Origin of the sequence: Stenotrophomonas sp. CC22-02, from assembly GCF_004365115.1 — a bacterium.
Classification (GTDB): Bacteria; Pseudomonadota; Gammaproteobacteria; order Xanthomonadales; family Xanthomonadaceae; genus Stenotrophomonas; species Stenotrophomonas forensis.
In genome coordinates this window covers 906,399-963,896 of record NZ_SOCO01000001.1, presented here as the reverse complement: position 1 = coordinate 963,896, position 57,498 = coordinate 906,399, and the positions used below count along the sequence as shown (strand labels likewise).

Sequence of the window (57,498 nt, the reverse complement as noted above, 5' to 3'; positions counted from 1 at the left end):
CGGTCGCCGCTTCGCGCGGCGGCCGCCGGGTTGGGCCTGCGCCGGGCGCTGCTGCGGGATCTGCGTGATGCACCGGCCGGCGACTTCGATTTCCTCGAATGCGCACCGGAGAACTGGATCCATGTCGGTGGGCCCGCCGGCGACGCGCTGGCCGAACTGGCGCAGCGCCACCCGCTGAGCTGCCACGGCCTGTCGTTGTCGCTGGGTGGCAGTGCGCCACTGGATACCCAGCTGCTGGAACAGGTCGGCCAGTTCCTTGAGACCCATCGCGTGCCGCTGTACAGCGAGCACCTGAGCTACTGCAGCGACGACGGCCACCTGTACGACCTGCTGCCGATCCCCTTCACCGATGAAGCCGTGCGCCATACCGCCGCCCGCATCCGCCAGGTGCAGGACCTGCTGGGCCGACGCATCGCGGTGGAGAACGTGTCCTACTACCTGGCACCGGAGCCGGCGATGGACGAACTGGCCTTCACCAACGCCGTGCTTGCCGAGGCCGACTGCGACCTGCTGCTGGACGTCAACAATGTCTACGTCAACGCCTGCAACCACGGCTACGATGCCGACGCCTTCATTGCTGGCCTGCCCGCCGATCGCATCGTCTGCCTGCACGTGGCCGGGCACCTGGATGAAGCACCCGACCTGAAGATCGATACCCACGGCAGTGCGGTGATCGATCCGGTCTGGGAGCTGCTGGCGCGTACCTATGCGCGTATCGGCGCGCGCCCGACCCTGCTCGAACGCGACTTCAATTTCCCGCCCTATGCCGAACTGCAGGGCGAGCTGCAGACCATCCGTCGCCTGCAGGCCACGCACGCCGGTGGCGGTCATGGCTGAGGCTCCCGATTCCCTGCGTGCGCAGCAGCATGCGTTCACCGCGCATCTGCGCGATCCGCAGGCGGTGGCCGTACCGGCAGGCCTGGAACCGCGTCGCGTGGCGGTCTACCAGCGGCTGCTGTTCAACAATCTGCTCGGCCTGTTGAGCAACGGTTTCCCGGTCTGCGTGCGCCTGCTCGGCGAACCGGCCTGGAGCGCGCTGGTGCGCCAGTACTTCGCCACGCACCGCTGCCAGACGCCGTTGTTCACCGAGCTGGCCGCCGAGTTCGTGCAATGGCTGCAGGCGCAGCCGCAGCTGCCGCATCCGGCACTGGCCGAACTGGCCCACTACGAGTGGGTGGAAACCGCGCTGTACCAGCTGGCCGCCGAGCCCCTGCCGCCCGCGGGCGACATCGATCCGCTGCAGGTGCCGCTGCAGCGCTCGCCGCTGGCCTGGCCGCTGCTGTACCAGTGGCCGGTGCATCGGCTCGGTGCCGAAGACGCGCCGACGCAGCCACCGGTCGAACCGACCGGCCTGCTGGTGCGCCGCGAAGCCGATGGCGAGGTGCGGTTCGCTGCGCTCAGCCCGCTGGCGGTGTACCTGCTGTCCAGTATCGGTGAACAACCCGGGCTCGACGGCCACACCTACCTGCAGCACCTGGCTGGCGCCCATGGCCTGGCCGAAGACGCACTGGCCGGACCCGGTGCCGCGTTGCTGCAGCAGTTCCTGCAGGCTGGCGTGATCGGCCCGCTCCCAGCCCCTCCCTGACCCCCTTCCGCGGAGATCCCCTGATGAACCTTCCGACCCTGGCCGACGCACGCGGCCAGCTGGACCGTCTCGCCCCCTGGTTGGCCCCGCTCGGCCTGCGCCTGCTGCTGGCCTGGGAATTCTTCGAATCCGGCCGCGAGAAACTGCAGGGCCAGAACTGGTTCGCCGATCTGCAGGACGCCTTCCCGTTCCCGTTCGACCAGTTGCCGCCCGCCCTGAACTGGCAGCTGGCGACCTGGTTCGAGCTGCTCGGCGCGGCCTGCCTGTTGTTGGGGTTCGGCACCCGTTTCGCCGCCGCCAGCCTGCTGGTGCTGACGGTGGTGGCAACCTATGCCGTGCACTGGCCGATGGAATGGCACTCGCTGGGCGACCTTGCGATGGGCTATGCGATCAGCGACCAGGGCTTCGGCAACTTCAAGCTGCCGGTGCTGTTCATGGCGATGCTGCTGCCGTTGATCTTCACCGGTGCCGGCAAGCTGAGCGTGGATGCGTGGTTGGCGCGGTGGCTTCCATCGGGCATGACGGTCCGGCCCGCAGCCCGGTAGGCTGGCGCGCTCTGTGCCAACCAAGGTTGGCACCTACCGGGTTCCAGAGGTTGGCACCTACCGGGTTCCAGGGGTTGGCACCTACCGGGCTTCTGGTGGTGTAGTGCTCCGGTGGGTGTCGACCTTGGTCGACACGCTCCTGCGCAGGGAGCCCGTGCGCCACAGGCCAACCGGGCGCTCGGGGGCGCTCTGCTAGAATTCACGCATGACTGACCCCACTCCCGCACCTGCCGCCGCTCCCGATTCCGCAGTTCCCCAGGCGCAGCGCGCGATGTCACAACGCTTCCGCGGCTTCCTGCCGGTGGTGGTCGATGTGGAAACCGGCGGTTTCGACAGCCAGCGCAATGCCCTGCTGGAAATCGCCGCCGTGCCGATCGAGATGGACGAGAACGGCCTGCTTTACCCCGGGCAGACCGCCAGCGCGCACGTAGTGCCGGCCGAGGGCCTGGAGATCGATCCGAAGTCGCTGGAAGTGACCGGCATCATCCTCGACCATCCGTTCCGGCTGGCCAAGGAAGAGAAGGCGGCACTGGACCATATCTTCGTCCCGGTGCGTGCCGCGATGAAGAAGTACGGCTGCCAGCGCGCGATCCTGGTCGGCCACAACGCCCATTTCGACCTCGGTTTCGTCAATGCGGCCGTGGCGCGCACCGGCCACAAGCGCAATCCGTTCCATCCGTTCAGCGTGTTCGACACGGTCACCCTGGCCGGCATCGCCTACGGGCAGACCGTGCTGGCGCGTGCGGCCACGGCCGCCGGACTGGGCTGGGACGCGAATGAAGCGCACAGCGCGGTGTACGACACCGAGCAGACAGCGCGCTTGTTCTGCACGATTGCCAACGCCTGGCCGCGGTAGATCCACGCCATGCATGGATGAATGCATCGGCCGTGCGGACCAACGGTCCGCACCCACCGTCCAACCTGCCTGGTAGATCCACGCCATGCGTGGATGCGATCAACCAATACTCGTACGATCGCGGCCGTCGCTCTTGGCGCGGTACAGCGCGCGGTCGGCGCGCTGGTACAACAGAGCCGGGGTGCGGTCGTCGGCGTCCAGCTCCACCAGGCCGGCGCTGAAAGTCACGCGCAGGCCATCCACGCCGGCCCAGTCCGGATGGTCGTGGAACAGCCCGCGCAAGCGCGCGCACAGCTGTGCAGCTTCTTCCAGGCGCGTGTCGTTGAGCAGCAGCGCGAACTCTTCGCCACCGGTACGTGCGGGCAGGTCCGAATCGCGGCTGGCCGCGGCGATCAGTCGCGCCACCTCCACCAGCACGGCATCGCCGATGCTGTGGCTGTGGCGGTCGTTGACGTCCTTGAAGTGATCGATGTCCAGCACCACCAGGCACAGCGGATGACCGCTGCGCTGCGAGCGCGCGAAGTCGCGGGCCAGGGTTTCATCGAAGCCACGGCGATTGGCCAGCCCGGTCAGGGCATCTTCGCGGGCCTGCCGCTCGAACGCCTCGGCCTGCCGTGCCAAGCGCTCGGCCAGCTCGGTCTTTTCCTGGTTCAGTGCCTGCAGGTGCACAGTCTTGGCCTGCAGGTCGAAGGTCGCCTCGTCCACGCGCCGGGCCAGGCGCAGGTTGCTCGCCTTCAGCTGCTGCAGCAGCAGGCGGTACAACGCCACCAGGCCGGCCAGCAGCAACAGCCCGCCCAGCGCCTGCACGCTGCGGCGCTGCCACCAGAACGGCTCCACGGTGAAGCTCCACACCGCTTCCTGCTGGCCCCAGGCCCCCGCCGGGTGCGCAGCGGCCACGTGCAGGGTGTAATCCCCCGGCGGCAGACCGACGAACTCGACGCTGCGCTGCGGGCCGCGTTCGACCCAGCCGGCATCCAGGCCCTCCAGCCGCGTGCGGTAGCGGATCCGGTCGGACATCAGGTAGCTCAGGCCCACGTAGCTCACCGCCAGGCGACGGCCGCCGGGAATGTAGTTGCGGTCCGGGCCTTCCCAATGCACCGGCGCACCATCCACCTGCACGCTCTCGATCGCCGCCGGCGGTGACGGGCGTTCGCGGAAGCGCTGCAGGCGCTGCGGATCGACCGTGCTCAGCCCGCCCGCGGTGACCACCCAGAACGTGCCGTCCTGGCGCAGGATCGCCGACGGGCCCGAACTGCCGTTGGCCTGCGCGTTGGCCATGCCGTCGATCTCGTTGTAGCGCTCCACCACCACCCGCGGCGCGCGGCCGTCGGCCACCGCATTGAGCGTGGCCATGTCGGTGCGCAGCACGCCCCGATTGCTGCTGACCCACACGTTGCCAAGGCGGTCGGGCACCAGCTGGAACACCGCATCCACCGGCATGCCCTGCTCCAGCCCCACCCGCGCCAGCCGGCCGTTCTGCCAGCGGTACAGGCCGCGGTCACTGCTGACCCACATCGCATCGCCCAGCTGATGGAAGCCGAACACGCTGCGGCCGCCGCCCATCGGGGCCAGGTCGATCGACTGCACGTGGTTGCCGCGCAGCACGCGGATGCCTTCGATGGTGCCGATCCACAGGTTGCCCTGGTGGTCATGCTCGAGCGCGGTGATCAGGCCACCGGGCATGCCCGGCACGCTCGATACCTGCACGCGGTCGCCGTCGATGCGGACCACGCCCTTCTGCGTGCCGGCCCAGACCACGCCCTGCGCATCCACGCTGATCGCGCGGATGTTGCCGCCGGGCATGCCATCGGCGGCCGCATAGTTGTGCCGCAGGCTGCCGTCCGGGCCGAGGCGGTAGACGCCGTCACCGAAGGTGCCGACCCACAGATCCCCCTCCGGGCCCTGCGCCAGGCTGAGGACCGACGGCGCCTTGCCGCCCCGGTTGTGCAACGGCACCGCACGGAAGCGGCCATCCGGCGTCTGCAGGTCCAGGCCGCTGGCGCTGCCGACCCACAACTGGCGGTCACGGTCCTCGAACACGGTGCGCACATAGTCGCCACTGAGGCCATCGCGCTCGGTGTAGCTGCTGAACAGTGTCTCGCGCAGGCGGTACAGGCCGCCGTTGGCACCCACCCAGATGCTGCCCTCCGCATCCTCGCGCAGGCTGACAACGCGCCCGCCAGGCAGGTTCAAGCCCGCCGGCAGCCGCTCCAGCCCATGCGTGGAGATCCGCAGCAGGCCCTGGTTCTCGGTACCCAGCCACAGGTCGCCATGGCGGTCCTGCAGCATCGCGGTCATGTGCAGCTGGCCCGGCAGGCGGTGCACCAGCACCAGCTGATCGTCCTCCACCCGGTACAGGCGCTCGCCGGCGACGATCCACAGGGCGCCATCCGGAGCGCGGTACGGCCACGACAGCCCGGTACCCGCGCCCAGGCCCCACGCGGCGGGTGCGCGCTTGAGCACACCGTCGTTGTCACGCAGCACCAGCCCGTCGAGCGTGCCGACCCAGACCCGGTCCTGCGCGTCGACCACCAGTTTGGTGAAGCTCATCGCCATCGGCAGATCAGCCGCCGGCGCCTGGTAGACGATGCCCTTGTCCGGCACCAGGTAGCCGAGCCCCTTGCCTTCGTACAGCAGCCACAGGCGCCCCTGGCTGTCCATCTGCATGGACTGGATCAGCACCTGCGGGGTATCGCCCTGATGCTCCCAGACCCGCCACTGGCCGTCGTTGCCGCGATGGCTGACATTGCCGCGCGAATCGCTGATCCACAGCCCGCCCTGGCGATCGACGTAGAGCGCGCCGATGCCGTTGTCGCGCAGGCCCGGGCGGGTACTGCGGTCGAACACGGTGAAGTCCAGGCCGTTGTAGCGCACCAGGCCTTCCCAGGTGGCGAACCAGAGATGCCCCTCCGGGGTCTGCGCGATGTCACGCAGCGAGTTGTGCGGCAGGCCGTTGCGCGAGGTCCAGACGTCGATCGCGTAGTCCCGCAGCGGCGGCGCGCCTTCCTGTGCCGCCAGTGGCACGGCCACGGCCAGCAGCAGCCACAGCAGCCCCTGCCGCAATGCCCGCCTGAATGATGATCCGCGGCGCTCCGCCCAGCGCCTCGTGTCCCCCTGTCCGCCCATCAGCGCAGTGGCGGTGGCCAGCGGTGGCTGCGGGGTCTGGCAGCGTGCGGAAACGCGCGGGCAACGCGGAGCGGCGTGCCGGCAGGAACGGGCTGGCTCATCGGGGGGAGGCTGGGGAGATGCGCAGATGATAGGCCAAACGCGGTCCCCGGCGTCACCGTTGACGGCCGGGGTCGACTCAGCCGGCGCGGCCCGGCGGCACCACCTGCGCACTGGCCGGCCACTGCACCACGGCTTCCAGCCCGCCTTCGGCGCGATTGCGCAGCCACAGGCGCGCACCATCCTTCTCGGCCAGCGCGCGGGCAATGGTCAGCCCCAGCCCGGCACCACCGGTTTCACGCGAGCGCGAGGTTTCCACCCGCACGAACGGGTCGAACACCGCTTCCAGCTGGTCCTCGGCCAGCCCGGGGCCATCATCGGCCACCATCACGGTGATCGCGCCGCCACTGCGCTCCACCCGTACCCGCACGCGCTGGGCGTACATCACCGCGTTGTCCACCAGGTTGGAGAACAGGCGGTGCATGGCCAGCGGACGCAGCATCAGCACCGCACCGGTCCCCCCTTCGAAGACGACATCGGCGCCGCCTTCGGCGGCATCTTCAACGATGCTCTCCAGCAGTGAATCCAGGTCCAGCGCCGCACGCTGCTCGGCACTTTCGGCGCTGCGTGCCAGCTCCAGGCCTTCGCGCACCAGTGCCTGCATCGCCGCCAGATCGCCGATCAGGCGCTCGCGCAATACTTCGTCGGTGACATTTTCCAGGCGCAGGCGCAGGCGGGTCAGTGGGGTCTGCAGGTCGTGGGTGATCGCCGCCAGCATCTGCGTACGCTCGGCCAGATGCCGCTGCAGGCGGTGCTGCATCGCGTTGAAGGCTTCCGCCGCACGCTGCACTTCGCGCGGTCCGCGCAGGGGCAGCGGATCCCGCTGCAGGTCATCGCCCAGGTCTTCGGCGGCGGCCGCCAGCTCCTGCAGCGGCGCGCTGGCCATGCGCGCGACGATGTACGCCAGCACCGCGATCGCCAGTACCAGCAGGGTCAGGAACCACGGGTCGACGGCGAGGATGCCGTTGTGGGCCACCGCTGGCGAGTCCAGCGCCAGCTTCAGCAGCGTACCGTCGTTGAGGGTCACGTCGACCGCGCGGCACTTGGGCGGAATGAACGCCGGATCGCGCTCGCGCGGATGCTTGCGATGCCCGGGCGGCGGCGGCGGCAGCAGATCCTGCAGCTTCGGAATGCAGGAGCGGAACGAGGTGAAGTGCACATGCGCGCGCGACACCGGGCCGGGCCGGTCGTCAAGCACTTCCATCAAGGCCGTATCGGCCCGGCCCAGGCGCGCGCCCGGCAGCAGCGCACGCACGCTGGGGCCACCGACTTCCAGCAGCCGTTCGCGCAGTTCGGGGTTGCCGTCCAGCAGGTTGACATAGCCCTGCAGGCGGTCGGCGATGCGATTCAGGTTCTGCCGCTCGAACTCCTGCTGGCGCTTGGAGGTGGCCAGCATGGTCGCGCCGATCGCGGCCACGCTCATGCCCAGCAGCAGGATCACGAACAGCCGCCCGACCATCGAGGACAGGAAATGGCGCAGGCGTTTCATCGCGACCTATTCCAGGTTGACCGACGAGGCCAGCACGTAGCCTTCGTTGCGCACCGTCTTGATCAGGCCGTCCGGCCCGCCATCGTCGCCCAGCTTGTTGCGCAGCCGGCTGACCTGCAGGTCGATCGCGCGGTCCTGTGCCTCGTAGTTGCGGCCGCTGCTGAGCGCCACCAGCTGCTCGCGCGACAGCACCTTGTTGGCATGCGCGATGAACACCCGCAGCAGCCGGAACTCGGCACCGGACAGCACCACCACGCGATCGTCCGGGTCCACCAGGTGGCGGTGCTCCAGGTCGAATATCCAGCGCGAGAAGCGCGCGCGGCGTACCGCCAACGGCTCCAGGTTGGCCGGCAGCGCTTCGGTGCGGCGCAGCACGTTGCGGATGCGCGCCAGCAGCTCGCGCGGCTCGAACGGCTTGGCCAGGTAATCATCGGCGCCCATTTCCAGGCCCAGCACGCGGTCGATCGGCTCGGCACGCGCGGTGAGCATGATCACCGGGGTGTTCGAGCGCGCGCGCAGGTCGCGGCACAGGGTCAGGCCATCTTCGCGCGGCAGGTTGAGGTCGAGCACGATCAGGTCCACGTGCTCGCGGTCCAGCAGCTGGCGCATGGCGGTGCCATCGGCGGCCGTGCTCACCTGGTAACCGGCGCGGCCGAGCTGTTCGGCAAGCAGGGTCCGGATGTCGTTGTCGTCGTCGACGATCAGCAATCGATGCATCGTGTTTTCAGTCTCCATGTCGCGATCATCCCGTGTCGGCAGCTGAACCGCATCCGGGGCAATGCGTACCAGTGTATCCAGCCAAGGCCGCGATACCTGTGGTTACGCGTATTCACCGACAGTGTTACATAGAGACATACCCCGAGGATTGGCCCCCTGCCGGTCGATCTTCACAATGCCCACCAACGCCGCTGCCGCGGCCCCGAGAGTGAAGCCACGACGTGAGTTTCCGCCTGCTGCCCGCGACCCGCCGGGGTCGACTGATATTGATCGCCCTGCTCGCCCTTGCCGTTGCCGTCGCTGCCTGGTGGCTGCTGCGCAAGCCTGCCGCCCCGGCGGTGGCGACCACCCCGGTCAGCCGCGGCGACATCGAGCAGACCGTGGAGGCCACCGGCGTGATCGATGCCTACAAGCTGGTCAGCGTCGGTGCGCAGGCCTCGGGCCAGATCAAGTCGCTGAGGGTGCAGCTGGGCGACACGGTGAAGGAAGGTGACCTGATCGCCGAGATCGACGCCACCACCCAGCAGAACCAGGTGCTCAACGCGCAGGCCTCGCTGGACCAGGTCACCGCCCAGCGCGCGGTGCAGCAGGCCACCCTGCGCCAGGCCGAACTGGAGTTCGCGCGCCAGCAGCAGATGCTGGCCGCCGAGGCCACCTCGCGTCAGGAATACGATGCCGCCGAGGCGCAGCTGAAGACCGCCCGTGCCCAGCTGCAGTCCTACGAGGCGCAGATCAAGGGCCGCGAAACCGAGCTGGGCACCGCCCGCGCCAACCTGGCCTATACCCGCATCACCGCGCCGATGGACGGCACCGTGGTCGCGGTGGTGGCCGAGGAAGGCCGCACCGTCAACGCCAACCAGACCGCACCGACCATCGTCATGCTGGCGCGGCTGGACGTGGTCACCGTCAATGCCGAGATCTCCGAGGCCGACGTGGTCAAGATCAAGGCCGGCATGCCGGTGTACTTCACCACGCTGGGCGACCCGGACCGCAAGTACCACGCCAAGCTCCGCCAGATCAATCCGGCGCCGGCCTCGATCGCCAACGAGAGCTCGTCCAGTTCCAGCAGCTCGTCCAGCTCCAGCTCCAGCAGCGCGGTCTACTACAACGCGCTGTTCGACGTGGAGAACCCGGACGGCACGCTGCGCATCGACATGACCGCGCAGGTCTCGGTGCTGCTGAAGCAGGCCAAGGGCGTGCTGATGGTGCCGTCGGTGGCACTGGGGCCCAAGCGCCGCGGCGATGAGCGCACGGTGCGGGTGCTGGACGACAAGGGCCAGCCGCAGCCGCGCAAGGTCACGGTGGGCATCAACAATGGCGCGTCTGCCGAAATCCTGTCCGGGCTGAAGGAAGGCGAGCGCGTGGTGGTCGGCGAAGCCAGCGCGGCCGGCGCCGCCGGCGGCGGCAACCGAGGCGGCATGCAGATGCGGGTCGGTGGCCCGGGCATGGGGCGCCGATGAGCATGACGGCGCCGCTGCTGCGCCTGCGCGACCTGCGACGCGAATTCCCGGCCGGCGAGGATGTCATCGCCGTGCTGCGCGACGTGAATCTGGATATCCATGCCGGCGAGATGGTGGCCATCGTCGGCCAGTCCGGTTCGGGCAAGTCGACGCTGATGAACATCCTCGGCTGCCTCGACCGCCCGACCCGCGGCAGTTACCAGGTGGCCGGCCGCGAAACCGGAAAGATGGAGCCGGACGAGCTGGCCGAGCTGCGCCGCGAGCATTTCGGTTTCATCTTCCAGCGCTACCACCTGCTGGGCGATCTGGATGCGCGCGGCAATGTGGAAGTGCCAGCGGTGTACGCCGGCAGTCCCGGCCCGGTGCGCAACGCGCGTGCCGAGCAGCTGCTGCAGCGGCTGGGCCTGGGCGACCGCATGCACCACAAGCCGGGCCAGCTGTCCGGCGGCCAGCAGCAGCGCGTATCGATCGCGCGCGCGCTGATGAACGGTGGCGAGGTGATCCTGGCCGATGAACCGACCGGCGCACTCGACACGAAATCCGGCGAGGAAGTGATGGCGATCCTCGGTGAGCTGCATGCCGAAGGCCACACCATCATCATCGTCACCCACGACATGAGCGTGGCCCAGCACGCACAGCGCATCATCGAGATCCGCGACGGCGAGATCATCGCCGACCGCGCCAATCCGGATGCGCCGAGCTACCGCGCTCAGCGCGAAGCCAGCACCGGCGTTTCCCACGGCAACAGCTGGCGGGCCGCCCGCGACCGCTTCACCGAAGCGTTCCGCATGGCCCTGCTGGCGATGAACGCGCATCGGCTGCGCACCTTCCTGACCATGCTCGGCATCATCATCGGCATTGCCTCGGTGGTCTCGGTGGTTGCGCTGGGCAACGGCTCACAGCAGCAGATCCTGCAGAACATCAGCGCGCTGGGCACCAATACCATCGACGTCTACCCCGGCCGCGGCTTCGGCGACATGCGCTCGGCGCGCGTGCAGACGCTCAAGGCCAGCGATGCCGACGCCCTGGCGAAACAGAGCTACGTGGACAGCGCCACCCCCAGCGTGTCGACCTCGGTCACCGCGCGCTACCGCAACCAGTCCTCCACCGCCCAGGTCAGTGGCGTTGGCGAGCAGTTCTTCCGGGTCAAGGGCGTGACCCTGCTCAGCGGCAGCTTCTTCGATGCCGACGCGGTGAAGGGCCTGGGCCAGGTGGCGGTGATCGACGAGAACACCCAGACCCAGTTCTTCCCCGATGTCGACCCGGTCGGCCAGGTGATCCTGCTCGGCAACGTGCCGGCACGCGTGGTGGGCGTGGCCAAGCGCCAGAGCTTCGGTTTCGGTGGCAGCACCAGCCTGAGCGTGTGGGTGCCGTACACCACGGTGATGTCGCGCATGCTGGGTCAGAGCCACGTATCCAGCATCACCGTGCGTGTGGATGACAGCACACCGATGGATGCCGCGCAGGAAGCGATCACCCGCCTGCTGACGATGCGCCACGGCACCGAGGATTTCTTCCTCAGCAACAGCGCCGAGATCCGCGACACCATCGAGCAGACCACGCGCACGATGACCCTGCTGATCGGCGCGATCGCCGCCATCGCACTGCTGGTCGGCGGCATCGGCGTGATGAACATCATGCTGGTCTCGGTGACCGAGCGTACCCGCGAGATCGGTGTGCGCATGGCCGTCGGCGCCCGCCAGAGTGATATCCGCCAGCAGTTCCTGATCGAAGCGGTACTGGTGTGCCTGCTCGGCGGCGTGCTCGGCATCGGCCTGGCCCTGCTGCTGGGCTCGATGATCGGCCGCTTCGCCAGCGACTTCCAGGTGCTGTTCTCCACGGCCTCGATCATCGCTGCGTTCGCCTGCTCGACCCTGATCGGCGTGGCGTTCGGATTCCTGCCGGCACGCAACGCGGCGCAGCTCGACCCGGTGGAGGCCCTGGCCCGCGAATGAAGATGATGACCCGACTGCCCTTCCCTGCTCCCTCGCGCCTGCTGCTGGCTGGCGCCGTGCTGCTCGCCCTGTCGGCCTGTGCGTCGGTCGGCCGCTATCCGATAAAGGAACCGGACGTGGCGGCCCGCTACGGCCGGGGCGATGCCACCCTCAACGCACCGGCCGACGACCCGCGCAGCAGCCTGGACACACCAGGCCGCGACATCCGCCAGGACACCTGGTGGACCGGCTTCGGCGATGAACGCCTCGACCGCCTGGTGGCGCAGGCACTGGCCGCCAACAGCGACCTGGCCGCCGCCGGCCTGGCGGTGCAGCGCTCGCGCCTGCAGGCCGGTCTGGCCAGCAACGCATTGTGGCCGCAGCCGTCGTCGTCCGGCGTCAGCGGCAATGCCAGCCGCGCCACCGACCAGGCTGACGACTGGCGTCGCAGCTACTCCACCGGCGTCTCACTGGGCTGGGAAGTGGACCTGTGGGGCCGCCTGCGCACCCAGCGGGACATCGCCCACTGGGAAGCGCAGGCCAGCGAGGAAGACCGCCAGAACACCGCACTGCTGGTGATCGGCGACACGATCAACCAGTACTGGAACCTGGCCTATCTCAACCAGTCGATCGCTACCGGCCAGGCCAACCTGGAGCGCCTGGAACGCACCCGCGAACTGGTGCAGGCCCGCTTCGACGCCGGTGCGGTATCGCGCCTGGAAGTGCGCCAGGCACTGCAGAACCTGCAGTCGCAGCGCGCTTCGCAGAGCGCGCTGGAGCAGCAGCGGGTGGAGGCGCGCAATGCACTGACCGTGCTGCTGGACGGCACGCCATGGCCGCAGCAGGACGAACCGCAGGACCTGCTGGGTGCACGCAGTCCCGCCATCGCCGAGGGCCTGCCGACCGACCTGCTCGGCCGCCGTCCCGACCTGCGCGCGGCCGAACTGCGCCTGCGCAACAGCCTGAAGACCATCAAGGTGACCGCCACCCAGTACTACCCGGCGCTGAGCCTGACCGGCAGCCTCGGTTCCAGCGCGAACTCGCTGGGCGATGTGCTGCGCAACCCGGTGGCCACGCTGGGCGCCGGTCTGTCGTTGCCGTTCCTCAACCTGCAGCGCGCGCAGCTGGATACCGACATCGCGGGCACCGCCTACCAGATCGCCGCCACCAACTTCCGCAAGACGCTGTACACCGCGCTCTCGGAAGTGGACAACGCGCTGTCGGCACGTGAGCAGCTGGCGCGCCAGGTCGCGGCCTCGCAGGCCTCGTACGACGAAGCGGTGGAAGTGGAGCGCGCGCAGGAAGTGCGCTACCGCGTGGGTGCCACCGACCTGCGCACCTGGCTGGAGGCACAGCAGACCCGGCGCGATGCCGAGCTGTCGCTGGCGCGCGTGCGCCAGGGCCAGCTGAACAACGACGTGACCCTGTTCAAGGCGCTGGGCGGCAGCGCCGGGTGAGGCACTGGGTGCGCCAACCAAGGTTGGCGACTACCCGGTAGGTGTCGACCCTGGTCGACACGACCTCTGCTGCCGATCAACCGCGCTGGCGCACGGCCTCGAACAGGCTGACGCCGGCGGCGACGGAGACGTTCAGGCTCTCGATCTCGCCCGGCATCGGAATCTTGACCAGGCCATCGCAGTTCTCGCGGGTCAGGCGGCGCAGGCCATCGGCTTCGCCGCCCAGCACCAGCGCGATGTTGCCCTTCAGGTCCAGCTGGTACAGCGAGGCGGTCGCTTCACCGGCCAGGCCGTAGATCCACACGCCCTGCTTCTGCAGGTCCTTCAGGCAGCGCGACAGGTTGGTCACCGCCACCACCGGAATGCGGTCGGCGGCACCGGCCGAGGTCTTGCGCACGGTGGCGTTGACCGTGGCCGACTTGTCCTTGGGAATGATCACCGCAGTGGCACCGGCAGCGGCCGCCGAGCGCAGGCAGGCGCCGAGGTTGTGCGGGTCCTGCACCTCGTCCAGCACCAGCAGCAGGGCCTTGCCCTCGGCCGCGGTGACCAGGCCTTCCAACTCGTTCTCGCTGTAGGTACGGGCCGCGGCATAACGCGCGGCCACACCCTGGTGGCGCACCGAACCGCCCACGCCATCCAGTGCCTGGGCGTTCACCTTGCGCACGTCGATGCCCTTGCGGCGGGCATTTTCCTCGATTTCGGTCAGGCGCGGATTCTTCGCACCGGCCTCGACCAGCACTTCGCGGACGTTCTCGGCGTCGTTCTCGATGGAGGAGGCGACGGCGTTGACGCCGACAATCCACTGGCTGTTCTTGCTCATGCGGGCGGGGACCGGAAAGGGGGTGGCTATGGTAGAGCATCGGCGGGCCGGACGCTGCGGCGGCGGCCACCCGCCAGCCGAGCGTGGGCCCGGCTCTACAGGTGGGTCATCGACTGCGCGGCGGCCAGTGCGGGGTGTCGTGGTCGGGGTGCTGGTGGGACACGATCGTGGCCAGGAACGCCAGCGACGCGACGTCGTCCTCGGTGCTCCGCGCCGGCAGGGCGCCCAGCGCGTCGACGAACGGCAGCTTGCGCTCCACCCCGTACTGGATCGTCGGCGGCAGGCGCTCGGGCTGGTCGAAGGCGCCGGCAGCAATTGCCACGCCGTCGGGCGCCTCGTAGGTCAGCGGGGTGCCACAGTCGGCACAGAACCCCCGCCGGACCACGTTGGACGACTGGAAGTAACGCGGCTGGCCGCGGGTCCAGCTGAACTGCATGCCGCGCACCGACACCAGCGGCGCGTAATAGCCACCGAAGGCCTTCTGGCACATCCGGCAGTGGCAGATCGAGCTGTCGGTCAGCGCCCCGCGCGCCTGGAAGCGGATCGCGCCGCACTGGCAGCCGCCGCTGTACTCGGGTTGGCCCTGCATGGTCGGTTCCTCCATCGCGTCGTGCCAACCAACGGTTGGCACCTACCGGGTGAGGGATGTGCCAACCAAGGTTGGCACCCACCAGCCGAGGTGGGTGCCGACCGTTGGTCGGCACGCCTTTCAATACTGCTTCTTGGTGCGTTTGGCCGGCTTGCCACGCTCAGGCAGCGGCGGCAGCCCGTCGCCCTCGTCTTCGCCCTTGTGCTCGACCAGGCGGAAGTCGATCTTGCGTTCTTCCATGCTGGCCTTCAGCACCAGGATGCGCACGCGGTCGCCCAGCCGGTAGCTGCTGCCACGGCGTTCGCCGGTCAGCGTCTTGCGGGTGGCGTCGAACTTGTAATAGTCCTGCGGCAGCTGGGTGACATGCACCAGGCCCTGCACCTTCGACTCGTCCAGTTCCACGAACAGGCCGAAGCTGGTCACGCCGCTGATCACGCCGTCGAACTGCCCGCCGACGTGCTTTTCCATCCACGCCGCGCGGTAACGCTCGTCGACCTCGCGTTCGGCCTCATCGGCGCGACGCTCACGCTCGGAACACTGCAGCGCCAACGCGGCCATTTCGCGCGCGTTGTAGGTGAACTTGTCCAGCGGCTTGCCGGACAGCGCGTGCTTGATCGCGCGATGCACCAGCAGATCGGGGTAGCGGCGGATCGGCGAAGTGAAGTGCGCGTAGGCCTCCAGCGCCAGGCCGAAGTGGCCGTGGTTGTCCGGGCTGTAGATCGCCAGGCTCTGGCTGCGCAGCAGCACCGATTCCAGCAGCGTGGCATCGGGGCGGTCGCGGATCTTCTTCAACAGCTTGGTGTAGTCGCCGGGGCGCACCTTCGACCACGGCGGCAGGCTCAGCTTGAACTCCTTGAGGAATTCCAGCAGGTCGGCGTACTTGGTTTCCGGTGGCTTCTCGTGGATGCGGTACGGCGCCGGCACATGGCGCGACAGCAGGTACTTGGCCGCCTCGACGTTGGCCGCGATCATGCATTCCTCGATCAGCTTGTGCGCGTCGTTGCGCACCAGCATGCCGGCCTGGGTCACTTCGCCGCGGTTGTCCAGCACGAAACGCACTTCGCTGCTTTCGAACTCGATGGCACCGCGCTTGGCGCGCGCCTTCGACAGCACCTTGTACAGCTGGTGCAGGCGCTGCACCTGCGGCAGCAGATCGCCCATCCAGGCCTTGGTATCGGCATCATCCTCGCCGACCGCCTTCCACACCTGGGTGTAGGTCAGGCGCGCATGCGAGTTCATCACCGCTTCGTAGAAGCGCGAATGAGTGACCAGGCCGTCGCGGTCGATCTGCATGTCGCAGACGAAGCACATGCGGTCGACCTTGGGCATCAGCGAGCAGATGCCGTTGGACAGGGTCTCCGGCAGCATCGGCACCACGAAGCCCGGGAAGTACACCGAGGTCGCGCGCTTCTGCGCCTCCTCGTCCAGCGGCGTGCCGGGGCGCACGTAGTTGGAGACATCGGCGATCGCCACCACCAGGCGGAAACCATCGGCATTCGGTTCGCAGTACACCGCGTCGTCGAAGTCCTTGGCATCCTCGCCGTCGATGGTGACCAGCGGCGTACTGCGCAGATCGACGCGGTCGCCGATCATCGACGGCTCGACCACCAGCGGCACCGACGCGGCTTCGTCCAATACTTCCTGCGGGAACTCGAACGGCAGTTCGTGGCCGTGGATGGCGGTCTCCACCACCAGCGAGGCGGTCAGCTTGTCGCCGAGCACGGCGATGATGCGGCCGATCGGCGGGCGGCGGCTGTCCGGTGCCTGGGTCAGTTCGCAGACCACCAGCTGGCCGTCGCGCGCGCCACCGGTCTGGTCCGGCGGCACCTGCACGTTGCGCTGCACGCGCTTGTCGTCGGGCACCACGTAGTTGATGCCCATCTCGACGCTGAAGCGGCCAATCAGGCGGGTCATGCCACGTTCCAGCACGCGGGCGATGCTGCCCTCGCGGCGGCCGCGGTGGTCGATGCCGGTCACGCGCGCCAGCACCTTGTCGCCGTGCATCACCTTGCGCATTTCATACGGCGGCAGGAACAGGTCGTCGCCGCCTTCGACCGGGCGCAGGAAGCCGAACCCTTCCGGGTTGGCGATCACCACGCCGGTGACCAGGTTCAGGGTCTGGATCGGGGCGAATCCACCGCGCCGGTTCTGTACCAGCTGGCCGTCGCGGACCATGGCGCCGAGCCGGCGCGACAGCGCTTCGGCCCGATCCGGTGCGCCCAAGCCCAGGCGTGCGCCCAGTTCTTCGGCGGTCTGCGGCCCTTCGCAACGCTCCAGCAGGGCCAGGATGGCCTCGCGGCTGGCGATGGGCTGTTCGTACTTTTCTGCCTCGCGGGCGGCATAGGGATCGTCGATCACCTTGCCGGTCGGCGGCAACTTGCGGCTCGGGGCCGGCCCCGGTGCATCATCACCGGGGCGCTTGCGGCCACGCGGCGGCGCGCCGCCGTCATTCAATTCGGGGAACCAGCCCGGCAGCGGCTTGCCCGGCTTGGTGGTGCGGGCCGCGCCCGCCTTGGCGCCCTTCTTCGGGGCCTGGCTGCGGGACTTGCTCCCGCCCTTGCTTGGTTTTTTGGTAGTCATCGCCCTACATGGTAGCCGGTGACGGCGTGCAGAACGGGTCAGTGGCCGCCTTGAAGGCACTGCGTGGAAAAATTGCAGGAAGTCGTTGACAGCCTGCGGATTCATCTTCACAATTGCGCCTCTGGAACGCCCAGGTGGCGGAATTGGTAGACGCACTAGTTTCAGGTACTAGCGGGTAAAACCGTGGAGGTTCGAGTCCTCTCCTGGGCACCAACGAAAAAATTCCTCGCTTCGGCGGGGATTTTTTTTGCCTGCTGCATGGCGATGGATCCGGATGCCTGATCCCTGATCGACAGGCGTGGGTGGGAATCCAGAATGGCTTCACCAGAGTGTTGACACCCCCGTAACAACACCCCATAATCTCGCTCCTCGACGCCCAGGTGGCGGAATTGGTAGACGCACTAGTTTCAGGTACTAGCGGGTAAAACCGTGGAGGTTCGAGTCCTCTCCTGGGCACCATGTCGAGAATGAGAAAAACCCGCGAAAGCGGGTTTTTTCATGCCTGCGATTCAGGCCTTTGTAGCGTCGAGCCCTGCTCGACTGCACCGGTCCGTAGAGTCGAGCTTGCTCGACTGCTTTGCGCTTCGTCCTGCATGGCATCAGTCGAGCAAGCTCGACTCTACGGACACGCGCGGCAACGCGCTTCAGAAAAACGGCCGCAGCACCAGCTCCAGCCCGAGCAGCAGCAGGAACCCGAGGAAACAGGCGCGGAACACCCGCGCACTGATCCGCTGCCGGATCAGCTGCCCCAGCCACATGCCCAGCAACGCCGGCACCACTGCCATCGCGCTCAGGCCCAGTTGCTGGATACCGAACGCGCCGTGCAGCACCAGGCCGGTGGTCAGCGAAATCGTCGACACGGTAAACGCCAGCCCCAGCGCCTGCACCAGTTCCTCGCGCTGCAATCCCAGCGACTGCAGGTACGGCACCGCCGGCATCACGAACACACCGGTCGCGCCGGTCACCACGCCCGAAAGCGCCCCCACCAGCGGCCCCAGCCAGCGCTCGCGCCGCTGCGGCACACGGAACACCGGGGCCAGCAACGCATAGGCCGCATAGACCACCAGCGCCACGCCAAGCGCTACGCGCGACCAGGTGCGATCGACCCTCACCAGCAGCGCGGCCGAGCCCAGCGTCACCACCACCACCGCCAGCATCATCGGCCACAGCCGCCGCACGATGTGGCCCAGTGACGGCCCGGACACCAGCTGCCATGCATTGGTGACAAAGGTCGGGATGAACAGCATCGACGCCGCCGCGACGGGAGAGAGCGCGCCCCCCAGCAGGCCCATGGCCACCGTCGGCAGGCCCATCCCGGTCACGCCCTTGACCACGCCGGCCAGCACGAACACCACCACCAGCAGCACGTAGAAGTACATCGATTCATTCATGCCTTCATTGGATCGGGCCACCGCCAGGCGCACAATGCGGTCTTCCCGGCCTCGCCTTCGGCTGATCCGAAGGCTCGGGCGTTGCAATGAGGGCACGACATGCGGATGGACATCGCCGACCTGCGGCTGTTCCTGGCCATTGCCGAGGCGGGCAGCATCACCGCCGGCGCCGCGCAGGCGAACCTGGCGCTCGGTTCGGCCAGTGAACGCCTGCGCACGATCGAAGCCGACGCCGGTACGGCATTGTTGAACCGGCACCCGCGCGGGGTCAGCCTGACCGAGGCCGGCGCTGCCCTCGCCCACCATGCCCGCCTGATCCTGCAGCAGCAGGCGCAGCTGCGCGGCGAGCTGCAGGCGTTCGCGCATGGCGCGCGCGGCACCCTGCACCTGTATGCCAACACTGCAGCGCTGACCAACTACCTGCCCTCGCGTCTCGCCCCCTGGCTGGCCGAGCGCCCGCGCCTGCATGTCGAACTGCTGGAACGGACCAGTCCTGAAGTCGTGCGTGCGATCAGTACCGGCCAGGCCGAGGCCGGCATCATCAGCGACGCCGTCGATGCCGCCGGCCTGCAGCAGCATGTGGTGGCCGAGGATCCGCTGGTGATGCTGCTGCCCGCAGACCACCGCTTCGCATCGCGGCGCAGCGTGGCCTTCGCCGAGGTTGCCGGCGAGACCTTCGTTGCGCTGGCCGATGGCAATGCATTGCAGACCTACATTGAAGACCAGGCGCGCGACATCGGGCGCCGCCTGGACGTGCGCATCCGCATGAAGACCTTCGAAGGCGTGTGCATCATGGTCGGCCACGGCATCGGGGTCGGCATCGTGCCGCGTACCATCGCCCGCCAGCATCGGCGCAGCACGCACACTGTCGCGCTACCGCTTGCCGATGCCTGGGCACAACGTCGCCTGTGCGCCTGTTTTGCCGAGTGGACGCAGCTGTCGCCGGCGATGCGCAGCCTGCTGCATCACCTGGGCGTACCGCCGCAGAAAAAAGCGTGAAATGTTGTTGACACATCTTCTGCCGTTCCCCATAATTCGTCTCCTGAGTCGCCCAGGTGGCGGAATTGGTAGACGCACTAGCTTCAGGTGCTAGCGGGGGCAACTTCGTGGAGGTTCGAGTCCTCTCCTGGGCACCATGACTCAGCAAATGATCAAACCCGCGCAAGCGGGTTTTTTCATGCCCGTCATCCGGGCACATCCGCGCGACGCATGCATGCATCGCGATGAGGCTGCAAACGAAAACCCCGCCTTGCGGCGGGGTTTTGTTTTTCATCAACACTGGTCGGTCAATGCCCGCCACCGGCCGAGGCCGCACCTGCACCGGCGCCGAACGGTGGCTTGGCCAGCCACAGGAACGCGATGATCGCCAGGAAGATCCAGCCCAGCAGGAAGAAGATGTCGTTGAAGCCCATCTGCGATGCCTGGTGGTTGATCATGTTGTTCAGCACCGCCGCGCCATGTTGCAGGTCACCCTGCCCCATTGCCGCCACCTGGTCCTGCATGCCCGGCTGATAGGCCGAGATGTGCTCGGTCAGGTCGGCATGGTGCACCTGTGTGCGCCGCGCCCACAGCCACGTCGTCAGCGATGCCGCGAAGCTGCCACCCAGCGTACGCAGGAACGTCGCCAGACCGGAACCCGCGGCGATCTCGCGACCATCCAGGTCCGACAGCAGGATCTGCAGCACCGGCATGAAGAACAGCGCGACACCAATACCCATGATCAGCTGCACGCCGGCCACGTGCATGTAGTCCACCTGCAGGTTGAAGTTCGAGCGCAGGAAGCTGGTCATCGACAGCACGATGAAGGCCACCGTGGCCAGCATGCGCATGTCGAAGCGCGATGCGTACTTGCCCACGAACGGGGTCATGATCACCGGCAGGATGCCGATCGGCGCGGTCGCCAGGCCCGCCCAGATCGCGGTGTAGCCCATGTCACGCTGCAGCCACTGCGGGATCAGCAACGCCACGCTGAAGAACGCCGCATAGGCCACCACCATCGCCAGCGTACCGGCGCGGAAGTTGCGATGGCGGAACAGCTTCAGGTCGACGATCGGATCCTTGTCGGTCAGTTCCCAGATCAGGAATACCGTCAGCGCCACCACGGCCACACAGGCCAGCACCACGATCTTCATCGACGAGAACCAGTCCTCGTCATTGCCCAGGTCGAGCACCAGCTGTAGCGCACCGACGCCGATCACCAGGGTGATCAGGCCGACGTAGTCCATCTTCGGTTTCTCGATCTGCTCCGGGCGCCCCTTCAGCTGGTTGCCCACCACCAGCGCGGCGAAGATGCCCAACGGCACGTTGATCAGGAAGATCCATTCCCAGCTGTAGTTGTCGGTGATCCAGCCACCGAGGATGGGGCCGCAGATCGGCGCCACCACGGTGATCATGGCCAGCAGGGCCAGCGCCTGCCCGCGTTTTTCGCGGGGATAGATCGAGACCAGCAGCGACTGCGTGATCGGGTACATCGGGCCGGCCACGAAGCCCTGCAGCGCGCGCGATACCACCAGCATGCCCATGCTCTGCGCCAGGCCGCACAGCAGCGAGGTGATGACGAAGGCCAGCGTGGCCCAGACGAACAGCTTGCGTTCGCCGAAGCGGCGGCTGAGCCAGCCGGTCAGCGGCAGCGCGATGGCGGTGCTGACCGCGAACGAGGTGATGACCCAGGTCGCCTGCTGCGAGCTGGCACCGAGATTGCCGGCGATGGTCGGCAGCGAGACGTTGGCGATGGTGGTGTCGAGCACCTGCATGAACGACGCCATTGCCAGGCCCACGGTGCACAGGGCGACGCTGGGCGGCAGGAACCCGGAGGCCGCACCTGGCGCCGCCGGTGCGCCCGGAGCGCCGGGCGCGGCTGGAGCTTGTGCGGACATGGCGACCTCAGCCCGCCTTCGCCTGCTGCTGCGGCAGGTTGCCCTGGATGATCGTGTGGATCACCCCATCGGCATCATGCAGCTGCTTGGCATACACGTCGGTGTCGAACACCGTGCCCTTGGCCGCCGCGCTCGGCAGCACTTCGCCCTTCTGGTCGCGCAGGCTCACTTCGGCCTTCATCGACAGGCCGATGCGCAGCGGGTGCTCGGCCAGCTGCTTGGCATCGATGGCGATGCGCACCGGCACGCGCTGCACGATCTTGATCCAGTTGCCGCTGGCGTTCTGCGCCGGCAGCAGCGAGAACGCCGAACCGGTACCCAGGCCCAGGCTCTGGATGCGGCCCTTGTACTTCACGTCACCGGCGTACAGGTCGGACTTCAGCTCCACTTCCTGGCCCAGGCGCATGTGGCGCAGCTGGGTTTCCTTGAAGTTGGCCTCGACCCACATCTGCTCGGTCGGCACCACGGCCATCAGGGCATTGCCCGGCTGCACGCGCTGGCCGACCTGCACCGAACGACGGGCAACGTAGCCGGTGACCGGCGCGACGATGCCGGCGCGGGCGTTGTTGAGGAAGGCCTGGCGCAGCTGCGCGGCCGCTGCCTGCACGTCCGGCTGGGTGGCGATCACGGTGTCGTCGACCAGCGCGCGGTTGCGCTCGACGGTCTCGCGCGAACCAGCCACGGCCGCTTCGGCGGCCGCCAGCTCATCGCGGGCATGGGCCAGTTCTTCGTTGGAGATGGCACCGGTGGCGGCCAGGTCCTTGCGGCGGGCGAAGTCGTCACGCACGCGCTTCAGGGTCACCTGGCGGGCATTCAAGTCTGCCTGCGCGCCCTCCACGCTGCGGTACAGGCCGCGGGTCTGGCGCACCGTCTTGGCCAGGTTGGCTTCGGCCTGCTGCAGCGCCACCGAGGTGTCGGACGGATCCAGCTGCACCAGCAGCTGGCCGCGCTCGACGCGCATGCCGTCATCGGCGTTGATGGCGACCACGGTACCGGCCACCAGCGGGGTGATCTGCACCTGGTTGCCCTGCACATAGGCATCGTCGGTCTCTTCGAACCAACGGCCGAACATGAAGTACCACAGCGCCAGTGCGGCAAGCAGCAGCACGACGATCACGAACAGGCCGCGCAGCAGGTTGCCACGGCGGTTGGAGGCGGCCGGGGCCGCGGTGTCTTGGGTCTGGCTCATGGCGGAGGTCTTCAGGAATGCGAGGAATCGGAATGGGAGGCAATCGGGGCGCGGTCGGCGTCAGCGGGCTGGAAACCACCGCCCAAGGCCTTGCTCAGGCGTACCGAGGTCTGCACCTGCTGCGACTGCAGGCCGGCCAGCTGCTGCTGCGATTGCAGCAGGGTGGACTGCGCGGTCAGCACGTCCAGGTAGCTGCCGATGCCGGCGCGGTAGCGCTGCTGGGCCAGGTCGAAGGCCGAACGTGCGGTGTCCACGGCCTGCTGCTGCGCATGCGCCTGCTGTGCCAGCGAACGCACCGCATTGACCTGGTCGGCGACGTCGCGCAGTGCATCGAGCACGGCCTGGTTGTAGTTGGCCACCGCCAGGTCGTACTGCGCATCGGTGTTGGCCAGGTTGGCGCGCAGCTTGCCGCCTTCGAAGATCGGCAGGCTCAGCGCCGGGCCGATGTAAGCGAAGGTGGAACTGCTCTTCAGCAGATCACCCACGTTCGGGGCGACCACGCCGGCCAGCGCGGTCAGGTTGAAGCTCGGGTAGAACTTGGTCCTGGCGACCTTGATCTGCTTGTCGGCCGCTTCCACGCGCCAGCGCGCAGCCACGATATCCGGGCGACGGCCAAGCAGTTCGCTCGGCAGCACGCCCGGCAGCTGCAACGCCATCGGGTTCAGCGGCTGCGGGCGCTGGATCGACAGGCCCCGGTCCGGCCCCTTGCCGACCAGCGCGGCCAGCGCGGTGCGGGCAGCGTCGATGCGCTGCTGCGCGGCCAGCACCTGTTGCTGCGCGGCCGGCACGCGGGCCTCGGCCTGGCGCACCTGCAGGTCACTGTCGATGCCGGCGCTGCGGCGCTGGCGGGTCAGCTGCAGTGACTTCTGCGAGCGGGTCAGTTCTTCCTCGGCCACGTCATTGAGCTGCCACGCATAGGCCAGGTCGGCATAGGCCTGGGCGATGCCGGTGGACAGGTTCAGGCGTGCCGCCTGGGCTTCGACCGTGGCGGCATGCGCGCCATCCACGGCCGCTTCCCAGGCGGCGCGCTTGCCGCCCCACAGGTCCACGCCGTAGCTGAAGTCGAAGGCAACCTGGCTGCTGCCGCCGTAGCGGCCACCCATCTCGCTGCCGACCATCGACTCGGGCAGGCGCAGGCCGGTGTAGCCACCGGACACCGACAGGCTGGGCAGCTGATCGGCACGTGCGGTGCCGACCTGGGCCTGGGCCTGGCGCAGGCGTGCATCGGCGGCATCGAGGCTCGGGTGGCCGGCGAGGCCTTCAGCGACCAGCGCGTCCAGCTGCGCGTCGCCCAGTGCCTTCCACCAGTCCTGCGCCGGGAAACCGGTGGCGCTCAGGTCGGTGTCGGCCAGGGTGCGTTCGCTGTGCAGGCTGTCCACCTCAAGCACGTGGCCCTGCGGGGTGAGGCCGCGGCTGCTGGCGCAGGCGGCCAGGGCCAGGGCCAGCGCTGACACCAGCAGCGCGCGCCCGGACCGGCGGAGAGTGGGATGCGGGATCGGGTTCATGGGGTCGTCAGTGAATCGCGGATTCGGGTAAGGAGGGACAGCAGCAGCGTGCGCTCATCGGCGGAAAGATCGCGCAGGGCGTAATCCATCACCGCATCGCCGCGCAGCTTCAGCCGCGCCCACAATGCGCGGCCTTCGTCGGTCAGCACGATCTGCAGTGCACGCCGGTCCTGCGCATGCGGCTCGCGGCGGACACAGCCCAAGGCCTCGAGCTTGTCCAGCAGGCGGGTCACCGCGCTGGGCACCTGATCGATGGCCTGGGCCAGTTCGTTGGCGGTACAGGGGGCCATGTGCGAAAGCACCTTCAGCCCGATGTAGTGGGTGAAGCCGATGCCCAGATCTTCTTCAGCCATGGACGCGTCGAGTTGGCGGACCAGGCCGTCGCGCACCTGGCGCAGCAGCAGGCCGAAGCTGGGGGGAGTGGTTGCAGGACAGATCATGGGGGAGCATTCTCTTCCAAAAAAAATATTTCTCAATGGAAATATTCGATCTGGCATCGAATGCTGTGTTGCAGCAGCGGGCTCGATCAGTGAAGGCGCCTACCTTAATGATCTGGTCAGGTGGCCCGGTAGTACAATCCAGCCAATGGATGACACATTTCAGCCAGCGGATATGATGAACAAGGCAGAAATCCCCCCTCCCAAGCGCCTGCTGCGTGACGACGCGCTGGACTGGTTCGAGCGCAACGATGGCCCACCGGTCGTCGCCTTCCGCTTCGACAGCCCGCAGGGCCTGGTCCGCGAAGTTGACTGGCACCACCACCAGCGCGCGCAGCTGATCTGTGTCGAGCGCGGCCTGCTGACCACCCGTACTTCGCACGGCACCTGGTCACTGGCCCCGGGTTCGGCCGGCTGGATGCCGCCGCTGGAGCCACATACGGTCACCCTCGACGGGCCGTTGCGCGGCTGGGGCATGGCCCTGGCGGCGCCTGCCTGCGCCACCCTGCCCTCCGATCCGTGCGTGCTGGGCCTGTCCAAGCTGGCACAGGCGCTGGCCGATCGCATCTGCGAATGGCCGCTGGGTTATGCCACCACGCCCGAGCGCCAGCACATCATCGACGTGCTGCTGGACGAGATCCGCACCGCCCCGCGCCAGCGCATGCACCTGCCGATGCCGCATGACCGGCGCCTGCTGAAGATCGCCTCGCAGCTGCTGGCCGACCCGTCCGACGAGCGCAGCCTGGCCGAATGGGCGCACTGGGCCGGACTTTCCCCGCGCAGCCTGACCCGCCACTTCCGCGACGAGACCACCCTCAGCTTCGCCCAGTGGCGGCAGCAGGCCCGCCTGTCCGAGGCCCTGCGCCAGCTGACCGATGGCCGCAGCGTGGCCGATATCGCCCATGCGCTGGGCTTCAGCAGCGCCAGCGCCTTCGTCACCGTGTTCCGCCGCCACTTCGGGCTGCCACCCGGGCGCTACCTGGCACGCGCCGGGCATGGCCTGGAAACCGGGCTGGACCCTGCGCGCGGCTTGGCATCCCCCGCCGCATCCGGATAATCACAGGATTGCGAGCGGCGACCGCCGTCGCCGCCTCCCGACAACAGGTAACAACGCCGCATGACCGAACTTGCCCGCCCCGTGTTCCACGGATTCGAACAACTGCCGTTGCGTGAGTACGCCGAGCGCGCCTACCTCGACTACTCGATGTACGTGGTCCTGGACCGCGCCCTGCCGTTCATCGGCGACGGCCTGAAGCCGGTGCAGCGCCGCATCATCTACTCGATGAGCGAGCTGGGCCTGAATGCCGCGTCCAAGCCGAAGAAGTCCGCGCGCACCGTCGGTGACGTCATCGGCAAGTACCACCCGCACGGCGACAGCGCGTGCTACGAAGCGCTGGTGCTGATGGCCCAGCCGTTCTCGTACCGCTACCCGCTGATCGAGGGCCAGGGCAACTTCGGCTCCAGCGATGACCCGAAGTCGTTCGCGGCGATGCGTTACACCGAATCCAAGCTGACCCCGATCGCCGAAGTACTGCTGGGCGAACTGGGCCAGGGCACCACCGACTGGGCGCCGAACTTCGACGGCACCCTGCAGGAACCGACCTGGATGCCGGCACGGTTGCCGCACCTGCTGCTCAACGGCACCACCGGCATCGCCGTGGGCATGGCCACCGACGTGCCGCCGCACAATCTCAACGAGATCGTCAGCGCGCTGCTGCACCTGCTGGACAACCCCGAGGCCAGCGTGCGCGACCTGTGCGAGCACGTGCAGGGCCCGGACTACCCGTCCAGCGCCGAGATCATCACCGCGGCCAGCGATCTGCGGAACATGTACGAGACCGGCAACGGCAGCGTGCGTGCACGTGCGACCTTCACCAAGGAAGCCAACAACATCGTGGTCACCGCGCTGCCGTTCCAGGTGTCGCCGTCGAAGGTGATCGAGCAGATCGCCGCGCAGATGCGCGCCAAGAAGCTGCCGTGGCTGGAAGACATCCGCGATGAGTCCGACCACGCCAACCCGGTGCGGGTGGTGCTGGTGCCGCGCTCCAACCGCGTCGACGCCGAGCAGCTGATGGGCCACCTGTTCGCAACCACGGACATGGAGCGCAGCTACCGCGTCAACCTCAACGTGATCGGGCTGGACGGCCGTCCGCAGGTGAAGAACCTGAAGATGCTGCTCAGCGAATGGCTGACCTTCCGCAGCAATACCGTCACCCGCCGCCTGCAGCACCGCCTGCAGAAGGTCGAGCGCCGCCTGCACCTGCTGGAAGGCCTGCTGGTCGCCTTCCTCAACCTGGACGAGGTGATCCACATCATCCGTACCGAGGACGAACCGAAGGCAGCGCTGATCGCGCGCTTCGGCCTGTCCGACGACCAGGCCGAGTACATCCTGGAAACCAAGCTGAAGCAGCTGGCCCGCCTGGAAGAGATGAAGATCCGCGGCGAGCAGGACGAGCTGGCCAAGGAGCGCGAGAAGATCCTCGGCATCCTCGACAGCAAGGCCAAGCTGAAGAAGCTGATCCGCGACGAACTGACCGCTGATGCCAAGAAGTTCGGCGACGCACGCCGTTCGCCGCTGGTGCAGCGCCAGGCCGCGCAGGCCATCGACGAGACCGAGCTGGTACCGAGCGAGCCGATGACCGTCGTGCTGTCGGAGAAGGGCTGGATCCGTGCCGCCAAGGGCCATGATGTCGATGCGTCCGCCCTGTCCTACCGCGATGGCGACGCCCTGCAGGGCGCGGTGCGCGCGCGCAGTACCCAGCAGGTCGCGTTCCTTGACAGCGAGGGCCGCGCCTACTCGACGCCGGTGCATACCCTGCCTTCGGCGCGCGGCAATGGTGAACCGCTGACCGGCCGCTTCTCGCCGGCGCCGGGCACCAGCTTCGTGACCCTGGCCAGCGCCGAGCCGGAGACGCGCTTCGTGCTGGCCTCCACCCACGGCTACGGCTTCGTCACCCGCTTCGAGAACCTGATCGGCCGCAACAAGGCCGGCAAGGCGATGCTGAACCTGTCGGCCGGTTCGTCGGTGCTGACCCCGTCGGTGGTCGCCAACGTCGCCACCGATCGCATCGTGGCGGTGACCAGCTCCGGCAACCTGCTGGCGATCGCTGCCAACGACCTGCCGGAACTGGACAAGGGCAAGGGCAACAAGATCATCGAGATCCCGAAGGCCAAGCTCGCCACCGAACGCGTGGTCGCCATCGTGGCGATCAGCCCGGGGCAGACCCTGCAGGTCCGCGCCGGCCAGCGCACCATGGGCCTGAAGTTCAACGAGCTGGACGCCTACCTCGGCGCCCGCGCCACCCGCGGCCACCTGCTGCCGCGCGGCTGGCAGAAGGTGGAAGGCTTGTCGGTGGAATAGGGGGTGGGGCCCTGCCCCTGGTGGGTGTCAACCTTGGTTGAGGTGGGTGTCAACCTTGGTTGACACGCTTTGCCGGAGATCAGGCACAAAAAAGCCGGGGCATGCCCCGGCTTTTTCGTTGTCGGCTGGCGGGCGGTGGAGCAGCTGGCGGGCGAAGGCTGGCTGGCGATGCTCCGGTGCTGGCGGGCGACAGAACTTTGTGCTTCTTCTGGTAGAGCCGACCGCTGGTCGGCTGCTTCTGGCTCCTGGTAGAGCCGACTGTTAGTCGGCTGCTTTTTGAAGAGCAGCCGACCAGCGGTCGGCTCTACCGGGTGGTCGCCGGGAATTGCCCAGCGCCTGCGGCTCAGTGCGCCGGGGCGCCGTTGCCGTCGATCTTGCTCAGCTGGTACAGCTCCAGGCCGATGCGCTTGATCAGGCCCAGCTGCTGCTCCAGCCACCAGGCGTGGTCTTCCTCGGTGTCCTTCAGCTGCGCCAGCAGCATGTCGCGGCTCACGTAGTCACCCTTCTCTTCGCACAGCTTCATGCCGGCAGCGAGATTGTTCCGAACCGCGTATTCAGTATCGAGATCCTTCTGCAGCATCTCCTCCACGGTCTTGCCCGGCTCGGTGGCATGCGGGCGCATGTCCGGGTCGCCGCCCAGGAACAGGATGCGGCGCAGCAGCGCATCGGCGTGCTGGGTTTCCTCTTCCATCTCGTGGTTCAGGCGTTCGTACAGCGCGAACAGACCCTGGTCCTCGTAGCGGCGGGAATGGATGAAGTACTGGTCGCGGGCAGCAAGCTCGCCGCGCAGCAGTTCCTTCAGGCAGGCGATGACGTCCGGGTTGCCTTTCATGGGGGGGCTCCTGTGAATCGATGCGGCATAGGGTGACGCATTTCCGGCGACGGTGATCTAATCGGAATCAGTCGCAGTTGCGCCTGCGGCTACAATCGACCCTCGAGCGTGGAAAGGACGTGCGATGCGACGTACATGGCGTTGGGTGCTGGGCGTGTTGATCGCCATCGTGCTGGTCACCGTTCTGGTGCTGTGGCTGCTGCTGCGCGGCAGCCTGGCCGACCTGGACGGCGAGCATGCGCTGCCGGGCCTGGCCAAGCCGGTCACCGTCGAGCGCGACGCGCTGGGCGTGGTCACCATCTCCGCCGGCAGCCAGGCCGACGCGATGCGTGCGCTGGGCCGCGTGCATGCGCAGGAACGCTATTTCGAGATGGACCTGATGCGGCGAAGTGCCGCGGGCGAGCTGTCGGCGCTGTTCGGGCCGAAGGCCATCGACGCCGACAAGCGCATGCGCGTGCATCGCCTGCGCGCGCGTACCGAGGCCAACATGCAGGCCGCGCTGGGCAGCAACAGCGAGGCCGTGGGCGCCTACGTCGCCGGCGTCAATGAGGGACTGGCCGGACTCCCGGTGCGGCCATGGGCGTACCTGCTGCTGCGGCAGGCGCCGCAGCCCTGGCGGGCCAGCGACAGCGTGCTCACCGGGCTGGCCATGTACGCCGACCTGCAGGATCCGGGCAACCAGACCGAGCTGGCGTTGAGCCGCATCCGCGCGGTGGTGCCGCCGGCGCTGTACGCCCTGCTCGCCCACGATGGCAGCGAATGGGATGCGCCCCTGTTCGGCGAACCGACCGGCAACGCCGTGCTGCCCGATGCCAGCCAGCTTGATCTGCGCACATTGCAGGGAAAGCCGGGCACCGGGCAGGAAGAGGCCGATGCGGTCGGCAGCAACAACTTCGCCGTATCCGGTGCACTGACCGCCGACGGCCGCGCCATCGTCGCCGATGACATGCACCTGGGCCTGCGCGCGCCGGGGCTGTGGTTCCGCGTGCGCCTGCGCTACCCCGACCCGCAGGCCGCGGGCGGCCAGGTCGATGTCACCGGTTTCTCGCTGCCCGGCCTGCCGGCGGTGATCGTCGGCAGCAACGGGCATGTCGCCTGGGGCTTCACCAACAGCTATATCGACACGGCGGACTACCGCACTGAACCGGCCAACGCTGCGGTCACCGTGCATGACGAGCGCATCGCGGTGGCGGGCCAGGCCGACGTGCTGTTCCCGGTGCGCGAGACCGCCTGGGGACCGATCCTGCACACGCATGCCGATGGCAGCGGCGATGCCCTGCGCTGGGTCGCGCAGCTGCCGGGTGCGGTGCGCCTGGACTTTGGTGACCTGGCCCGTGCCGGCGATCTGGAAGCCGCCCTGCACTTCGCCGACCAGGCCGGCATCCCCGCGCAGAACCTGGTGATCGGCGACCGCAGCGGACGCATCGCCTGGCGCCTGATCGGCGCCCGCCCCGACCGCGGTCCCGGCTGTGCACCGGCCGGCTTCAATGCCGCCAGCAACCAGGACTGCGCGCCCTGGCCGATCCGCAGCGACGCCGCACCGGCACTGATCGACCCACCCGATCATCGCCTGTGGACCGCCAACGGCCGCGTCCTCGACGGCGAGGCATTGGCCAGCGTCGGCCATGGTGGTTATGACCTCGGCGCCCGTGCGCGGCAGATCCGCGACCTGCTGGCCATCCAGGAGCGCTTCGACGAGCACGACCTGTTGGCAATCCAGCTCGACGACCGTGCGGTGTTCCTGCAGCGCTGGTGGGCACTGCTGCATGACGTTATCGAACGCAGTGACGATCCCGCGCTGAAGCGGTTGGGAGAGGCCAGCCATCAATGGGGCGGCCGCGCCTCGTCCAGCTCGGTCAGCTACCGGGTGGTGCGCGAGTTCCGCTCGCAGGTAATGCAGACGCTGTCTGACGCACTACTGGCCCCGGCCAACGCTCGACTGGGAGAGGACTACCTGGACCCGCGGCTGGCGCAGCTGGAAGGCGTCGCCTGGCCGATGCTGCAGCAGCGCCCGGCCAACCTGCTGCCCCCCGCCTTCGACAGCTGGGACGCACTGCTGGTCGATGCGGCACGACGAACCGAGGGCGAACTGTCCAAACAGGGCCCGCTGGCCCAGCGCAGCTGGGGCGAACGCAACACCGCGGCGATCTGCCATCCGATCGCACGCGCGCTGCCGGACTTCGCAAAGCGCTGGCTGTGCATGCCGGCCGATCGCCTGCCCGGCGACCGCGACATGCCGCGCGTGCAGACGCCGAATTTCGGCGCCTCCGAGCGGATGGTGGTCTCGCCCGGCCACGAGGCCGACGGCATCGTGCACATGCCCGGCGGTCAGAGCGGTCATCCACTGTCCCCCTACTGGGGTGCCGGCCACGAAGACTGGGTGCATGGCCGCCCGACCCCGTTCCTGCCGGGCAAGGCCCAGCATGTGATGACGCTGGTGCCTGCACGGTAATGCCCAGGCTGAGGCAGTCGCGATCAGCGAGTTGGCTTTTGCAGCCATTCCTAAAGACAGCCTGGGAGTTCCGCTTTACAGTCCAGAGCCTCTCGATCATCTAGGCAGATCCATGTCGCAGACATCTCTGGAAACGGCTGTACGTGCCAGCATCCAAAGCCAGTGCGCAAAGCTGCTGCAGCTTCGGCGCCTTTACAGATCAGCCTGCATCGCGGTCTATGAGAATCTCGCACGCGAAAAGCACCGCAAAGCGAAGTTGACTCGCCCTCGGTCTGCTGATCCTGCCAAGGAAAAGGCAGAAGCTGCTGCCCACTGCCAAGCTGCACTGGCGGACGCCATCCTCGCCGCGATGTCGTCGCTTACCGACTACTACGCGATGCTCTGTGCGATACGGATCGGTGTTCCAGAGCAGAACATCACCCTTGTGCAACATGACTGGATCAAGCGCCCATTCCTGTCGTCGAAAAAATCCGATGCAAAGAACAAGGATCCCCGCGTTGCCTTCAGAGAATTCCTGGAAAACTACAGGGAAAAGTGGAAAGAGAACTCCGACACAGACCGCCCCGAGTTCTGGCTTGAGTTGCACGCGGCATCCATCGAGGAACGACTGAAAAAGCTCGGTGTAAAGCTCATTCGAGAACATGAGAAGAACCTGCCGGGCTGGCCGCTCAAGCAGGTAAGTACCTACTTCCATTACATCCAACCACTCATCAGCAATGCGTTCACAGGTGAAGGGCTTCGATTTCAGTTGTATTCGGAGATCAACAACGTCATCAAGCACAACATCAACCAGCCTCCAAGGATAATGGCGGAGACGTTCGATTCAGACCAGCACTGGTACACGTACATCGAGATCTCCGAAAGCAATCGCCCTTTTCTCAAGGAAGGCGTCCTGCGCAGGTTGCTTTCCGTCGATTTCGATCAGCTCAGAGCCTGGTTGTCAGAGCGCCAGCGCGCGCGTCCGGACATATGCCCGATTGCACAGCACCTCGGCATCGACGACAGGATCACGATTGACACCGAGAACGGCATTTCCAGTCCCGACCAGGCCACACTCTATTTCCTCATCGACACAGTGCTCGTCGGGAAACGTCGTGATGGCATTCTGATCGAGGCGGGCAAAACTCTCGAAAGCACTGCCGCGGATCTATGCCGGACCGTCTCGAATGCTCCTGCAATGGCATGACAGCCAGCGCATTTCTGCGCCGGCTGATCCAGAGTCAACCCACCCATTCGTTTAGCGCGGGCGATCCCTCGGGAGGCTTCCTGTCAGGCCAGCGCCTGCTCGTGTACGCCGGCAATCGCACGCCCGGACGGGTCAGCTGCTGCCGCGAAGCTGGCATCCCATGCAATCGCCGCCGGCGACGAACAGGCGATCGACTTGCCGCCCGGTACGGTTTCGGCAGCCGCACGGCTGGGGAAGAACTGCTCGAACAGGTGGCGGTAGTAGTACGCCTCCTTTGTCTGTGGCGGGTTGTGCGCGAAGCGCTTGTCCGCCGCCGCCAGCACACGGTCGCTCACCTGCGCCTCGGCGTGTGCCTTCAGCCCGTCGATCCAACCATAGCCGACGCCATCGCTGAACTGTTCCTTCTGCCGCCACAGGATGCTGTCCGGCAGGTAGCCGTCGAACGCTTCGCGCAGCACCGCCTTCTCGATGCGACGGCCACCGAACCCGGCACCGACCATCTTGTGCGCGGCGTCGAAACGCATCGCCACGTCGAGGAATTCGCGATCCAGGAACGGCACACGCGGCTCCACGCCCCAGGCCATCATCGACTTGTTGGCGCGCAGGCAATCATAGTTGTGCAGCGCATCGAGCTTGCGCACCAGCTCATCGTGGAATTCGCGCGCATCCGGCGCCTTGTGGAAGTAAAGGTAGCCGCCGAAGATTTCGTCGCTACCTTCGCCGGACAGCACCATCTTCACTCCCATCGCCTTGATCCGGCGCGCCAGCAGGAACATCGGCGTCGATGCGCGGATGGTGGTGACGTCATAGGTCTCGATGTGGCGGATCACTTCCGGCAGCACGTCCAGGCCTTCTTCGAAGGTGTATTCGAAGCCGTGGTGCACGGTGCCCAGCGCTTCGGCGGCAACCGCTGCAGCAGCCAGATCGGGCGAGCCCTTCAGCCCAATCGCAAACGAGTGCAGGCGCGGCCACCAGGCTTCGGTCTGCCCACCGTCCTCGATCCGACGGCGCGCGTAGCGTGCGGCCACCGCGGCGACCAGCGAGGAATCGAGGCCACCGGACAACAGCACCCCGTACGGTACATCGCTCATCAACTGGCGCTCCACCGCGTGCTCGAAGGCCTGCCGCAGTTCGGCCAGGTCGGCCTGGCGGCCCTGCACATCCGCATACTCGCGCCACGGCTGCTGGTAATAGCGCACCAGTTCGCCGCTGGCGCTGTCGAAGTAATGGCCTGGCGGGAACTGCGCGACATCGGCGCAGGAGTCGACCAGCGCCTTCATCTCCGAGGCCACGCGCAGGCGCCCCTGCGCATCATGGCCCCAGTACAGCGGCACCACGCCGACCGGATCGCGCGCCACCAGCACGCGACCGCTGTCACGGTCCCACAGCGCGAAGGCGAAGATGCCGTTGAGCTGCTCCAGCCACTGCGCCGGCGATCCGCCCTGGCGGTACAGCGCGTTGATTACTTCGCAGTCCGAGCCGGTCTGGAAGTCATAGGCGGTGGTCAGTGCGGCCTTCAACTGCTGGTGGTTGTAGATCTCGCCGTTCACCGCCAGCGCCAGCTGGCCATCGGCCGACAGCAACGGCTGCGAGCCGCCGGCTGGATCGACGATGGCGAGCCGCTCGTGGACCAGCAATGCGCCCTCGTCGAGGTACACGCCGCTCCAGTCCGGGCCGCGGTGGCGCTGGCGCTGCGACAGTTCCAGCGCATGGCGGCGCAGGGCGGGAAGATCGTCACCGGCCTGCAGGCCGAAGATTCCGAAGATCGAACACATGGCGGAGCTCCTGTTGGGGGATTTCACGGGTGGGAAGGTGTTCGACCGGCCATCCAGGCCCGGGTGGGGCTGCGCCCGGGCACAAAAAAACCCGCATCGGCCGATGCGGGTTTTCTGGTGTCCGGGCGTATGTTGCTGTCTATCTACCCAGGGCGCAGTCCCGCATCGGCCGCGCACGATTATTCGCGCGCAGATTATTGCGGTTGTTGTTGACGGCGGTGGCCGGGCGGATCGACATGACATCGACCCTACCCCGGTTTCCGGTACGGTGCAACAGTTGCGTCGGCAACCAGCCGGACCGCCTGGCGGCGCATAATGGCCCGCCCTGCAATGTGTAACTGGAATGCAACACCGCAATGGACGCAGCGGGGCGCTGGCCGCCCTGCTCTGCCTGGGCCCGGCCGCATGCCAGACCGTGCCCCCGCCCTCGCCCCTGCCGCCAGCCCAGCAGCAAAGCCTGGAGCAACGCGGCACCGACGGCAGCTTCGACGGTGCCTGGAACACCGCGCAGACCTTCGAGCACTTCAACGATCCGCGTGCGATCACGTACTACGAGCGCGCCACCGCGATCACGCCCTGGACCTTCCACAACACCAAGGCGGAAGAAGCACTGGGCCGGATCTGGACGTCCGGCACGCTGCGGCATGCCGACAGCCCCCATATCGATCCTGCACCGGTTCTGCGTGCGTCGTGGCGACGTGGCGAACGCGCCTACCTGGCAGCGGCCAACCACGGTAATCCCTACGCGTTCCATGAACTCGCCACTGCCTATCGCGCGCGCAGCGACGCTCAGCTGGCATTGCGCTGGGACCTGCGCGCGATGATCTACCAGCGCTATCCAAGCCGATCCTCGCGACTGCCGGATGCGGTGGCCGCGCACGCCGGCACCGTGCACCCGCTGGTGGCCCGCATCCAGCGACGCGCCGAGCGCGGCGATGCCGAAGCGCAGGTGGACCTGGGCGCGCTGCTGGAAAGAGGCGTAGGCCTGCCGCGCGATCCGGCGCGCGCCCTGCAGCTGTACCAGCGTGCCGGTGAGCAGGGCAATGTGTTCGGCCAGTACTTTGCCGGGCTGTTGCTGGGGCGGAGCGCGCCGGGCGTGGAGAAAAATACCGATGCAGCGACGCAATGGTTCGCCAGGGCCGAGGCGCAGCACTTCTACATGGCCGCGCCGAGCTATTGGAAGAAGGCGATCGAGCCGCCGTTCTTCATTTTCTCGGAGTAGTAGAGCCGAGCCATGCTCGGCTGCTTCTGCCAGGAAAAGCCAGCCGAGCATGGCTCGGCTCTACAAGGAAGCAGCCCCAGCCGGAGGCGTGCCGACCAACGGTCGGCACCCACCTTCCTCACACCAGCAGCCGTTCCACCAGCCGCTGGTACAGCCCCGGCAGCGCTTCCAGCTCGTCCACGCGCACGTTCTCGTCCACCTGGTGGATGCTGGCGTTGACCGGCCCCACTTCGATGCACTGCGCACCCAGCGGTGCGATGAAGCGCGCGTCGGAGGTGCCACCGCCGGTGCTTTCCTCCGGCGCACGACCGATGTGTTCGGCCAGCACGGCACGCGCAGTGGCACGCAGCGTGCCTTCCGGGGTGTAGAACGGTTCGCCACTGCGATGCCACTTCAGCGTGTACTGCAGGCCATGCCGGTCGAGCAGTGCAGCGATCTCCGCCTCCAGCTTCGGCGCGTCCCAGTGCGGGTTGTAGCGGATGTTGAAATCCACCTCCAGCTCACCGGGAATCACGTTGTTGGCGCCCGTGCCGGCATGGATGTTGGAGATCTGCAGGCTGGTCGGCGGGAAGCTCTCGTAGCCTTCGTCCCAGCGCCGCGCACTCAGTTCGGCCAGTGCCGGCGCGGCCTGGTGGATGGGATTGCGCGCCTTTTCCGGGTACGCCACATGCCCCTGCACGCCCTGTACGCGCAGCTTGGCCGACAGGCTGCCGCGACGGCCGACACGCAGCAGGTCACCCAGCGTCGCGGTCGACGAAGGCTCACCGGTGATGCACCAGTCGATGCGCTGGCCACGCTCGGCGAACAGCCGTGCCACATGGCGCACGCCATCGATCGCGTCGCCTTCTTCGTCGCTGGTCAACAGCACCGCCAGCGTACCGGGATGATCGGGGTGCGCGGCCACGAACTGCTCGGCGGCGACCACGAACGCAGCAACGCTGCCCTTCATGTCGGCCGTACCACGGCCATACAGCACGCCGTCACGGATTGTCGGCGTGAACGGGTCGCTCGCCCATGCCTCGCGTGGACCGGGCGGCACCACGTCGGTGTGTCCCAGCAGCACCAGCACCGGCGCGCCGTGCCCGTGGGTCGCCCACAGGTTGTCGACCTCGCCCAGGCGCAGAGGGTCGCAGTGGAACCCGGCCCGCTTCAGTCGTGCCGCCAGCAACGCCTGGCAGCCAGCATCGTCCGGCGTCACCGAGGGGCGTGCAATCAGCTCGCAGGTCAGGTCGAGGACGGCGCTCATGCGCCGCCCACGCCGAAGCGTGCCTTGAATCCGTTGTCGCTGAATCCCTGGCTGACCGTACCGTCGGCGGTCACCAACACGGGGCGCTTGATCAGCTGCGGGTACTCACGCAGCAGCAGCTTCCACTCAGCATCGGACTCGGCCGCCTTGCGGTTGTCCGGCAGCTGCCGCCAGGTGGTGGAGGACCTGTTGACCATCGCCGCCAGCCCGCCCAGCTGCGCGGCCCATTCCAGCAGGGTTTCCGGGCTGGGCTTGTTGTCGCGGTAGTCGACGAAGGTGTACGGCACGCCGAAGCGGTCCAGCCACTTCGTCGCCTTCTTGCAGGTATCGCAGTTCTTCAAACCGTAGACAGTGGTGCTCATGGCCATCTGTGATGCTGGAAAACAGAGGGCCAGAATCTCACAACAGGCGCTCGGACACGACCCGGAACGGCACCGCCGGCAGGCGCAGCGCCAGCCCTTCGGCCAGGTTCACGCCCATCGCCTGCAGGCGCGGACAGTGCGCTGCGCCCTCCAGCTGCAGCGGTTGCAGCCGGGTGATATCCACCGGCAGATCGATGCGGGTGCTGGCCCAGCGCCCATCGCAGGTACGTGCGATGGCCTCGTCCTGGCAGGTCAGGAATCGCAGCCGTGCGTCCTGGCCATCGCAGAACCCGGCCCATGCCGAAGGGTTCCAGCCTTCGGCGGCGCGCCACTGCAGATGCAGCGCCGGGGCACTGCCCTGCCCGCCTTCGATCCAGGTCTGTCCGCCGCCATCGGCGCGTATCTGGTGTTCGAAACGCGTGGACAGATGTGGCTGCATCGCATCACTGAACGCGCGTGCACCGGCCACGAAGGCCAGCTGGTCCATCACGTTGCGGTCGAACAGCACCACCGGCGTCCCGTCCGGAGCATCGTCACGGCGCAGATACCAGCGCCAGTTGCTCTGGCGTGGCGAGGGCATCAGCGCGCGCAGCGGGCCGGCCAGCGCGGGGCCGAAGTGCCCGTGACGGTAGCTGAGGATGGTGTACGGCGTACGCCCTTCATGCACGACGTAGTGATGGCCCGGCGGTGGCGGCGGCGCATGGCGCACATCGACCCACCAGCTCACATACACCACGTCGCGCACATCGCTGACCAGCGCCGGCAGCGGCCAGCGCCGCGACAGCGCACGCCGCAGCCGGGTCCAGCGTGGGGCGTGCAGCAGGCGAGGCAGCATCCGCCCGAACAGGGTGTCGGACGGATGCCGGTAGATCGCGGACTGCGCCAGGTCTTCCGGCGCCGTCACCTTCAGTCGGCCAGGCCGCGCAGCAGGTCGTTCACGCTGGTCTTGCTGCGGGTCTTCGCATCGACCTGCTTGACGATCACCGCGCAGTACAGCGAGTGGGTGCCGTCCTTGCTCGGCAGCGAACCGGACACCACCACGCTGTACGGCGGGATGTAGCCGTAGCTGATCTCGCCAGTGGCGCGGTTGTAGATGCGGGTGCTCTGGCTGAGGAACACGCCCATGCCGATCACGCTGTGGTGGCCGACCACCACGCCTTCCACCACTTCCGAACGCGCACCGATGAAGCAGTGGTCTTCGATGATGGTCGGGCTGGCCTGCAGCGGTTCCAGCACGCCGCCGATGCCGGCGCCGCCGGACAGGTGGCAGTGCTGGCCGATCTGCGCGCAGGAGCCCACGGTGGCCCAGGTATCGACCATGGTGCCTTCGCCGACATAGGCGCCGATGTTGGTGAAGCTCGGCATCAGCACCACGTCCTTGCCGAAGTACGTACCGCGGCGGGCGATCGCGCCCGGCACCACGCGCACGCCGCCACGGCGGAACTTCGCTTCGTCATAACCGGCGAAACGCGATTCGACCTTGTCCCAGAACGGCGCCGGGCGCGCATCGACCACCGCCATGTCGTTGACGCGGAAGTACAGCAGCACGGCCTTCTTCAGCCACTCGTTGACCTTCCAGCCGCCGTGGCCGTCCGGTTCGGCAACCCGGAACTCACCGCTTTCCAGGCCGTCGATCACCCGGTTCACAAGTGGCTTGGTCGAGCCTTCCAGCTCATGCAGGGTCAGCGTGGCGCGGCGCTCGAAGGCGCTCTCGATGCCGAACTTCAGCTCTTCCACGCCCGGCGCGGCCGGCTTGCGCAGCGACTTGCGGGCAATGGTTTCGGCGCGCGCGGCTTCGGCGCTCTTGGCCGGCGCCTTCTTCGGTGCAGCCACCTTCTTCGCCGGGGCCTTCACCGCAGCGGCCTTCTTCGGCGCGGCGGCCTTCTTCGCGGCCGGCACGGCGGCAGGTTTCCTGGCCGCTGCGCTCTTAGCGGTCGCGGCGGTTTTCTTGGCGGGCTTGGTGGCCATCAGGCGGGGTCTCCGGCGTTTCGATCAGGGTCCAGGCAGGCCAGCATCGCGTCATGCAGCTGCTGCCGGGCAGGTTCAGTCAGGGGGAGGTCGTGTTCGTCACTGATCACGAAAGTGTCTTCGGCGCGTTCGCCGAATGTGGCAATGCGCGCGTCATGCACGCGCAGGCCCTGGTTGCGCAGCACGAACGCCACGTCGGCCAGCAGGCCGGGACGGTCGGGGGCGACCAGGGCAAAACGGGTTGCGCCGGGCTCATCGCGGAACTCGATGCGCGGGGCAAAGCGGAAATGGCGCAGCTGCCGTGGCACCACCCGGCGCGAGGGCCGCAGTCGGGTCAGGTCACCGCTGAGCGCCTCGCGCAGCGCAGCCTCCAGGTTGGCGCTGCTGCCATCGGCGAAGGCATCGGCCGGGTTCACCTCGAAGGTATCGAAGATGGTGTCGGCAGGGCCATCCAGCACGCGCGCGCGGTGGATGCCATAGCCCTTGCGGTCCAAGGTCATCACGATGGCGGCGAACAGGCCGTCGCGGTCCGGCGAATGCACGAACACTTCCAGTGCCGGGTCGTCGACGCTGATCCGGCGCACCTTCACCAGCGCCTGGCCCTGCTTCACCGGCACCAGCGCGGCCGCCTGCCAGGCCAGCTGCTCCGGCCGCAGCCGGATGAAGCCTTCGTCGGGCATCACCGCGAACTGGCGGTCGATGGTGGCATCGTCGTAGCCCTGCTCGCGCACCAGCGCGCGCACGCTGTCACGCGCCTCGGCCACGCGCTCTGCCGCTGGAACCGGATGCTCCAGCCCTTCGCGCAGCGCGCGCCGGGTGGCGAAATAGAGATCGGCCAGCAGGCGGTCCTTCCACGCGTTCCACAGCTTGGGGCTGGTGCCGGCGATGTCGGCACAGGTCAGCAGGTACAGGTAGTCGAGGCGGTCGCGGCTGCCGACCAGAGTGGCGAAGCGATGGATCACCACTGGATCGGCGATGTCCTGCTTCTGCGCGGTCACCGACATGCGCAGGTGCTGTTCGACCAGCCATGCCACCAGCTCGGTATCGGTGCCACTCAGCGCATGGGCCTGGCAGAACGCGCGCGCGTCCACCGCGCCCAGCTCCGAATGGTCGCCGCCACGGCCCTTGGCGATGTCATGGAACAGGCCGGCCAGCAGCAGCAATTCCGGCTTGCGCAGGCGTGGCCACACTTCATGCGCGATCGAGAATCGCTCGTCGGCACGACTGCTGGCGAACAGGCCGATGTTGCGCAGGACCATCAGCGTGTGCTGGTCGACGGTGTAGACATGGAACAGGTCGAACTGCATGCGCCCACTGACCTGGGCGAACGCGGGAATCCACTGCCCGAGCACGCCCAGCCGCGCCATGCGCGAAAGCGTGTCGACCGGGCGCTGGCCACGCAGCAATGCCAGGAACTGCTCGCGCGCATCGGCGTCGGCCACGTCGTAGGCCGGCAGCACGGGCAGCGCTTCGGCCAGCGCGCGTGCGGTCAGCGAATGCAGGCCGCGCACCTGCGGATTGTTGGCCCAGCTGGCGAACAGCGCGAATACCTGGCCGATATCGCCACGCGGCCAGTCGGCATCGTTGGCCGCCAGGTAGCCGCGCCGCAGGGAAAAGCCCACGGTCAGCGGTTCCGGCTGCGCCTCGCCGTCGAACTGTTCCTCGAAGCGCTGCAGCAGGCGGTCGCTGATCCGGCGCACCACCAGTGCGGCACGATAGAAGCCCTGCATCATCTTTTCGACACCGAGATTCTCGGCATCGTCTTCGAAGCCCAGGCGCGCGGCCAGGGTCTTCTGGTAATCAAAGCGCAGGCGCTCTTCCGGGCGGCGCGCCACCAGGTGCAGGCCGAAGCGCAGCCGCGCCAGCACCGCGCGTTCGCGCTTCAGCGCGGCCGCTTCGTCGGCGCCCAGGTGGCCGAGCCCGACCAGCGCTTCCAGGTCACGCACGCCAAACGCGCGCAGCGCCATCCAGCCCAGCGTATTGAGATCGCGCAGGCCGCCGGGGCCATCCTTCAGGTCCGGCTCCAGGTTGTCGGCGGTATCACCGAAGCGCTGATGGCGGTTGCGCAGTTCTTCCAGCTTGGCCAGGAAGAACGTGCGCGCCGGCCACAGCTCGCGATCATCGATGGCCTCGCGCAGGGCGCGACGCGTGGCCTCTTCGGCCAGGATCGGGCGCGCCTCGATCAGCGCGGTCAGTACGGTCTGGTCGGCCGCCGCCTCGCGGCATTGCGCCGCCGACCGCACGGCATGGCTGACCGCCAGTCCGCAATCCCACAGCAGTGCGAACAGGCGCGCCAGTGCCGGCTCGTGGGCCAGCTGTGCCGGCGGCTCGCCGAACACCAGCAGGTCGATGTCCGAACGCGGGAACAGTTCGCCGCGGCCGTAGCCGCCCACCGCAAACAATGACAGGCCACTGTCTGCCGGCAGGCAGCGCTGCCAGGCCAGGCGGATCAGATGGTCGGCTGCGCGTGCGCGCAGCGCCAGCAGGCGTTCGATGTTGTCGCCCTGGTCGAAACGGCGGTACAGGCGCGCGTCGGCCTGCTGCAGCGCCTGGCGCGCGGCAGCAGCCCAGTCCGGGTCGTTGAGCGACGCGGCCGGCGTGTCCAGCAGCGAACTCGCCGGCAGCATCCTCAGGAGACCTGCGACTCGCCCGGCGACAGGGTCAGCACATCCACGCCGGTCTCGGTGACCGCGATCATGTGCTCCCACTGCGCCGACAGCTTGCGGTCCTTGGTCACCACGGTCCAGCCGTCCGGCAGCACCTTGTTGTAGCGGGTGCCCTCGTTGATCATCGGCTCGATGGTGAAGGTCATGCCCGGCTGCAGCACCAGGCCCTGGCCCGGGCGGCCGTAATGCACCACCTGCGGTTCGTCGTGGTAGACCTTGCCGATGCCGTGGCCGCAGTACTCGCGCACCACGCTGAAACGCTCGCCTTCGGCATAGCTCTGGATGGCATGGCCGATGTCGCCCAGGGTGGCGCCCGGACGCACCGCGCGGATGCCGCGCCACATGGCTTCGTAGGTGGTTTCCACCAGGCGGCGCGCCATCACCGACGGCGTGCCGACGAAGTACATGCGGCTGGTATCGCCGTGCCAGCCGTCCTTGATGACGGTGACGTCGATATTGACGATGTCGCCATCCTTGAGCACCTTCCCTTCACTGGGAATGCCGTGGCAGATGACGTTGTTGACCGAGGTGCACACGGTCTTGGGGAAGCCGCGGTAGCCAACGTTGGCCGGAATGGCGCCCTGCACGTTCACGATGTGGTCGTGGCAGATGCGGTCCAGTTCCTCGGTGGTGACACCGGGCTTGACGTGGGGGGTGACGATGTCGAGCACTTCGCTGGCCAGGCGGCCGGCGATGCGCATCATCTCGATTTCCTGCGGGGTTTTCAGATTCACGCTCATGGCGCCCATTATCGCTGATCCGGCCGCAATCTGAACGAACGCCACCCAACTGGCGATCCAGGCCATGCACGGTTCCGGCAAGGAAAGTGAAAGCGTGATGGACTCCGCCCTTTCGGATCCCTATTTATCACGGATTACAGACACTTGCGCTGCCTAAGCTGGCCCCAGCGTCGTCAAAGCGGCACCGATCGTGCCGTCTTCGCCTTGTTCAACAGACCTTCGGGTCAGGGAGGTTGTCCATGCGATCCCCAGTTCGTTCCCCGCTGGCCTGGGCCATGGCCGGGCTCCTGGCGTCCAGCCCGGTGCTTGCCGCCGACACCACCAACTTCAACGTCACCCTGATCGTCACCAAGGCGTGCACCATCACCGCTGCGGCGGCCACCAACGTGGATTTCGGCACCGCCGCCTCCACCACCGCCACGCCCACGCTGGGCCAGGGCACAGTGACCGCGCAGTGCTCGGCGCTGACCCCGTACACGATTTCGCTGAATGCGGGCGCCAACGCCAGTACCGCCAATGACGTCACCACCCGCCGGATGAAGAACACCAATGCGGCGGTGACCGCCAACAACTATGTCGGTTACCAGCTGTATCAGGATGCGGCGCACACGCTGGTGTGGGGGGCCACCACCGGCACCAACACCCAGGCCGGCATCGGCACCGGCCTGGCGGTGCCCTACATCGTCTACGGCCAGATCCTGAATCTGAGCACCAACAACCCGGCCACCGGTAACTACCTGGATACGGTCACCGCCACGATCACGTATTGATGGAGCACGCCCGCATGGCCGGATCCCGCCCGTGGCGCGCCGCCGGCGTGGCGCTGCTCGCCCTCTGCCTGCTGGCGGCCCCCATGGCAGGCGCCACCAGCCTGCAGGTGGCCCCCACCAGCCTGCAGCTGGAAGCCCGCCAACGCGCCGGCGAACTGTGGCTGACCAACAGCGGCACCTCACCAGTGAAGCTGCAGGTGCGTGTGTTCCGCTGGGTCCAGCAGAACGGGCAGGAACAGCTGCTGCCCACCGATGAACTGGTCGCCACCCCGCCGATGCAGGAACTGGCGGCCGGACAGCAGCAGCTGGTGCGGGTGATGCGGCCCACCCGTGAGCCGCCGCCGGCCCAGCAGTACTACCGGCTGATCGTGGACGAGGTGCCGGACCTGTCCACCCGCACCGACGGCATGCAGTTCGTGCTGCGCTATTCGATTCCGGTGTTCGTGCAACCGGCGTCGGGCAAGCTGGCCGCACGGCTGCAGGCCCGGCTGGTGCGGCTGGACGATGGCCGCGACGGCGTGGAGGTGTCCAATTCCGGCGACAGCTACGCGCAGATCGCCGACCTCGCGCTGGGCAGCGCCAAGCGCCCGCGCATCGTGCATCCCGGCCTGCTGGGCTACGTGCTGCCCGGCCAGATGATGCGCTGGCCACTCGAACGCACGGCGATCGACCGCGACAACGACCAGATCACGGCCAAGCTCAATGGCGAGTCGGAACAGACGCCACTGTCGCCACCACCGGCTCGCTGAGGCGTTGATGGGCGCGCTGCTTGCTGCCCTGGCTCCCGCGGCGACCGAGGCCGCCGATGTGTCCGGCACAGGGGCCACCGGGGCTGCCGATGTATCCGGCGTGTCCGCCGATGCCATCCTGCCGCCCCCCACCCCGCTCACCGCCAGCCAGACGCTCTATCTGGACGTATCGCTCAACAGCACACCGCGTGGCCTGCTGCCATTCACCGACAATCGCGGTCGCCTGCAGGCCAGTCCCGAAGTGCTGCGCCAGCTCGGCTTCAATGCCAGCGGCGACGCGCCGGTGTACCTGGACCAGATCAGCGGGGCGGTGGTGCGCTATGACGCGCACATGCAGACCCTGGCACTGGACGTACCGCTGGACCAGCTGACCCTGCCGACCACCGTGCTCAGCCGCCCGCAGGCGCGCGCGCCTGCCGGCAGTGCATCGCCCGGTGTGCTGTTCAACTACGACGTGTATGGCAGCCGGGTGGACACGCTCGGCAATCTCAGCCTGAGCTCGGAACTGCGCCTGTTCGGCATCGGCAACGGCACCTTCGAGAACACCGCGATCAGCCGTCGCTACCAGCAGCCCGGCGACCGCCGCTGGCGTGGCGAAAGCGTGCGCCTGGATACGCGCTGGAGCCTGGATTTCCCCGACCAGGCAATGACCCTGGAGGTTGGCGACTTCTACAGCGGCTTCGTCGACTGGACCCGGCCGGTGCGCCTGGGCGGCCTGCAGATCGGCCGCAACTATGGCCTGCAGCCGTATCGCGTGCTGACTCCCACCCCCAGTTTCCTCGGCCAGGCGGTGGTGCCCTCCACGGTCGAGCTGTATGTCGACGGCCTGCGCCAGTACAGCGGCCAGGTGCCGGTCGGTCCGTTCCAGCTGGCCGCGCAACCCGGCATCAGCGGTACCGGCAGCGCGCAGGTGGTGGTGACCGATGCGTTCGGCCGCATGCAGACGCTGGATTTCAGCTTCTATGGCACCCAGCAGCTGCTGGCCAAGGGGTTGTCGGACTGGTCGCTCGGCGTCGGCCATCTGCGCGAAGACTTCGGCCAGCGCTCGTTCGCCTACGACGACCGCACGGTTGCCAGCGCCAGCTGGCGTGGCGGCGTCAGCGATGCATTCACTGGCGAAGCACATGCCGAAGGCGGCGCTGGCCTGGCCCAGGCCGGCCTCGGCGGCTGGTGGCTTCTCGGCAGCGCCGGCGTGTTCAATGCCGCCTACGCGCACAGCGACTACCACGGCCTGCAGGGCGGGCAATGGGCGCTGGGCTACAGCTGGAACAACCGCCGCCTCAACGTCAACCTGCGCAGCGTGCGCAGCCACGGCGACTACCGCGACCTGGGCGCGTTGCAGGGCGACCTGCCGCCGAGCATCAGCGAACAGGCCACGGTCGGCATGGATCTACTGCGGCTGGGCACGCTCAGCGCCAGCTACCTGCGCCTGCGCTATCCCGATGGCGAGGACAACCGCTACGCCAGCCTGTTCTGGTCGCGCACCTGGAGCCAGCGCTGGTCGGCCTACCTGTCGGTGAACCAGAACCTGGACCAGAGCGACGACCGCAGCATCTATCTGTCGGTGACCGCCAGTCTCGGCAACAACCGCCAGACGAGCCTGTCCAGCCAGCGCAATGGCGACAGCCAGAGCTGGGTGGTCGACGTCACCCAGCCGGTGCCGGGCGATGGCAGTGCCGGCGGTGTCGGCTGGCGCGCCCAGGTCCGTCATGGCGAAGACGGCAATGGCGGCCTGGCCGAGGTCGGCATCCTCAACGATGTCGGCCGCTACTCGTTCGGTGCGTCGCGCCAGGGCGGCCTCAACTATGCCTACGCCAGTGCCAGCGGCAGCCTGGTGTGGATGGGCGGGCACGCCTTCGCCACCCGCGAGGTCTCCGATGCGTTCGCGGTGATCAGCACCAACGGCGTCGGCGGCGTGCCGGTACGACTGGAGAACCGCCTGATCGGCGTCACCGATGATCGCGGCCTGCTGCTGGTCAGCCCGCTTCTGTCGTGGCAGCGCAACCGGGTCTCGATCGACACGCTCGACCTGCCCGAGGACATGCGCGCCGACCGCATCGAGGACTGGGTAACGCCGCGCCAGCGCGCAGGCACCCGTGTCACGTTCCAGCTGCGTTCGCGGCCCTCGCTGAGCCTGACCCTGCTGGGCATGGATGGCCAACCGCTGGAGGTCGGCAGCGAAGTGCAGCTGCCCGATGGCCGCCAGGCGACCGTCGGCTATGACGGCCTGCTCTACCTCGAGGATGTGGCCGCCGGCAGCATGCTGTACGTCACCACCAGCCGCGGCCAGTGCCGGCTGAAGGTGCCGGACCTGCCCAGTGTGGTGGCGTCCGGCGCGCGGCCGCAGCCGGCACCGCTGCACTGCATCCCGGAGGTGGCGCCATGAGGATGCTGCTGCTTGGCCTGCTGCTGGTGGCCGGGCTGCTGGCCGCGGCACCGGCGCGCGCCATCGCGGTCTGCACGGCCATCGCCGACCCGACCCTGCCGTTCGGCAACGTCAACAGCAATGCGCCGGGCGCAACCACGGGCACGCTCAACATCACGGTGAACTGCACCACCTCCGCGCTGAGCCTGCTGGCCACCACCGGGGTGCGGGTGTGCGTGGGCATCGGCGCCGGCAGCGGTGGCGGCAGCAGCGCCAGCTGGCGGACGATGAAGACCGGCAGCAGCGACAGCATGAATTTCCAGCTCTACAACACCTCCAACTTCAGCCAGGTGACCGGCTTGACCCCGCGCGGCACACCGCCCGCGCAGGAACTGACCTTGACCTACAACGTGCCCCTGACCGGCGGCAACGGCACGCAGGCCACGCAGCTGTTCGCCCAGATCCCGGCCAATCAGATCCTGGCCTCGGGTGCGTACAGCAGCACCTTCAGCGGCGCCAGCGTGGTGCTGACCTGGGCCTGGAACGAAGTGCTGCTCGGCACCGCCACCGTGCCGGCCACCTGCAATGGCGGCGCCACCGGCACCAACAGCGCCAGCGCCGCGTTCAGCTTCACCGCCACCGCCAACGTGCTGCCGCAATGCGGCAGCTACGTCACCACCAACATGAACTTCGGCAACGTCACCGGGGGCATCCCCGCCAACATCGACCAGACCGCCACGCTGACCCTGACCTGCCTGAAGAACACCGCCTACCAGATCAGCCTGAACAACGGCCAGAACAACCCTGCCGCCACCAGCACGCGGCGCATGGCCACCACCCTTGGCACCGGCACCTACTACCTCACCTATGAGCTTTACCGCGATTCGGCACGCAGCCTGCGCTGGGGCAATACCCTCAACGTCGATACCGTTGGCGGCACCGGAAGTGGCAGCGCGCAGCAGCTGACCATCTATGGCCGGGTGCCGCCGGTCACCGGCCAGCCACCTGCCGGCACCTACAACGATCTGGTACAGGTGACGATCACCTATTGACGCGCGTGCCGGCCAGCGGTCGGCCCCCCACCTACAGATCCGGCCGATCCGGCCGATACCGCGCAACGAGTCTTTCGACACACGGGATGGCAGGTGGTTCGCGCACTTCTGATCGGGGCGATGCTGGTCGCCAGTACGCCCGCGTGGGCCGACCCCAGCAGCAGTGCCGTGCAGATCCGGCTGACCGTGGTCGAGGCCTGCAGCGGTGATACCGGCGGCGACCACTGCCCATCCCCGCATCAGCGCAGCGATGCACCGCAGCTGCCGTCCCAGGTCCGCGATCTTGCCCCGCCGGCCACCGACGACGATGCGCCGCCCGCCGTGACCGTCATCTACTGATGCGCACACTGCTGACCCTGCTGGCGCTGCTGCTGGCGCCGCCGGCCGCAGCGCTGGACCTGCTGCCGACCACGCTGCAGCTGCCAGCCGACGGCGGCCATACCGCGCTGTGGCTGTACAACCCCGGCCCGGGTCGCTGGCAGGGCCAGGTGAGGATCCTGGCCTGGGAGCAGCAGGCGGACGCCGAGCGACTACGCCCCAGCGACCAGATCGTGGCCAGCCCGGTCCAGCTGGACCTGCCGGCGGGCGCCCGCCAGCGCATCTGGCTGCTGCCGCGCCTGCCGTCTCCCGTTGCCGGCGAACGGGCCTACCGGGTCGTGCTCGCGCCCGGCGCGCCTGGGCTGCCGCGCTACTCGCTGCCCCTGTTCCGGGGGCATGCCGCGCCGCTGGCGCAGCCGCAGCTACGGTCCGAGGTCGACCTCGAACCGTCGCACCCCACCCTGCGACTGACCAACACGGGTACCCTGCACGCCCGCCTGCACGATCTCGCCTTCGTTGCCGACGATGGCCGGCGCCTCGTACTGCTGCCCGGCCTGGCCGGCTATGTGCTGGCAGGCCAGGAGCGCCATTGGGCCCTGCCCCCCCATGCCCACGGCTATGCCGGCGGCCATTTCCAGGCCCGCCTGCAGGACGGCCGCGTGGTCGAGCTGTCCACGCCGGACCCGGCAATTGCAGCGAGCGCACCGGGCGGGCTATAATCGACCGGATTCCTGCCGCCTGCGTGCGCGGGACCCGTCCACACCGGACGTCACCGGTGAATCCACACCTGCTGCCCCCATCCGTGCCGGGGTGCTCCGCGAGGAGTTCGGCCACGGAGGCAACAGGGAAGCCCAACCCCGGAACCGATCGCGCTTCCACGCGTCCCGCATACCTATCCCCGCGGGCGGAATCGCTGGTTCCCTATCAGGAGTATTGCAATGCCCCAGGTCACCATGCGTCAGATGCTGGAAGCCGGCGTCCACTTCGGCCACCAGACCCGCTACTGGAACCCGAAGATGGCTCCGTACATCTTCGGCGCCCGCGGCAAGATCCACATCATCAACCTGGAAAAGACCGTCCCGCTGTTCAATGACGCGATGAACTTCATCTCGTCGGTGGCCCAGAAGCGCGGCACCGTCCTGTTCCTGGGCACCAAGCGCAGCGCCCGCGAAACCATCAAGGAAGAAGCCGAGCGTTGCGGCATGCCGTTCATGAACCAGCGTTGGCTGGGCGGCACCCTGACCAACTTCCGTACCGTCAAGCAGTCGGTTGCCCGCCTGAAGGAACTGGAAGCCGGTGAAACCGACGGCACCTTCGAGAAGCTGGTCAAGCACGAAGTGCTGGGCCTGCGTCGCGAGCGCGACAAGCTGGAAGCCTCGCTGGGCGGCATCAAGGACATGAACCGCCTGCCGGACGCCATCTTCGTGATCGACATCGGCCACGAAGACATCGCGATCAAGGAAGCCAAGAAGCTGGGCATCCCGGTCATCGCCGTGGTCGACACCAACTACAACCCGGAACTGGTTGATTACGCCATCCCGGGCAACGACGACGCCATCCGCGCTGTGCAGCTGTACGCCCGCGCTGCGGCCGACGCCGTGCTGGAAGGCAAGGCTGCTGCTCCGCACGCCGCCTCGGTGCGTGAGGAAGAGTTCGCTGAAGCCGCTGCCGAAGGCGAAGACAAGCCGGCCCGCCGCGCTCCGGCGAAGAAGGCCGCCAAGAAGGGCGACGACGCCCAGGCCTGATCCAGGCCCCGGGGTGGACGCCCGGCGTCCACCCTCCCTGCGCGCAGCCCTTGGCGCGTGACAGGACCGTGTCACACGGGCCGGCCACCATGCCGGCCCAACCCCTTTCTTTCGTGAGGTAATCCCGTGGAAATCACTGCTTCCCTGGTCAAGGAACTGCGCGAGCGCACCGGCGCCGGCATGATGGAATGCAAGAAGGCGCTCACCGAAGCCAACGGCGACATCAACGCCGCTGCTGAAGCCATGCGCAAGTCCGGCGCTGCCAAGGCCGACAAGAAGGCTGACCGCGTGGCTGCCGAAGGCCGTCTGGGCCTGGCCCAGGATGGCGGCAAGGCCGTGCTGGTCGAAGTCAACTCGGAAACCGACTTCGTCGCCAACGACGACAACTTCAAGTCCTTCGTCAACGCCGTCGCCGCTGCTGCCCTGGCATCGGGCGCCAACGACGTCGAAGCCGTGAAGGCTGCCAAGCTGGCCGATGGCCGCACCGTTGAAGAAGCCCGCGCCACCGCCGTGCAGACCCTGGGTGAGAACATCCAGATCCGTCGCATGGTGAAGGTGGATGGCAACAACACCATCGGCGCCTACGTCCACACCAACGGCAAGGTCGGCGTGCTGGTCGACCTGGTCGGCGGCGACGTCGAGCTGGCCCGTGGCCTGGCCATGCACGTGGCCGCGCTGAAGCCGCCGCACAACAAGGCTGCCGATGTGCCGGCCGAGTTCGTCGAGAAGGAAAAGGAAATCGAACTGGCGAAGATGTCCGAGAAGGACAAGTCCAAGCCGGCCGACATCCTGGAAAAGATCATCAGCGGCAAGATCAACAAGATCGTCAGCGACGTGACCCTGTACGGCCAGACCTACGTGCTGGGCGACACCACCGTCGAGCAGGTGGTCAAGGCCGCCGGCGCCGACGTGGCGGGCTTCAAGCTGCTGATCGTGGGCGAAGGCATCGAGAAGGTGGTGGAAGACTACGCCGCCGAAGTCGCCAAGGCGATGCAGGTCTGATTCCAGCCCTCCGGCCGTGAAGCGACCAGAAGAGCCGCGGGAAACCGCGGCTCTTTTTTTATGCCCACCGCACCTGTGGGTGCGCACCGTTGGTGCGCACACCGACACCGGCGCCCAGGGGCCTTTGCGTTGCGCACCAATCAAGCCGATACTCGGCGCAGGGAAACCGCAGTCATTTAGCAGGAACGAAAATTGCGGACTGTGATGCATTCCTAGGTATTCTTGTCCCAATGGAATTGAACGACCCGACATGCCTCCCGAGCTGACAGCTGCCCTGGCGCTCTGCCGCAACCTGCCTTCGCCACCCGGTATTGCCCTGCGCATCATCGAACTGGCCCAGGACCCGGAAGCGGACATCGCCACCGCCGCCGACATCATCGCCATCGACATGGCGTTGAGCGCTCGCATGCTGCGTATCGCCAATTCGCCGCTGTACGCCAGCCGGCGCCGGATCGAGAACCTCGGCCAGGCGCTGACCATGCTCGGCCTGAATGCCACGATCAGCCTGGCCCTTGGCTTCACCGTCACCCAGGGCCTGACCGGTGGCAGTGGCGAAGGTCACGACCTGCGCCAGCGCGCCTGGAAGCGCAGCATCCTCAGCGCCCTGGCCGCCAGCCAGCTGGGTCAGGCGCGCGGCCTGCGCCGCCTGGAGGAACTGATGCTGGCCGGCCTGCTGCAGGACCTGGGCGTGCTGTGCCTGGCCCAGGCCGAGTCGGAACGCTACCTGCCCCTGCTGCGCGAAGCGCGCGACAACACCGACCTGGTCGCGCGCGAGCGCGAGGAGCTGGGCTGCAGCCATGCCGACGTCGGCGCCTGGGTGGCCGAGCAATGGGGCCTGCCGCGCTATCTGGTGGAGAGCATCAGCCACAGCGAGGACCAGGACGCGGTCGAATCACCCTTCCAGGCGTGCGTGCAGCTGTCCGGCGCCGTCGCCGACATCTGGCTGGACGAGGATGCCGACACCGCCCGCGAACGCGCCCTGCAGCAGGTGCACGACCACCTTGAACTGGACAGCGCCCGCTTCGACCAGGTGCTGGCCCGCATCAGCGAGGCCCTGCCGGACATCGCCAGCCTGTTCGAGGCCGGGCTGAACTCGCCTTCGCGCGTGCGTGAACTGATCGACCACGCACAGGAGCTGGCCACCCTGCGCAACCTGCGCGAACTGCAGGATGCCGACCAGGCGCGCCGCCGCGCCGACGAATTCGAAGCCCGGGCCAAGCGCCTGGCCGACCAGGCCCACCGCGACGCGCTGACCGGCGTGCTCAACCGCCGCCAGCTGGAAGCGGTGCTCGAGCAGGAGTTCCTGCGCGCCGGCCGCCAGGGCTGGCCGCTGTCGGTGGCGTTCATCGACCTGGACGATTTCAAGAAGATCAACGACGCGCATGGCCACCTGACCGGCGATGAGGTGCTGCGCGCCTTCGCCGGCAAGCTGCAGGGCCAGCTGCGCAACAGCGACACCGTGGCCCGTTTCGGTGGCGAGGAGTTCGTCGCGCTGCTGCCCAATACCAGCGAAACCGTGGCACTGGACGTGATCCGCCGGGTGCTGGCCAACATCGTCGCCACGCCGATGGCCGAGCTGGAAGGCGGCCCGCTGTTCGTCACCTTCTCCGCCGGCGTGGCCACCCAGGGCGGCTACGAGCGCTTCGCCGACGTGCAGGACCTGCTGCGCGCGGCCGACGACGTCCTGTACCGCTCCAAGAATCTCGGCCGCAACCGGGTGATCGCCCGCTCCCCTGGCGCTCTTGGCCACGACGAGCTGTCGGCGACCGCTGGCGCCGAGCTGGGCTGAACGGGGAGCCCCGGCTGACCGGGGCAAACGCCGGAATTTTGCGCCGCAGTGCACAAAACACTTTGGCAGGACGCTGCATGCGCGTAGAATCGCCCGCGATTTCCACGCACCCGAGGTCCCCATGTCCAAGCTCGCCTATCGCCGCATCCTTCTGAAACTGTCCGGGGAGGCGCTGATGGGAGATGAGGACTACGGCATCGACCCGAAGATCATCAACCGCCTGGCCCGCGAGGTCATCGAAGCCCAGCAGGCCGGTGCCGAAGTGGCCCTGGTGATCGGCGGCGGCAACATCTTCCGCGGTGCCGGCCTGGCCGCTGGCGGCATGGACCGGGTCACCGGCGACCAGATGGGCATGCTGGCCACGGTCATCAACGCCCTGGCCATGCAGGACGCCCTGGAGAAGCTGGGCGCCAAGGCCCGCGTGATGAGCGCGATCAAGATCAACGACGTGTGCGAGGACTACATCCGCCGCCGCGCCATCCGCCACCTGGAAAAGGGCCGCCTGGTGATCTTCGCCGCCGGCGTCGGCAGCCCGTTCTTCACCACCGATTCCGGCGCTGCCCTGCGCGCGATCGAGATCGGCGCCGACCTGCTGCTGAAGGCCACCAAGGTCGATGGCGTGTACGACAAGGACCCGAACAAGCACAGCGACGCGGTGCGCTTCGACAGCCTGAGCTACGACGAAGTGATCCGCCGCGGCCTGGAAGTGATGGATACCGCCGCCTTCGCCCTGGCCCGTGACAGCGACCTGCCAATGCGCGTGTTCGACATGGGCCAGCCGGGCGAGCTGCTGAAGATCCTCAACGGCGAGAACATCGGCACCCTGGTCCAGGGCCGCGATCAGGCCTGAGCCTGAGCGCGAGGCGACAACCGGGCCGATCCAGGCCCGGCAGCGTCCCGTATTCGCCTATAATCGCCCGATTCCAGATACATCCAGGACCGGGCGATGCTCAACGACATCAAGAACAACGCGCAGACGCGCATGGCCAAGAGCATCGACGCTCTGAAGCACACCCTCACCTCCATCCGCACCGGGCGTGCCACTCCCGCCCTGCTGGACCGCGTGACGGTCAATGCCTACGGCAATGCCAGCACCCCGCTGAACCAGGTCGCCTCGATCTCCAACGCCGATGCCCACTCGCTGCTGGTCACGCCCTTCGACAAGAGCATGATCAAGGAAATCGAGAAGGGGCTGTACAACCACGAGTTCACCCCGAACACGCTGGGCGCCGCGATCCGCATCAACATGCCGCCGCCGACCGAAGAGCGCCGCAAGGAGCTGGTCAAGCAGGTGCAGAAGGAAGGCGAAGGCGCCAAGATCGCCGTGCGCAACATCCGTCAGGACGCGAACAAGGAAATCGCCAAGCTGGTCAAGGACAAGGCGATCAGCGAAGACGAGAAGAAGCGCGGCGAAGACGACATCCAGAAGCTCACCGACGGCAGCATCAAGGACGTCGACAAGGTTGTCGCCGAGAAGGAAAAAGAACTGCTGTCGGTCTGAAGTCGATGCCTTCAGTCCCGCCTCCGTTGCCGGCTGTACTGCCCCGCCACGTTGCCATCATCATGGATGGCAACGGCCGTTGGGCGCAGCAGCGCCGCCGCCCGCGCGTGATCGGCCACCGTGCCGGCGCGCGCGCGGTCAACCGCACCATCGAACGCTGCCTTGAACTGGGCATTCCCGCGCTGACCCTGTTCGCGTTCTCCAGCGAGAACTGGGGCCGGCCGCAGGAAGAAGTCGATGCGTTGATGAAGCTGTTCCTCGGCGCGCTCGACCGTGAAGTGGACGAGCTGCACCGGCGTGGCGTGCGCGTGCGCTTCATTGGCGAACGCGAGCGCTTCGGTGCTGGACTGGTCAGCCGCATGCAGCTGGCCGAGCAGCGTACTGCCGACAACACCACCCTGACCCTGTCGATCGCCGCCAGCTACGGTGGCCGCCAGGATATCGCCCGTGCCGCGCGCGCCCTGGCCGTTGAAGTTGCCGCCGGCCGCCTGCTGCCCGAACAGATCGACGAATCGCTGCTGGGCAGCCAGGTGGCCCTGGCCGACCTGCCGGCCCCGGACCTGTTCATCCGCACCGGCGGCGATACCCGCATCAGCAACTTCCTGCTGTGGCAGCTGGCGTACACCGAGCTGTGGTTCACCGAGGCCCTGTGGCCGGACTTCGACGCCGAGCTGCTGCAACAGGCGCTGGACGCCTATGCCAGCCGCGAGCGTCGTTTCGGTTTGACCAGCGCCCAGATCGCCGCACTGGCCACCGAGACCTCCAGCCCATGACCAAGACCCGAGTACTCGCCGCGCTGATCATGGCGCCGGTGGCCATTGCCGCGATCCTGCTGCTGCCGACGCAATGGCTGGCCGCCGCCGCCGCCGCCGTGCTGCTGATCGGCCTGTGGGAGTGGCTGAAGCTGGCCGGCATCGAAGACACCCTGGCGCGTACCGTGCTGCTGGTGCTGAACCTGCTGCTGATGGTGCTGCTGGTGTGGGCCGATGGCAGCACACTGGTGCTGTTCCAGATCACTACATTGGCCGGTGTCGCCTGGTGGCTGGCCGCACTGGTCTGGCTGCGCTTCTTCAACTTCGGCGCACAGCCGTCGGCGCCTTCGCGGATCGTGAAGATGCTGGCCGGCACCCTCGCCATTGTGCCGGCCTGGGCCGCACTGGTGCTGATCCATGCCGGTGGCGATCCGCCGGGCAAGCAGGGCCACCTGTGGCTGCTGGCCGCGCTGGCGCTGGTCTGGGCAGCCGATTCGGGCGCCTATTTCGCCGGCCGACGCTTCGGCAGGCACAAGCTGGCCCCGCGCATCAGCCCCAACAAGACCTGGGAAGGCCTGTTCGGCGGCCTGCTGGCCGGTGTTGCCGTGGCGGTGGGCCTGGGCTGGCTGGCGGGCATCGACGTCGCGCACCTGCCGGGCCTGCTGATCACCTCGGTGGTGGCGGTGTTCGCGTCGGTGCTGGGCGATCTGTTCGAGAGCCTGATCAAGCGCCACGCCGGTGCCAAGGACTCCGGCCACCTGATTCCGGGCCATGGCGGCGTGCTCGACCGTGTCGACGGCGTCCTCGCCGCCGTTCCGGTGTTCGCGCTGGGCAAGGAAATCTTCGGGTTCTGACCATGAATGCTGCTGCAGACCTGCGCCGGGTCGCTGTTTTCGGCGCCACCGGCTCGATCGGTGCCTCCACGCTGGATGTGATCGCCCGCCACCCGCAGCGCTACCGGGCGACCGTGCTGGCTGCCGGCCGCCAGCTGCAGGCGCTGCTGGCATTGTGCCGCCAGCACCAGCCCGAGCACGCGGTGATCGCCGACGAATCTCTGTACGCCGGGCTGCGCGACGGCCTGCGCGAGGCTGGCCTGGCCACCGAGGCCCATGCGGGTGCTGCCGCGCTGGACCAGCTGGCCGCCAGCGATGCCTGCGACACCGTGGTCGCGGCCATCGTCGGCGCCGCTGGACTGTCCTCGACCCTGGCCGCCGCCGCGGCTGGCAAGCGCATCCTGCTGGCCAACAAGGAATCACTGGTGCTGGCCGGCGAGCTGCTGACCCGCACCGCCGAACGGGCCGGCGCCGAAATCATCCCGATCGACAGCGAGCACAGCGCGATCTTCCAATGCCTGCGCTCGCGCGATGCCAGCATCGAGGGGGCCGGCGTGCGCCGGATCCTGCTGACCGCCTCCGGTGGCCCGTTCCGCGGCCGCAGCCGCGCCGAGCTGGTCCAGGTCACCCCGGCACAGGCGGTGGCCCACCCGAAATGGTCGATGGGCCCGAAGATCTCGGTCGATTCGGCGACGTTGATGAACAAGGGCCTGGAAGTCATCGAGGCGCATCACCTGTTCGCGGTGCCCGGCGAGCGCATCGAGGTGCTGGTGCACCCGCAGAGCCTGGTGCATTCGCTGGTCGAGTTCGTGGACGGCTCGACCCTGGCGCAGATGGGCCTGCCGGACATGCGCACCACGCTTGCGGTCGGCCTCGGCTGGCCGCAGCGCATCGAGTCGGGCGTGGCCGGGCTGGATCTGCTGGCCCAGGGCCGGCTGGATTTCGAGGCCCCGGACACCGACGCGTTCCCCTGCCTGGCCCTGGCCTGGCAGGCGATGCAGGCGGGCGGAACCGCACCGGCGGTGCTGAACGCCGCCAATGAAGAGGCGGTTTCAGCGTTTCTTCAGGGCCGGATCGGTTTCCTGACCATCCCGGAGCTGGTTGCTAACGCTCTTTCAACACTGCCGACCCAAGCAGCCGATACACTGGAGATCCTGTTGTCCGCCGACCAGCGGGCACGCCAGTTGACCCTGAACGCCATCGACGCCGCCTGAACGACCGCCTCGCCCAGCATGACGACGCCGCCTCTGCCCACCACTGTGACCCTGCATGACTGACTTCATCGGATCGGTCTGGTGGATGATTGTCAGCCTCGGGCTGCTGGTCACGTTCCACGAATTCGGGCATTACTGGGTCGGCCGCCTGTGCGGGGTCAAGATCCTGCGCTTCTCGGTCGGCTTCGGCCGCCCGCTGTGGTCGCGCCGCGACAGGCACGGCACCGAGTTCGCCATCGCCGCCATTCCGCTGGGCGGCTACGTGAAATTCCTCGACGAGCGCGAGGTCGAAGTCCATCCGCACGAGCGCGGCCAGGCCTTCAACCACAAGACCGTCTGGCAGCGCATCGCGATTGTCGCTGCCGGTCCGATCGCCAATCTGCTGCTGTGCATCCTGCTGCTGTGGGCGATGTTCGTGATCGGCAAGCAGGATTATTCGCCGACCATCGGCCGGGTCAGCGGCATCGCCGCCACGGCCGGACTGGTCAGCGGCGACCGTGTGCTGCGGGTGGATGACCGTCAGGTGGTCACGCTCGGCGACGCCAGCATGGCACTGACCGCGGCGGCGATGGACCGCCGCGACGTGACGCTGGAAGTGCTCGATCCCGCCGACCAGGTGCGCGTGCGCACCCTGCCGCTGTCGCAGCTGCCGGCTGGCTTCGATGAACGACGGGTGCCGATCCTGGCCGGCCTGTACTGGCAATCCTGGCTGCAGCCGGCGCTGGTCGACTCGTTGACCGCCGATTCGGCGGTGGCCGGACAGCTGCAGCCGGGCGATCTGATCGTGGCCATCGACGGCCAGCGCATCGACAGCGTCGATCAGGTCATTGGCGAAATCCAGGCCCTGGGCCGCGCCGGTGGACCGGGCATGATCGAGGTCCTGCGCGGCGGTGAACGCCTTGCGCTGGAAGTGACACCGCGCCAGGGCAAGGATGGCAAGGGC

The 57,498-nt window shown here is 67.8% G+C and carries 47 protein-coding genes and 3 tRNA genes (2 of these 50 running past the window's edge); 31 read left to right on the top strand and 19 right to left on the bottom strand.

Annotation, left to right across the window (positions count from 1 at the left end):
• From N440_RS04540 to rnt, 4 genes are all read left to right on the top strand, one after another.
• Positions 1 to 837, top strand: partial view of a DUF692 domain-containing protein gene (locus N440_RS04540; RefSeq protein ID WP_133934233.1) — the 3' portion only. Its footprint begins 39 nt before the window's first position; 837 of the gene's 876 nt are visible here — the last part of the coding sequence; the start codon falls outside the window, past its left edge; the stop codon is at positions 835 to 837.
• Positions 830 to 1,585, top strand: coding sequence for a putative DNA-binding domain-containing protein (locus N440_RS04535; RefSeq protein ID WP_133934232.1), 756 nt, complete (start codon positions 830 to 832; stop codon positions 1,583 to 1,585). Before N440_RS04540 ends, N440_RS04535 begins: the two co-directional genes overlap by 8 nt.
• Positions 1,586 to 1,608: 23 nt before the next feature.
• A complete protein-coding gene (locus tag N440_RS04530) occupies positions 1,609 to 2,130 on the top strand; it encodes a DoxX family protein (RefSeq protein ID WP_133934231.1) in 522 nt (173 codons plus the stop codon).
• Between the two features lie 271 nt (positions 2,131 to 2,401).
• Complete coding sequence (gene rnt / locus N440_RS04525) at positions 2,402 to 2,986, top strand: ribonuclease T (protein WP_008267547.1); 585 nt, start codon at positions 2,402 to 2,404, stop codon at positions 2,984 to 2,986.
• A gap of 99 nt (positions 2,987 to 3,085) precedes the next feature.
• On the opposite strand, the gene N440_RS04520 is transcribed toward rnt, so the two are convergent.
• The 3 genes from N440_RS04520 to N440_RS04510 form a co-directional block, all read right to left on the bottom strand.
• Positions 3,086 to 6,112: a ligand-binding sensor domain-containing diguanylate cyclase gene (locus N440_RS04520; RefSeq protein WP_133934230.1), complete on the bottom strand. Its 3,027-nt coding sequence runs from the start codon at positions 6,110 to 6,112 to the stop codon at positions 3,086 to 3,088.
• 178 nt (positions 6,113 to 6,290) lie between these two features.
• Positions 6,291 to 7,700 (bottom strand): ATP-binding protein, encoded by a 1,410-nt coding sequence (locus N440_RS04515; protein ID WP_006427864.1) that lies wholly within the window; start codon positions 7,698 to 7,700, stop codon positions 6,291 to 6,293.
• A 6-nt stretch (positions 7,701 to 7,706) separates the two neighbouring features.
• Positions 7,707 to 8,435 carry a response regulator gene (locus N440_RS04510; protein WP_006427862.1) on the bottom strand — a complete coding sequence of 243 codons (729 nt, stop codon included), beginning with the start codon at positions 8,433 to 8,435 and terminating at the stop codon, positions 7,707 to 7,709.
• Positions 8,436 to 8,638: 203 nt separating this feature from the next.
• Here N440_RS04510 and N440_RS04505 point away from each other — a divergent pair, with 203 nt between their 5' ends.
• The 3 genes from N440_RS04505 to N440_RS04495 are packed head-to-tail and all read left to right on the top strand — an operon-like array spanning position 8,639 to position 13,268.
• Positions 8,639 to 9,877, top strand: coding sequence for an efflux RND transporter periplasmic adaptor subunit (locus N440_RS04505; protein WP_133934229.1), 1,239 nt, complete (start codon positions 8,639 to 8,641; stop codon positions 9,875 to 9,877).
• Entirely contained in the window at positions 9,874 to 11,832 is a 1,959-nt protein-coding gene (locus N440_RS04500) for a MacB family efflux pump subunit (protein WP_006427858.1), read from the top strand. Before N440_RS04505 ends, N440_RS04500 begins: the two co-directional genes overlap by 4 nt.
• Positions 11,829 to 13,268: a TolC family protein gene (locus N440_RS04495; protein ID WP_133934228.1), complete on the top strand. Its 1,440-nt coding sequence runs from the start codon at positions 11,829 to 11,831 to the stop codon at positions 13,266 to 13,268. Before N440_RS04500 ends, N440_RS04495 begins: the two co-directional genes overlap by 4 nt.
• Before the next feature lie 76 nt (positions 13,269 to 13,344).
• Here N440_RS04495 and rlmB read toward each other — a convergent pair whose 3' ends face one another.
• From rlmB to rnr, 3 genes are all read right to left on the bottom strand, one after another.
• Positions 13,345 to 14,088 (bottom strand): 23S rRNA (guanosine(2251)-2'-O)-methyltransferase RlmB, encoded by a 744-nt coding sequence (rlmB, locus tag N440_RS04490; protein ID WP_008265272.1) that lies wholly within the window; start codon positions 14,086 to 14,088, stop codon positions 13,345 to 13,347.
• A gap of 106 nt (positions 14,089 to 14,194) precedes the next feature.
• Positions 14,195 to 14,677, bottom strand: a complete 483-nt coding sequence (locus tag N440_RS04485; protein WP_133934227.1) for a GFA family protein — start codon at positions 14,675 to 14,677, stop codon at positions 14,195 to 14,197.
• Positions 14,678 to 14,797: 120 nt separating this feature from the next.
• A complete protein-coding gene (rnr, locus tag N440_RS04480; protein ID WP_133934226.1) occupies positions 14,798 to 17,257 on the bottom strand; it encodes a ribonuclease R in 2,460 nt (819 codons plus the stop codon).
• A 128-nt stretch (positions 17,258 to 17,385) separates the two neighbouring features.
• On the opposite strand from rnr, the gene N440_RS04475 reads away from it, so the two are divergent.
• A tRNA-Leu gene (locus N440_RS04475) sits at positions 17,386 to 17,470 on the top strand.
• A 161-nt stretch (positions 17,471 to 17,631) separates the two neighbouring features.
• A tRNA-Leu gene (locus N440_RS04470) sits at positions 17,632 to 17,716 on the top strand.
• A gap of 185 nt (positions 17,717 to 17,901) precedes the next feature.
• Here the strand turns inward: N440_RS04470 and N440_RS04465 are convergent.
• A complete protein-coding gene (locus tag N440_RS04465) occupies positions 17,902 to 18,648 on the bottom strand; it encodes a sulfite exporter TauE/SafE family protein (RefSeq protein ID WP_133934225.1) in 747 nt (248 codons plus the stop codon).
• A gap of 99 nt (positions 18,649 to 18,747) precedes the next feature.
• Between N440_RS04465 and N440_RS04460 the strand changes: the two genes are divergently transcribed.
• Both N440_RS04460 and N440_RS04455 read left to right on the top strand, forming a co-directional pair.
• Positions 18,748 to 19,647 carry a LysR family transcriptional regulator gene (locus N440_RS04460; protein WP_133934224.1) on the top strand — a complete coding sequence of 300 codons (900 nt, stop codon included), beginning with the start codon at positions 18,748 to 18,750 and terminating at the stop codon, positions 19,645 to 19,647.
• A gap of 50 nt (positions 19,648 to 19,697) precedes the next feature.
• Positions 19,698 to 19,784 (top strand) — tRNA-Leu (locus N440_RS04455).
• Positions 19,785 to 19,934: 150 nt separating this feature from the next.
• On the opposite strand, the gene emrB is transcribed toward N440_RS04455, so the two are convergent.
• From emrB to emrR, 4 genes are read right to left on the bottom strand one after another with little or no spacing between them, the layout of a single operon-like run.
• Positions 19,935 to 21,524, bottom strand: a complete 1,590-nt coding sequence (gene emrB, locus N440_RS04450) for a multidrug efflux MFS transporter permease subunit EmrB (protein ID WP_006427717.1) — start codon at positions 21,522 to 21,524, stop codon at positions 19,935 to 19,937.
• A 7-nt stretch (positions 21,525 to 21,531) separates the two neighbouring features.
• Positions 21,532 to 22,713 (bottom strand): multidrug efflux MFS transporter periplasmic adaptor subunit EmrA, encoded by a 1,182-nt coding sequence (gene emrA, locus N440_RS04445; protein WP_133934223.1) that lies wholly within the window; start codon positions 22,711 to 22,713, stop codon positions 21,532 to 21,534.
• An 11-nt stretch (positions 22,714 to 22,724) separates the two neighbouring features.
• Complete coding sequence (gene emrC, locus N440_RS04440) at positions 22,725 to 24,218, bottom strand: multidrug efflux transporter outer membrane subunit EmrC (RefSeq protein WP_008265781.1); 1,494 nt, start codon at positions 24,216 to 24,218, stop codon at positions 22,725 to 22,727.
• Positions 24,215 to 24,658: a multidrug efflux system transcriptional regulator EmrR gene (gene emrR, locus N440_RS04435; protein ID WP_005408766.1), complete on the bottom strand. Its 444-nt coding sequence runs from the start codon at positions 24,656 to 24,658 to the stop codon at positions 24,215 to 24,217. Before emrR ends, emrC begins: the two co-directional genes overlap by 4 nt.
• Positions 24,659 to 24,830: 172 nt before the next feature.
• Between emrR and N440_RS04430 the strand changes: the two genes are divergently transcribed.
• Both N440_RS04430 and parC read left to right on the top strand, forming a co-directional pair.
• On the top strand, positions 24,831 to 25,712 hold the full coding sequence (locus tag N440_RS04430) for a helix-turn-helix transcriptional regulator (RefSeq protein ID WP_049456750.1): 882 nt from the start codon (positions 24,831 to 24,833) through the stop codon (positions 25,710 to 25,712).
• A gap of 60 nt (positions 25,713 to 25,772) precedes the next feature.
• Positions 25,773 to 28,016: a DNA topoisomerase IV subunit A gene (gene parC / locus N440_RS04425; RefSeq protein WP_133934222.1), complete on the top strand. Its 2,244-nt coding sequence runs from the start codon at positions 25,773 to 25,775 to the stop codon at positions 28,014 to 28,016.
• Between the two features lie 343 nt (positions 28,017 to 28,359).
• Here the strand turns inward: parC and bfr are convergent, their stop codons facing one another.
• Entirely contained in the window at positions 28,360 to 28,848 is a 489-nt protein-coding gene (bfr, locus tag N440_RS04420; RefSeq protein WP_004151115.1) for a bacterioferritin, read from the bottom strand.
• A gap of 124 nt (positions 28,849 to 28,972) precedes the next feature.
• On the opposite strand from bfr, the gene N440_RS04415 reads away from it, so the two are divergent.
• Together N440_RS04415 and N440_RS04410 are read left to right on the top strand one after the other, a co-directional pair.
• A complete protein-coding gene (locus N440_RS04415; protein ID WP_133934221.1) occupies positions 28,973 to 31,300 on the top strand; it encodes a penicillin acylase family protein in 2,328 nt (775 codons plus the stop codon).
• A 112-nt stretch (positions 31,301 to 31,412) separates the two neighbouring features.
• Positions 31,413 to 32,486 (top strand): hypothetical protein, encoded by a 1,074-nt coding sequence (locus N440_RS04410; RefSeq protein ID WP_133934220.1) that lies wholly within the window; start codon positions 31,413 to 31,415, stop codon positions 32,484 to 32,486.
• Between the two features lie 83 nt (positions 32,487 to 32,569).
• Here the strand turns inward: N440_RS04410 and asnB are convergent, their stop codons facing one another.
• Entirely contained in the window at positions 32,570 to 34,261 is a 1,692-nt protein-coding gene (gene asnB / locus N440_RS04405) for an asparagine synthase B (protein WP_133934219.1), read from the bottom strand.
• Positions 34,262 to 34,604: 343 nt separating this feature from the next.
• Here asnB and N440_RS04400 point away from each other — a divergent pair, with 343 nt between their 5' ends.
• Entirely contained in the window at positions 34,605 to 35,483 is an 879-nt protein-coding gene (locus N440_RS04400) for a tetratricopeptide repeat protein (protein WP_133934218.1), read from the top strand.
• A 118-nt stretch (positions 35,484 to 35,601) separates the two neighbouring features.
• On the opposite strand, the gene dapE is transcribed toward N440_RS04400, so the two are convergent.
• The 6 genes from dapE to map are packed head-to-tail and all read right to left on the bottom strand — an operon-like array spanning position 35,602 to position 42,474.
• Positions 35,602 to 36,729 carry a succinyl-diaminopimelate desuccinylase gene (dapE, locus tag N440_RS04395; protein ID WP_133934217.1) on the bottom strand — a complete coding sequence of 376 codons (1,128 nt, stop codon included), beginning with the start codon at positions 36,727 to 36,729 and terminating at the stop codon, positions 35,602 to 35,604.
• Positions 36,726 to 37,097, bottom strand: a complete 372-nt coding sequence (locus N440_RS04390; protein WP_208322779.1) for an arsenate reductase — start codon at positions 37,095 to 37,097, stop codon at positions 36,726 to 36,728. Before N440_RS04390 ends, dapE begins: the two co-directional genes overlap by 4 nt.
• Before the next feature lie 31 nt (positions 37,098 to 37,128).
• Complete coding sequence (locus N440_RS04385) at positions 37,129 to 37,995, bottom strand: hypothetical protein (RefSeq protein WP_133934215.1); 867 nt, start codon at positions 37,993 to 37,995, stop codon at positions 37,129 to 37,131.
• Positions 37,996 to 37,997: 2 nt separating this feature from the next.
• Entirely contained in the window at positions 37,998 to 39,059 is a 1,062-nt protein-coding gene (gene dapD, locus N440_RS04380; RefSeq protein WP_133934214.1) for a 2,3,4,5-tetrahydropyridine-2,6-dicarboxylate N-succinyltransferase, read from the bottom strand.
• Positions 39,059 to 41,686, bottom strand: a complete 2,628-nt coding sequence (locus N440_RS04375) for a [protein-PII] uridylyltransferase (protein WP_133934213.1) — start codon at positions 41,684 to 41,686, stop codon at positions 39,059 to 39,061. The genes dapD and N440_RS04375 overlap by 1 nt, the downstream gene beginning before the upstream one ends.
• A gap of 2 nt (positions 41,687 to 41,688) precedes the next feature.
• Positions 41,689 to 42,474, bottom strand: a complete 786-nt coding sequence (map, locus tag N440_RS04370) for a type I methionyl aminopeptidase (protein WP_006427380.1) — start codon at positions 42,472 to 42,474, stop codon at positions 41,689 to 41,691.
• 230 nt (positions 42,475 to 42,704) lie between these two features.
• Here map and N440_RS04365 point away from each other — a divergent pair, with 230 nt between their 5' ends.
• The 15 genes from N440_RS04365 to rseP all read left to right on the top strand — a co-directional run.
• Positions 42,705 to 43,235 carry a spore coat U domain-containing protein gene (locus tag N440_RS04365; protein ID WP_133934212.1) on the top strand — a complete coding sequence of 177 codons (531 nt, stop codon included), beginning with the start codon at positions 42,705 to 42,707 and terminating at the stop codon, positions 43,233 to 43,235.
• Entirely contained in the window at positions 43,235 to 43,984 is a 750-nt protein-coding gene (locus N440_RS04360; RefSeq protein WP_133934211.1) for a molecular chaperone, read from the top strand. The genes N440_RS04365 and N440_RS04360 overlap by 1 nt, the downstream gene beginning before the upstream one ends.
• Before the next feature lie 7 nt (positions 43,985 to 43,991).
• Positions 43,992 to 46,370, top strand: coding sequence for a fimbria/pilus outer membrane usher protein (locus tag N440_RS04355; protein ID WP_133934210.1), 2,379 nt, complete (start codon positions 43,992 to 43,994; stop codon positions 46,368 to 46,370).
• Entirely contained in the window at positions 46,367 to 47,401 is a 1,035-nt protein-coding gene (locus N440_RS04350) for a spore coat U domain-containing protein (RefSeq protein WP_133934209.1), read from the top strand. The genes N440_RS04355 and N440_RS04350 overlap by 4 nt, the downstream gene beginning before the upstream one ends.
• Before the next feature lie 120 nt (positions 47,402 to 47,521).
• A complete protein-coding gene (locus N440_RS04345; protein ID WP_133935974.1) occupies positions 47,522 to 47,740 on the top strand; it encodes a hypothetical protein in 219 nt (72 codons plus the stop codon).
• Positions 47,740 to 48,438, top strand: a complete 699-nt coding sequence (locus N440_RS04340; RefSeq protein WP_133934208.1) for a molecular chaperone — start codon at positions 47,740 to 47,742, stop codon at positions 48,436 to 48,438. Before N440_RS04345 ends, N440_RS04340 begins: the two co-directional genes overlap by 1 nt.
• Positions 48,439 to 48,657: 219 nt before the next feature.
• The gene (gene rpsB / locus N440_RS04335; RefSeq protein ID WP_006427162.1) at positions 48,658 to 49,464 is read left to right on the top strand and encodes a 30S ribosomal protein S2; all 807 of its coding nucleotides are present in this window, start codon (positions 48,658 to 48,660) and stop codon (positions 49,462 to 49,464) included.
• Between the two features lie 126 nt (positions 49,465 to 49,590).
• Positions 49,591 to 50,466 carry a translation elongation factor Ts gene (gene tsf, locus N440_RS04330; RefSeq protein ID WP_006427160.1) on the top strand — a complete coding sequence of 292 codons (876 nt, stop codon included), beginning with the start codon at positions 49,591 to 49,593 and terminating at the stop codon, positions 50,464 to 50,466.
• Positions 50,467 to 50,716: 250 nt separating this feature from the next.
• On the top strand, positions 50,717 to 52,255 hold the full coding sequence (locus N440_RS04325) for a GGDEF domain-containing protein (protein WP_008265479.1): 1,539 nt from the start codon (positions 50,717 to 50,719) through the stop codon (positions 52,253 to 52,255).
• 121 nt (positions 52,256 to 52,376) lie between these two features.
• A complete protein-coding gene (gene pyrH / locus N440_RS04320) occupies positions 52,377 to 53,105 on the top strand; it encodes a UMP kinase (RefSeq protein ID WP_006427124.1) in 729 nt (242 codons plus the stop codon).
• Positions 53,106 to 53,201: 96 nt separating this feature from the next.
• On the top strand, positions 53,202 to 53,756 hold the full coding sequence (gene frr / locus N440_RS04315) for a ribosome recycling factor (RefSeq protein WP_008265041.1): 555 nt from the start codon (positions 53,202 to 53,204) through the stop codon (positions 53,754 to 53,756).
• Between the two features lie 5 nt (positions 53,757 to 53,761).
• The gene (gene uppS, locus N440_RS04310; protein ID WP_133934207.1) at positions 53,762 to 54,529 is read left to right on the top strand and encodes a polyprenyl diphosphate synthase; all 768 of its coding nucleotides are present in this window, start codon (positions 53,762 to 53,764) and stop codon (positions 54,527 to 54,529) included.
• The gene (locus tag N440_RS04305; protein WP_133934206.1) at positions 54,526 to 55,362 is read left to right on the top strand and encodes a phosphatidate cytidylyltransferase; all 837 of its coding nucleotides are present in this window, start codon (positions 54,526 to 54,528) and stop codon (positions 55,360 to 55,362) included. The genes uppS and N440_RS04305 overlap by 4 nt, the downstream gene beginning before the upstream one ends.
• A 2-nt stretch (positions 55,363 to 55,364) precedes the next feature.
• On the top strand, positions 55,365 to 56,555 hold the full coding sequence (locus N440_RS04300; protein ID WP_133934205.1) for a 1-deoxy-D-xylulose-5-phosphate reductoisomerase: 1,191 nt from the start codon (positions 55,365 to 55,367) through the stop codon (positions 56,553 to 56,555).
• 55 nt (positions 56,556 to 56,610) lie between these two features.
• Positions 56,611 to 57,498, top strand: the 5' portion of a protein-coding gene (gene rseP / locus N440_RS04295; protein WP_008264625.1) for an RIP metalloprotease RseP. 471 nt of this gene lie beyond the right edge of the window; only the first 888 of its 1,359 coding nucleotides appear in the window; its start codon is at positions 56,611 to 56,613; the stop codon falls past the right edge of the window.

Bases quoted from the DNA above. Each gene is read 5' to 3' on its own strand.
- N440_RS04535 (WP_133934232.1), top strand. From the start codon at position 830: ATGGCTGAGGCTCCCGATTCCCTGCGTGCGCAGCAGCATGCGTTCACC.
- N440_RS04530 (WP_133934231.1), top strand. From the start codon at position 1,609: ATGAACCTTCCGACCCTGGCCGACGCACGCGGCCAGCTGGACCGTCTC.
- rnt (WP_008267547.1), top strand. From the start codon at position 2,402: ATGTCACAACGCTTCCGCGGCTTCCTGCCGGTGGTGGTCGATGTGGAA.
- N440_RS04520 (WP_133934230.1), bottom strand. From the start codon at position 6,112: ATGGGCGGACAGGGGGACACGAGGCGCTGGGCGGAGCGCCGCGGATCA.
- N440_RS04515 (WP_006427864.1), bottom strand. From the start codon at position 7,700: ATGAAACGCCTGCGCCATTTCCTGTCCTCGATGGTCGGGCGGCTGTTC.
- N440_RS04510 (WP_006427862.1), bottom strand. From the start codon at position 8,435: ATGGAGACTGAAAACACGATGCATCGATTGCTGATCGTCGACGACGAC.
- N440_RS04500 (WP_006427858.1), top strand. From the start codon at position 9,874: ATGAGCATGACGGCGCCGCTGCTGCGCCTGCGCGACCTGCGACGCGAA.
- N440_RS04495 (WP_133934228.1), top strand. From the start codon at position 11,829: ATGAAGATGATGACCCGACTGCCCTTCCCTGCTCCCTCGCGCCTGCTG.
- rlmB (WP_008265272.1), bottom strand. From the start codon at position 14,088: ATGAGCAAGAACAGCCAGTGGATTGTCGGCGTCAACGCCGTCGCCTCC.
- N440_RS04485 (WP_133934227.1), bottom strand. From the start codon at position 14,677: ATGCAGGGCCAACCCGAGTACAGCGGCGGCTGCCAGTGCGGCGCGATC.
- rnr (WP_133934226.1), bottom strand. From the start codon at position 17,257: ATGACTACCAAAAAACCAAGCAAGGGCGGGAGCAAGTCCCGCAGCCAG.
- N440_RS04465 (WP_133934225.1), bottom strand. From the start codon at position 18,648: ATGAATGAATCGATGTACTTCTACGTGCTGCTGGTGGTGGTGTTCGTG.
- N440_RS04460 (WP_133934224.1), top strand. From the start codon at position 18,748: ATGCGGATGGACATCGCCGACCTGCGGCTGTTCCTGGCCATTGCCGAG.
- emrB (WP_006427717.1), bottom strand. From the start codon at position 21,524: ATGTCCGCACAAGCTCCAGCCGCGCCCGGCGCTCCGGGCGCACCGGCG.
- emrA (WP_133934223.1), bottom strand. From the start codon at position 22,713: ATGAGCCAGACCCAAGACACCGCGGCCCCGGCCGCCTCCAACCGCCGT.
- emrC (WP_008265781.1), bottom strand. From the start codon at position 24,218: ATGAACCCGATCCCGCATCCCACTCTCCGCCGGTCCGGGCGCGCGCTG.
- emrR (WP_005408766.1), bottom strand. From the start codon at position 24,658: ATGATCTGTCCTGCAACCACTCCCCCCAGCTTCGGCCTGCTGCTGCGC.
- N440_RS04430 (WP_049456750.1), top strand. From the start codon at position 24,831: ATGATGAACAAGGCAGAAATCCCCCCTCCCAAGCGCCTGCTGCGTGAC.
- parC (WP_133934222.1), top strand. From the start codon at position 25,773: ATGACCGAACTTGCCCGCCCCGTGTTCCACGGATTCGAACAACTGCCG.
- bfr (WP_004151115.1), bottom strand. From the start codon at position 28,848: ATGAAAGGCAACCCGGACGTCATCGCCTGCCTGAAGGAACTGCTGCGC.
- N440_RS04415 (WP_133934221.1), top strand. From the start codon at position 28,973: ATGCGACGTACATGGCGTTGGGTGCTGGGCGTGTTGATCGCCATCGTG.
- N440_RS04410 (WP_133934220.1), top strand. From the start codon at position 31,413: ATGTCGCAGACATCTCTGGAAACGGCTGTACGTGCCAGCATCCAAAGC.
- asnB (WP_133934219.1), bottom strand. From the start codon at position 34,261: ATGTGTTCGATCTTCGGAATCTTCGGCCTGCAGGCCGGTGACGATCTT.
- N440_RS04400 (WP_133934218.1), top strand. From the start codon at position 34,605: ATGCAACACCGCAATGGACGCAGCGGGGCGCTGGCCGCCCTGCTCTGC.
- dapE (WP_133934217.1), bottom strand. From the start codon at position 36,729: ATGAGCGCCGTCCTCGACCTGACCTGCGAGCTGATTGCACGCCCCTCG.
- N440_RS04390 (WP_208322779.1), bottom strand. From the start codon at position 37,097: ATGGCCATGAGCACCACTGTCTACGGTTTGAAGAACTGCGATACCTGC.
- dapD (WP_133934214.1), bottom strand. From the start codon at position 39,059: ATGGCCACCAAGCCCGCCAAGAAAACCGCCGCGACCGCTAAGAGCGCA.
- N440_RS04375 (WP_133934213.1), bottom strand. From the start codon at position 41,686: ATGCTGCCGGCGAGTTCGCTGCTGGACACGCCGGCCGCGTCGCTCAAC.
- map (WP_006427380.1), bottom strand. From the start codon at position 42,474: ATGGGCGCCATGAGCGTGAATCTGAAAACCCCGCAGGAAATCGAGATG.
- N440_RS04365 (WP_133934212.1), top strand. From the start codon at position 42,705: ATGCGATCCCCAGTTCGTTCCCCGCTGGCCTGGGCCATGGCCGGGCTC.
- N440_RS04360 (WP_133934211.1), top strand. From the start codon at position 43,235: ATGGAGCACGCCCGCATGGCCGGATCCCGCCCGTGGCGCGCCGCCGGC.
- N440_RS04355 (WP_133934210.1), top strand. From the start codon at position 43,992: ATGGGCGCGCTGCTTGCTGCCCTGGCTCCCGCGGCGACCGAGGCCGCC.
- N440_RS04350 (WP_133934209.1), top strand. From the start codon at position 46,367: ATGAGGATGCTGCTGCTTGGCCTGCTGCTGGTGGCCGGGCTGCTGGCC.
- N440_RS04345 (WP_133935974.1), top strand. From the start codon at position 47,522: ATGCTGGTCGCCAGTACGCCCGCGTGGGCCGACCCCAGCAGCAGTGCC.
- N440_RS04340 (WP_133934208.1), top strand. From the start codon at position 47,740: ATGCGCACACTGCTGACCCTGCTGGCGCTGCTGCTGGCGCCGCCGGCC.
- rpsB (WP_006427162.1), top strand. From the start codon at position 48,658: ATGCCCCAGGTCACCATGCGTCAGATGCTGGAAGCCGGCGTCCACTTC.
- N440_RS04325 (WP_008265479.1), top strand. From the start codon at position 50,717: ATGCCTCCCGAGCTGACAGCTGCCCTGGCGCTCTGCCGCAACCTGCCT.
- pyrH (WP_006427124.1), top strand. From the start codon at position 52,377: ATGTCCAAGCTCGCCTATCGCCGCATCCTTCTGAAACTGTCCGGGGAG.
- frr (WP_008265041.1), top strand. From the start codon at position 53,202: ATGCTCAACGACATCAAGAACAACGCGCAGACGCGCATGGCCAAGAGC.
- uppS (WP_133934207.1), top strand. From the start codon at position 53,762: ATGCCTTCAGTCCCGCCTCCGTTGCCGGCTGTACTGCCCCGCCACGTT.
- N440_RS04305 (WP_133934206.1), top strand. From the start codon at position 54,526: ATGACCAAGACCCGAGTACTCGCCGCGCTGATCATGGCGCCGGTGGCC.
- N440_RS04300 (WP_133934205.1), top strand. From the start codon at position 55,365: ATGAATGCTGCTGCAGACCTGCGCCGGGTCGCTGTTTTCGGCGCCACC.